The following is a 57,119-nucleotide window of genomic DNA, read 5'->3' on the forward strand; positions in this document are numbered from 1 at the left end:
AGGGCGCGTATCAGACGCGGACGTTCAACTTCATCGGCAACGACCTGCAGAACCCGTGCGACCCGGTCGCCAATCCGACCACCTGCATCGCCTGGAACCCGGCGTACCTGACCGCCGAAGGGCGCCAGAGCCTGCTCGGCACCGCGGTGGGCGGCGGGCGCGAGCTGATCTTCATGAACAACGATCTGAAACTGCCCTACGCCGACCAGTTCAGCCTCGGCCTGCGCGGACGGTTTGCCGCGTTGGAGCTTGAGGTCGGTTATACCCATATCAAAAGCCGCGACGGTTTCGCCTTCCTGCTCGGCAATCGTCGCCCCGACGGGTCGTTCTTCTACAACAATCCGGCCGATCCGGGTGACGTGCCCGCCAATCCGTGGAGCTTTACGCCCAACGGCTACGGCAACATCATTCTGGGCACCAACGGGCTCAAGACCAACTCGGACGCGGCCTATTTCAAGCTGACCAAGCCCTATACCGCGTCCTCGCCGTGGAGCATCGACGCGACCTACACCTACACGCAGGCGGAGGAGAACCGGCAGTTCGGCGAAACCTATTCGCTCGATTTCCCGTCGCTCGACGATTACCCGATGCTGCGCTCCTCAGGCGTGCCGCGTCACCGTTTCGTCACCGCGGGCAGCGTCGACCTGCCGATCGGCGTCACGCTGTCGGGCAAGTTCCAGATCGAATCGCCCGCCTACCAGAAGGCGTTCCTCGACCAGTCGCAGCCGTTCCAGCGCTTGATCGTCGGCAGCACGACCGATGGCAATGGCGACCGCTGGGGCCGACGCCAGCTCGACCTCGCGCTGACCAAGTATGTGCCGGTCGGCTTCGTCAACGACCAGGCGCGTGTGCGGCTGCGCGTCGACGTCATCAACGTGATGAACGACCGCAACTTCGTCGATTTCGACAACAACCCGCTCAGCAGCACCTATCGCGAGCAGGTCGGTTATTCGATCGGCGGCAATCCGCCGCGCACGGTGAAGCTGTCGGCGGGCTTCTCCTTCTGACGCGAACGCGGGGCAGCGGCGTGCTGCTGCCCCGCGCCTTTTATTGAATGGGACGAAATATGATCGATCGCAGGCAGATGCTGGGCGGGGGAGCGCTCGGCTTCGCTGCGATGGGCACGGGTATGCTGGGGGGATGCGCGACAACGGGTGCGCGCGGTGCCACGTCTCCCGCCTCCGACGTGCTGGTGCGCGATCTGCAACAGCGCACGTTCTGCTATTTTTGGGACACGACCGACCCCACGACCGGGCTCGCGCCCGATCGCTGGCCAACGCCCTCCTTCGCCTCGATCGCGGCGGTCGGCTTCGCGCTGACCGCCTATCCGATCGGGGTCGCGAACGGCTGGATCACGCGCGAGCAGGCGCGCGACCGCACGCTCGCCACGCTGCGCTTCTTCGCGAACGCGCCGCAGGGCCCCGCACCCACCGGCACCGCCGGGCACCACGGGCTGTTCTACCACTTCCTCGACATGGCACGCGGACACCGCTTCGGCCGCACCGAATTGTCGACGATCGACACCGCATTGCTGATGGGCGGAATGTTGTTCGCGCAATCGTGGTTCGACCGCGCGGACGCGCCCGAGGCGGAGATCCGCCGGCTCGCCGACCAACTCTACCGCGCGGTCGAGTGGACCTGGATCACGCCGCGCGCACCGTTCCTGTCGATGGGCTGGCATCCCGAGAGCGGGTTCATCGCCAGCGACTGGAACATCTACAACGAGGGGCTGCTGCTCTACGTGCTGGCACTCGGCTCGCCGACGCACGCGCTGCCGCCCGCCACCTGGACCGCGTGGAGCGACCGCTTCGACGCGCAATGGGGCAACCGGTTCGGCGGTGAGCCGCACCTGCAATTCCCGCCGCTGTTCATCCACCAGTACAGCCACTGTTTCATCGATTTCCGCGGCATCCGCGACGCCTATATGGCGCGGCGCGGGATCGATTATTTCGAGAACAGCCGGCGCGCGGTGCGGGCACAGCGCGGTTACACGATCGCCAATCCGGGCAAGTGGACGGGTTACGGCGCCGATGTCTGGGGGCTGACCGCTTGCGACGGGCCGGGCGACTTCACCCGCACGATCAACGGGCGGCAGCGCGAGTTCTTCAGCTATTCCGCGCGCGGTCCAGGCGACCGCGACGACGGCACGATTGCGCCGACCGCGGCCGCGGCATCGATCGCGTTCGAGCCCGAACTCGCGACTCGCGCGGTTGAGGCGATGCACGCGCGCTACGGCCGCGGCATCTACACGCGCTACGGCTTCCTAGATTCGTTCAACCCGACGCTGACCGACGCGTCGGCGCCGCTCAAGCACGGTCGTGTCGTGCCCGGCGTCGGCTGGGTCGACGGCGATTATCTCGGCATCGATCAGGGACCGATCCTGACCATGATCGAGAATATGCGCACCGGGCTCGTCTGGCAGACGCTCAGGCGCAACCCGCACATCCGCCGCGGGCTGGCGCGCGCGGGCTTCACCGGGGGATGGCTGGCGTGATCGCGGCCGCGCTGCTCGCGACCGCCGCGGTCGTTGCCGCGCCCTCGCCGGCGCAGGTGCTCGACCGCTTCGACAGCGTGGCGGCGTGGCAGTCCTCGGCGTCGGACGGCGTCACCGCGCGCGTGTCGGCAGACGCGGGCGCGCTCCGGCTCGACTATGATTTCGCGCGCGTCTCGGGCTACGCGGTCGCGCGGCGCCCGCTCGTGATCGATTGGCCGGCGAATTTCGTGCTCACCTTGCGTGTGCGCGGGACGGCCAGCGTCAACGACCTGCAGATCAAGTTCAGCGACGCCAGCGGCGACAATGTCTGGTGGGTGCCCTACCCCAATTATCGCCCCACGTCGGACTGGCAGACGCTGCGCATTCGCCCGCGCGACGTCGAGTTCGCCTGGGGGCCGACCAGCGACAAGGCGCTGCGCCGCACCGCCGCGGTCGAGGTGGTTGTGGTGCGCGGCCGCGACGGCAGTGCCGGCCACGTCGAGGTCGACAACCTTCAACTCCAGCCGCTGCCGCCCCCTGCCCCGCCGCGCGCGCCGGTCGCCAGCGATCCGCGCGCGCTCGACGGCCGGCGCGACACCGCTGCCAGTCTCGCGCGTCCGCTGGTGATCGACCTCGGCGCAGTGCGCGAGATCGGCGGGCTGACGCTCCACTGGGGCGAGCGCTACGCCCTGCGCTACCGTGTCGACACGTCGGATGATCGACGCGTGTGGCGCACGATCCGCCGTGTCGAGCACGGGGAGGGCGGCGACGATCCGCTGCCGCTGCCCGGCACCGAGACGCGCTACCTGCGCCTGACCGCGGACGATGGCGCAAGCTCCAAGGTCGATTTGGCAGAGGTCGAGGTGATGCCTCGCGCATGGTCCGCAACCCCCAACGCCACGATCGCCGCGCTCGCCAAAACCGCCCCGCGCGGCGCTTACCCGCGCGGGTTCACCGAACAGAGCTACTGGACGCTCGTCGCCAGCGATGGCGGCGCGGTGTCGGGGCTGATCGGCGAGGACGGCGCGATCGAGGTGGCGAAGGGCGCCTTCTCGATCGAACCCTTCGTGGTCGACGGCGCGCGTATGATCGGCTGGGCCGACGTGCGCGCGACGCAGCGGCTCGAGGACGGCTATCTGCCGCTGCCGCATGTCGCTTGGGCGGCCGATGGCTGGACGCTCGACACCGCGCTCGTCGCCGATCAGACGACCCCGCGGCTGCTCGCGCGCTATCGCCTGACCAACACCGGCACGAGCCAACGCACGCTGACGCTCGCGCTCGCGGTGCGACCGTTTCAGGTCAATCCGCCCGCGCAGTTCCTCAGCCAGCAGGGCGGCGTCAGCCCGATCGAGCAGATCGCGTGGGACGGGTCCGCGCTCGCGGTGACGAGTGCGCCCGCGATTGCTGGCGACGTTGCGGTCACGCGCCGGATTATGTCCCTCTCCCGCCCCGACGCGGTCGTCGCGCGCCCGTTCGATCAGGACGCGCTTGCCACCCCCGCCGCGGCGACGGGTGCCGCTTCGGTCAGCGACCCCGCGATGCTCGCCAGCGGCACGATGCGTTGGATGGTGACGCTGGCGCCCGGTGGCAGCGCCGACGTGCCGCTCGCGATCGGCGACGTGGCTCCCGCCGACGCGGCCGCGTTCGACCGGGCGGTCGCGCAGACCGCGGCTTATTGGCGCAAGACACTGGGCAATGTCACAATCACTGTGCCACCCGCGAAACAGGCGGTCGCCGACACGATCCGCACCGCGCTCGCGCATGTGCTGATGAGCCGTGACGGCGCGGCGTTCAAACCCGGCACGCGCTCCTATGACCGCAGCTGGATCCGCGACGGTGCGATGATGGGCGACACTTTGCTGCGGCTCGGCCACGTTGCCCCCGTGCGCGCCTTCGCCGACTGGTACGGGGGCAAGCTGTTCGACAACGGCAAGGTGCCGTGCTGCGTCGACGCGCGCGGCCCCGATCCGGTGCCCGAGAACGACAGCCAGGGCGAGTATATCCACCTCGTTACCCAGCTCTACCGCTACACCGCCGACCGCGCGGCACTGGCGCGCGACTGGCCAAGGTTAGATGCCGCGCGCCGCTACATGGAAGCGCAGCGCCGGTCGGAGCGGACGCCCGCCAACCGCACGCCTGAACGTCGGATGCTCTACGGCCTGCTCCCGCCCTCGATCAGCCACGAGGGTTATTCGGCCAAGCCGCAGTACAGCCTGTGGGACGATTTCTGGGGGCTCACGGGCTACAAGGACGCGGCCTATGCGGCACGCGTGCTCGGGCGGTCCGAGGCGGGCACGATCGCGGCACAGCGCGACCAGTTCGCGGGCGACATCCACGCGGCGATTGACGCTGCCGCCCGCTACTGGCGCATCGACCATATCCCCGGCGCGACCAGCATGGGCGATTTCGACGCCACCTCGACGACGATGGCGCTCGATCCCGCGGGCGAGCAGGACCGGCTGAACCCGCAGCTGCTGCGCCGCACCTTCGAGCGGCAGTACGAACGCGTGATGGCGCGCGGCGCGCCCGGTGCCACCTGGAGCGACTACACACCTTACGAACTACGCAACGTCTCCGCGCTGGTCAGGCTTGGGGAGCGTGCGAAGGCGAACGACCTGCTCGACGCCTACATGGCCGACCGCCGCCCGGCCGCGTGGAACGGCTGGGCCGAGGTGGTCGGGCGACGCCCACGCGAAATCCGCTTCATCGGCGACATGCCGCACGCCTGGGTCGCGTCCGACTTCATCCGCTCCGCGCTCGACCTCTTCGTCTACGAGGACACGGGCAACGACCGGCTGGTGCTAGCGGCCGGGCTGACGCCCGAATGGCTGGCGGGCACGGGTGTCGACGTACGCGGCCTGCGCACCCGCTATGGCACGGTGAACCTCAGCGCCCGCGCCGAAGCGGACGGATTGCTCGCCACCGTTTCGGGTAACGCCGCGCCACCCGGCGGGCTCGTGCTGACATGGCCGCTCGTGGGCAAGCCGGGCATCGCGACGGTCAACGGACGACGTGTTGCGACACCGAATGGCGTGCTGCGCCTGCCCGCCGGCACGGCGACGATCATGTGGCACAGCCAAACTCATTGATCGGGCATAGCCGTGACACGGCACCTCTCTGCGGCGGTGCATTTCTCGTCCGACCATGGCCATGGCATGACACGCGGATGAAATATTCCGTGTCGCTACGAAGCACATAGGCGAGCAGGCCCGCTCCGCGCTACACGCGTCACCCGATAATCGCGTTCGGGGGAACGATCGGTAATGGGGATGGAAAAGGGCGAGCCTTTGGTGCCGCTGGTGTTCGACACCGCGCTGGTTCCACCGGCTGCGCGGTTTGGGGCGTGGCGGTCGGCGCTGAGCAGCCTGGATGTGACGCAGCGCGGAGCCGATCCGTTCAACGGCCATGCGCGATTGTGGATGCTCGAATCGCTGGTGCTGACGCACGCGAGCGTCGATGCGCTGCGCTACGACCGCGACGAGGCGCGGGTGCGGGCCGATCTGAAGGACCATCTGGCAATTGTCGTGCTGCTGGAAGGCTCGTTTGTCGGGGATTACGGTCGCGGAGAGCGGGTGTCGGAGGCCGGATCGGTCACGCTGCTCGACATGCGGCACGCGTGCTGGACCGATGCGACGCGGCTGGAAGCGTTCATTATCTCGATGCCGCGCGCGTTCCTGCTGCCGATGCTGGAGGGGTGCGATCCGCACGGCATGATCGCGACGGGCGGGCCGGCCACATTGCTGTCAGGGTTCCTGCGCACCGCGGTCAAGACGCTGCCGACGCTGACGCGCGACCATGCGCCCGCGGTCGCGCGCACGATCCGCGACCTGCTGGCCGACGCGATCCTCGATGCATGCCGCAGCGGCGGTGCGCAGGTGGCGCGCGAGGACGCGCTGATCAGCCGCGTGCGCAGCTACATCGACGATCACTTGGCCGAGCCGATCGACGTCGCCGCGATCTGCGCCGCGCTCGGCGTATCGCGCTCGGCCCTGTACCGCGCGTTCGGTGACGGCGCGGGCGAAGGAGGCGGCGTGTTGCAGCAGGTGCAGCGCCGACGCCTCCACGCGCTGCGCGCGATGCTGGCCGATCCGAACGAGACGCGACCGATCGCCGAGCTGGCGGGCGCGGTCGGCTTTTCCGACAAGTCGCACCTGACGCGCGTGTTCAAGCGCGAGTACGGCTGCACGCCGGGCGCCTACCGCGCGCACGGTCCCGATCCGCAGCGCGCGGTGCCGGTCGAGGACGTGCCTTTGGTGTTCGAGCGCTGGACCACGCTGTTGGATTGACCAGTCGCCCCTGGTCCCGATCCGGGACGTGGGACGCGCAGGCAACGAGAACGGGACGCCCGTCTGATCGACGCGATTTTACGACAGGCTTATAGCCGCATCGGTCCCGGGGGCGGGGCGCACAGGGGGAGGTCACATGACCCGCAAGACCGTGAAGGGCATCGTGGGCGGCACCGCTGCGATGCTTGCAGGCGCAGGTGTTGGCGCGACGCCGGCCAGTGCATCGTCGCTGATCTACACGCCGACCAATCCGTCGTTCGGAGGGAGCCCCTTCAACAGCGCGCACCTGCTGGCGACCGCGGAGGCGAACAACCGCTACAAGGACCCCGAGAGCAAGAAAGCGAACGACCCGGCGCAGCAGTTCGTCGACCAGTTGCAGAGCCGGCTGCTCTCCACAGTCGCGACGCAGATCGCGGACAAGATCTTCGGCGCAAACCCGGCGGACTCGGGCCATTTCGTGTTCGGCGACCAGGTGATCGATTTCGTGCGCGGGGTGGAGAGCGTCACGCTGACGATCTTCAACTCGGTCACCAACACGACCACCAAGATCACGCTGCCGCTGCTGGGTAATTGACGACGATGCTGCGTTCGTTGACGTTTGTGGCGCTGGCAGGCGCGATGCTGACCGGGTGCGCCGGCGACATGGGCCGGCCCTCGACCTGGGCGCCGGCGCGGATCGCGCAGGCGACGCCCGCGCAGCGCACGCTGGAGGAGCTGCCGCCCGCGGAACGCCGCGTCGCGGTCGCGGTCTACGGCTTCACCGACCAGACCGGGCAGTTCAAGGACAGCGACACCGTGCAGACCTTGTCGCGCGCGGTGACGCAGGGTGCGACCTCGATCCTGATCAAGGCGTTGCAGGACGCCGGACACCGCGACTTCTTTCAGGTGATCGAGCGCGAGCGGCTCGACAATCTGCTGCGCGAACGATCGGTGATCCGCGAGATGCGCTCGGCCTATCTGGGCGAGACCGAGCTTAATACGAAGGCTTTGCCGCCTTTGCTGTTCGCCGGCATCCTGCTCGAAGGCGGGATCGTCGGCTACGATTCCAACACCAAGACGGGCGGGATCGGCGCGCGTTTCCTCGGCATCGGCGGGTCGACCAAATACCGCGAGGACACGGTCACCGTGTACCTGCGCGCGATCAGCACCAAGACGGGCGAGGTGCTGTTGTCGGTCAATTCGCGCAAGCAGATCGTCTCGGTCGGCTTGGGCGCGGACGCGTTCCGCTACGTCGGGTTCAAGCAGCTACTCGAGATCGACAGCGGTATTACCTACAACGAGCCGGTGCAGCTGGCGCTGCAACAGGCGATCGAGAAATCGGTCTACGCGATGATCATGGAAGGCGCCGAGCAGCGGCTGTGGTGCTTCCGCGCGACGCCGGGGGCGGCCGAGGCATTGGTGCGCGAGCATATCGCCGAGCGCGACCATGTGAAGCTAGCCGACGTGCGGCTGCCCGCCGATGCGCGTGGGCGGACCTATTCGACCGCCTGCCCGTCGGCCGGAGGCGCGTTGCCGGGGGTCGCCCTTCCCGCCTCCGCAACACCCGCTTCCCCGACACCCGCGTCCACGCAGCCGAGCGCAGCACCCGCACCGATGGTGCAGCCGCTGCCGAGGGGCTGATCGACGAGCCTACACCTTCAACGAAGGAGGAAGAGAAACACCGCCGGCGGCCAAGGAAATGAGAGCCCGAAAGCCACCGGCGATGCCACGAGCAGTCCACAGGGGACCAGTCGTTACCGGAGGATGTGGGAAGCGGCCGCGCCGATGCCAAGCGACGCTGCCGGCCAACGCATCACCCCCCTGTTGCCTGTTCACCCCGATCCGAGGGGGTTTGCGGGATGGGACGAACAAGATCGTTGCCGTGAGACGTACGATCATCCGCCGAATTCCTTACCAAAGGGTAAACGGCACCGTTCTCCACTCCCCTGCCCCACCGGGTCGATCACTGGTCGGCACCCGCCGGCTGCAACGACGTGACCCAGCAGGAGGCTTTATGCGCAAATCGATACTCGCGGCCGTTTCCATGATCGCGCTCAGCGCGACGCCCGCGCTCGCCAATAATTCCACCAGCGCGATCGACCAGAAGGACCAGCGCAACACCGCGCTCGTCACGCAGGTCGACTCGCTCCTCGGCAGCGATTCCACCGTAACGCAGTCGGGCACCGATAACACCGCGACGATCACGCAGAAGGACGACGGCGTGAAGCCGCTCGTGGCCGGTACGCGCGCCAACACGTCCGAGGTGACGCAGAGCGGCGCCAAGAACCAGGCGATCGTCGACCAGTTCAGCGAAACCGCGGTCGCGCGCGCCAATGCGTCCAAGATCACACAGACCGGCACGCTCGGCACCGCACGCGTGACGCAGCGCGACGACGGGCAGAAGTCGACAATCGAGCAGAGCGGCCTCAGCCAGGTCGCGACCGTGGTGCAGGGTCGCGAGAAGTCGGGCGACACGAGCTACTACAACACCTCCAGCGTCAAGCAGCAGGGTGCGGTCAACACCGCTACCGTGACGCAGCTCGGTCACGATGGCTCCAGCATGGTCGACCAGAACGGCACCGCTTTGGTCGCCACCGTGCAGCAGAGCGACACCAGCAGCTACAACCAGGCGAACATCACGCAGACCGGCGCCAGCAACAACGCGCTCGCCAACCAGACCGGCAACTCGAACCTGGGCACGATCGTCCAGGGCGGTACGTTGCAGAAAGCAGTGCTGAACCAGTCGGGCAACGGCAACAACGGCTATGCCGAGCAGGCCGGCGCGATGAACGTCGCGCAGATCGACCAGATCGGCAACAACAACAGCTCGGCCAGCTACCAGTCGGGAACGGAGCAGTTCGCGCAGGTGACACAGACCGGCAACGGCAACCGTTCGCTGCTGTCGCAGGGCGGGTCGAAGCAGAAGGCCTATGTCACGCAGAGCGGCAACAACAACACCTCGACCGTCAACCAGAACGGCAGCGTCCAATATGCCGAGTTGATGCAGTCGGGGAACAACAACACCTCGTTCATCGCGCAGACCGGCACCCAGACCAACTGGGCGTATGTGACGCAGTCGACCAACGGCAACAACTCGTCGGTGACGCAGAACGGTGCGGGGTTGCTCGCGGTCGTTCGCCAGTAAAATACCTCCCAGCCGGGCGGCCTTCGCGTCGCCCGGTACTTTCAAGGGTTTCCCATGACCGTTCGCGCGCTCCTCGCCGTCACCGGCCTCCTCATCGCCGCACCTGCCGCGGCGCAGGACGGCATCCACAGCGACGCCTTCGTCGACCAGATCGGCGCGATCCAGTCGGTCGCGGTGGTGCAATCGGGCGCGGCGAGCGCGGAGATACGGCAGGACGGCAAGTTCCAGCGCGCACGGGTGAAGCAGACCGCGGGGCCGGCGGGTCAGATCAAGCTGACGCTCGACATGCGCGGGATCGGCAACGACGCGGTGGTGACGCAATCGGGCGTCGCGGTCGCGGGCGTGCAGATGGCGGGGGTCGGCAACCAGGCGTTCCTCACCCAGCGCGGCGGGATCGGTGCCGACGCCAACGTCATCGCCCTGTTGCAGAGCGGGACCCGCAATTACGCCAGCCTGACGCAGAACGGGTCGGGCAACGCGATCGACCTCGCGCAGCACAACAGCGACAACAGCGCGACGATCACGCAGAACGGCAACAATCTGGGTATCAAGATGGTGCAGGATGGCGGCGCCAAGGCGGTCGTCGTGCAGACGGGCAAGTGACGCGCGCGCGTCCAGCTGTCGACATGTCGCGTGTTCTACGCGTCGGTCTGGTGGCATGCGCCTTGTTGATTGCTGCGAACGGCGTGATCGCACAAGGCTCGCGTCAGGCCCCTACCCCGCCCCCGCGCGCCTTGCCGCAGGTCGAGCAGATCGCGCCCGCGCTTCCCGCCCCTGCCCTCACTGAGACCGAGCAGCCGCAGGACGGCGACGATGCCGCGGTCGCGCAACTGCCGCCCGAGCCGCGCGCGGTGCGCCAGCCGCGCCCCTCGCCCAGGTCCCCCGCCCCGACCGGCTCGGTCGATATCGAGCGCGCCTATGTCACCGTGTTCGGCGCAGGCGACGCGCGGCCCGCGCCGAATACGCCGCCCGTGCTCGATGCCGCGACGCAGGGCTATCTTGCCGCACGGATCGCGGCTGCGGCGGGTGCAGCAGTGACCGACGCTGACGCGCACCCCACCGCACCGGTCACGACGCCGCTGCCAAAGGCTCCCAAGCCATGATCCTGCCGCCTGATCCCCCCGCCGCACAGGCCCCCGCTGCGCAACCTGTCCGCGCGGTCGTCACGCGCGCGGGCGATGGCGTCCACGTCGTGCTGGTCGGCGAGAGCGCGCGCGCCGTCCGCGTCGACTATACGCTGACCGCGGGGTCGAGCAGCAATCGCGCCACGCAAGGTGGCGCAGCGCGACTGGAGCCGGGGCAACGAGCGACCCTGCTCGACCTGACGCAGCACGGCAGCGGCGACTGGTCGGGGGTGCTTGAGGTCCGCGTCGACGGGCGCGCGGCTTATCGGCTGGTGCTACGCGCGCCAGACTGAACGCCCGCACGGATAGAGACGGCGTTCCGCTCGTTCTGCCTCGCAACTGACCAGTGCGAGGACGTTCGACCATGACGATCAAAGCCATCGGCTATGCCGCATCCGGCAAACACGCCAAGCTGAAGCCGATGCAGCTCGAACGGCAGGATCCGCTGCCCAACGAGGTGCAGATCGCAGTACTCTATTGCGGCGTCTGCCACTCCGACATCCACCAGTGCGAGAACGACTGGGGCAACACCGTCTATCCGTGCATGCCCGGGCACGAGGTGGTCGGGCGCGTCGTGGACAAGGGCTCGCTGGTGACGCGCCACGCGATCGGCGATCTGGTGGGCGTCGGATGCATGATCGACAGCTGCCATGAATGCGCGCCCTGCCTCGCCGGTGACGAGCAATATTGTGAGGGGCCGAACAGCTGGCTCGCGACCTACAACGGCCCGATGAAGCCCGCCAAACAGGCCAAGACGGGCGAGAACATGTACGGTCGCGACAACACCTTCGGCGGCTATTCCGACCAACTGGTGGTGCGCGAGGATTTCGTGCTCAAGATCCCCGCCGCGCTGCCAATCGAGGCCGCGGCGCCGATCCTTTGTGCGGGCGTCACCACCTATTCGCCGATGAAGCACTGGGGTGTGAAGGCGGGTAGCAAGGTCGGCGTCGTCGGTTTCGGCGGACTGGGCGACATGGCCGTCAAGATCGCGCGCGCGATGGGCGCACAGGTGACCGTGTTCACTCGCGACAAGGACAAGGTGGCAGAGGCGCACCGGCTTGGCGCGAAGAGCGTCGTCGAGGGCGACACGAAGGCGTACGAGGCGCTCGAGGGTCACTTCGACTTCATCATATCGACCGTGCCAGAGAAACACGAGGTCGACCCGTTCATTCCGCTGCTGCGCCACGACGGTGCGTTCGTCGCAGTGGGGGCGCTCGCCCCGATGCCGGGGTGGAACCATATGAACGTGGTGATGGGGCGCAAGACGATCGCGGGCTCGCTGATCGGCTCGATCGCGGAAACGCAGGAGGTGCTCGACTTCTGCGCCCAGCACCGCATCGCGCCCGACATCCAGCTGATCCCGATCCAGGAGATCAACGAGGCGTACAAATACGTGAAATCGGGCGACGTCCGCTTCCGCTACGTCATTGATGCAGCGAGTTTGGCGCAGGACAAGGCAGCCTGAGCACGCCCGTGCGCCAGATTGTCCTGCCCGACGGCACCCACGTCCCCGCGCTCGGCCAGGGAACGTGGAACATGGCCGAGCGCGCCGACGCAAGGCCGGAGGAGATCGCCGCGCTGCGCGACGGTGTCGAGCGTGGGCTGACGCTGATCGACACCGCCGAAATGTACGCCGACGGGCGCAGCGAGGAGCTGGTCGGCGAGGCGATTGCGGGATCACGCGACCGCGTGTTCCTCGTCACCAAGGCGTATCCGCATCACGCCGGGCGCGACACGCTGCCCCGCGCGTGCGAGGCGAGCCTGCGCCGGCTCGGCACGGACGTGATCGACCTCTACCTGCTCCACTGGCGCGGGAGCGTGCCCTTGGCCGAGACGGTCGCGGCGATGGAGGCGCTGGTCGCGCGCGGGCTGATCGCGCGCTGGGGGGTGAGCAACCTCGACACTGACGACATGGAAGAGCTCGTCGCAGCAGGTGGTGCGAACTGCACAACCAACCAAATCCTCTACAATATCTCGCGCCGCGCCCCCGAGCACGACCTGCTCCCCTGGCTGGCCGCGCGGCACATGCCCGTCATGGCGCACAGCCCGGTCGAGCAGGGGCGGCTGCTCGGCCATGCCGCGTTGCGCGATGTGGCCGAGGCGCGCGGCGCAACGTCGGCGCAGATCGCGCTCGCCTGGCTGCTGAACCGCGATGGCGTAATCGCGATCCCCAAGGCGGGCACACGCGCGCACGTCGCAGAGAATGCAGCCGCGGCAGAACTCGTGCTGAGCGCCGACGACCTTGTCGCGCTCGACCGCGCCCTCCCGCGCGCCGCGCCTCGCCCACTCGACATGCTCTAACGAAGGACCAAGACGATGCAGAAACGCAAACTCGGCAGCCAAGGCCTCGAAGTCTCCGCACTCGGGCTCGGGTGCATGGGGATGTCCGACTTCTACGCCGGGCGCGACGAGGCGGAGTCCGTCGCCACGATCAACCACGCGCTCGATCACGGGGTCACCTTTCTCGACACCGCCGACATGTACGGCGTCGGCACGAACGAGGAGTTGGTCGGGCGCGTCGTGCGCGATCGCCGCGAGTGGGTGGTGGTCGCGACCAAGTTCGGCAACGTGCGCGGGGCCGACGGCAGCTTCCAGGGGATCAACGGCCGCCCCGACTATGTCCGCCAGGCGTGCGACGCGAGTCTGAAGCGCACCGGGCTCGACTTCATCGACCTCTACTACCAGCACCGCGTCGATCCCGAGGTGCCGATCGAGGAAACGGTCGGCGCGATGGCCGAGCTCGTGCAGGCGGGCAAGGTCAAGTATCTCGGCCTGTCGGAGGCTGCGCCCGCCACGATCCGCCGCGCGCACGTCGTCCACCCGATCACCGCGCTGCAGACCGAATATTCGCTGTGGACGCGCGATCCGGAAAGCGAAATCCTGCCGGTGTGCCGCGAGCTCGGCATCGGCTTCGTCCCCTACAGCCCGCTCGGCCGCGGCTTCCTGACGGGGCAGTTCAAGTCGCCCGACGACCTGCCAGAGGATGATTACCGCCGCAACTCGCCGCGGTTCCAGGGAGAGGCGTTCGGGCGCAACCTCGATCTGGTGCGCGAGATCGAGGCGATGGCGGAGGCAAAGGGCTGCACACCCGCGCAGCTCGCGCTCGCCTGGGTGCTGGCACAGGGCGAAGACATCGTGCCAATCCCGGGGACCAAGCGGCGTAAGTACCTCGACGACAATCTCGGCGCGCTCGACGTGACGTTGAGCGATGCCGATCTCAAACGGATCGACGAGGTGCTGCCCCCCGGCGCGGCGAGCGGCGAGCGTTATCCCTCAATGGCGACGATCGACCGGTGAGCGCCCCCTCCTTCGCGGCGATCGCGCCCAGCCGGCTCGCGGTGGTAACGGGCGCGGCGAGCGGGATCGGGCTCGCCGCGGCGCGCGCACTCGCCGAGCGGGGCATGCGCGTTGCGCTGGTCGACCGCGCGGGCGAGCTGCTTGAGGCAGCCGCGGGCGGGATCGAAGGCGCGACCGCGCACGCGCTCGACGTCGCCGACCCCGATGCCTTGGTCTCGCTGGCCGAGGAACTGGGCGAGGCCCCTGCCCTCCTTATGAACAACGCCGCGATCGGTGCGGGTGGCGACGTGCTCGCCGGTGTGGCGGCGTGGCGCCGTCTGATCGACGTCAATCTGATGGGCGTGCTCCACGGCGTCGCCGCCTTCGCCCCCGCGATGATCGCTGGCGGCGAGTCCGCGATGATCGTCAACACTAGTTCGAAACAGGGCATCACCCAGCCGCCCGGCAACACCGCCTACAACGTCAGCAAGGCAGGCGTGAAGGCGCTGACCGAAGGGCTGGCGCACACGCTTCGCGAGGCAACCGGCGAGCGCGTGACCGCGCACCTGCTGATCCCCGGCTACACCCACACCGGGATGACCGCACGCGGCGCGGAGAAGCCCGACGCGGCGTGGAGCGCGGAGCAGGTCGTCGACTACATGCTTGCCGGACTGGAGGCGGGCGACTTCTACCTGTTGTGCCCCGACAATGAGACGACGCGCGAGCAGGATGCGAAGCGGATCGCCTGGGCCGCGGGCGATGTGACGGAGAACCGCCCCGCACTGTCGCGCTGGCACCCGGAATGGAAGGACGCGTTCGCGCGCTACATGGCGGAGTGAAAAGGTGTGTGCGTGTCGTGCTGTCGACATGCACACATCGCTGCGTGGACTCAGCTTACGTGGTCGTCACGCGTGCGCGTCGATATCGTGCTCACGCCTCACTGCGCCGCGAGCACCGAGCGCCACGCCGCCAGCTGTTCCGGCGAGGCATCGCGCCGAGCCCCGGCAGGCTTGCCGCGCCGCAGCCGCGCGCGGTCACGCTCGGGCGGGTCGACCAGCTGCACATGTACTGCCGCACGCCCCGCCTGCTCGACCCCGAGCAACCGCGCCGCCCCATGCGACAGGTCTATGACGCGCGTGGACGAGAACGGCCCGCGATCGTTGACGCGCACCAGGATCGTCCGCCCGGTCGTGAGCGCCGTCACCTCGACGTAGCTCGGCAGCGGCAATGTCGTATGCGCCCCGCTCACCCAGCGCGGCCGGTAGCGCTCGCCGTTGGCAGTGCGGTTACCTGACTCGCTGCCGTACCAGCTGGCATAACCGACCGCCTCATACCCCGGCGCAGCCGCGGGCACATAGGTCACCCCGCGCACATTGTACGGCCGCCCGATCTTCACCGGCCAATCGCTCACCCTAGCGCCTGCGCAGCCGGCGAGCACGAGTGGTAGGGCGAGCAGGACGAAGCGCGGGAGCATTGGCTCGTTTTAGCACATCGGCTCTCCCCTCTGTCAGCATAGCCTTGAACAAGACTTTGCGCAGTCAACGCGCTATGATCACGTCGATGATCGTCGCGCCATCCAACGAGGCTATTTCCTACTCGAAAGCACGAACTCGCGTGGCGTGCGCGGGTGCAGCGCCTCGGTACATACGGGCTTTCGAGCCAAAGTTCGTGCTTTCGAGTAGGAAATAGCCGGCATGACCCAGGTGCCCGCCAAGCCGGCCTCCCCTGCCCGGATTACCCCCTCCGCACGCAAGCGCGACGGCAAGTCGCTGTCGCAGCGCGACCTGTTCCAGCTCGACAGCCCCCTGTACGGCGAGATCCGCGGTGAGCGATCGCTGATGGCGTTTCCGTTCTTTGCGCTGAGCAAAAACGCGTGGATGAAGCCGCTCAGCTACGAGCACGCGACCGTCTCGATCGAGGTGCGCCCGTCGGCGAACGGCGTCGCGACGATCTATGACAAGGAGATCGTGCTCTACATCGCCAGCCTGATGGCGGCGAAGCTGGAGGCGGGCGAGGACGTCGCGCAGGATTTCATCTTCACCGCACACGACCTGTTCTCGGTCACCGGCTCAAACCACTCGGCGCGCTCGTACCAGCGTCTGTCGGAGGCACTCGAGCGGCTGCAGGGCACGCAGATCAAGACCAACATCGAGGCAGGCGGCGAGGGCGAGGAGGGCTTCTTCTCGTGGCTGTCCGAGGCGCGGCTGCATTATTCCAAGACCAAGACGGGCGAGCGACGGTTGAAGGCGGTCAAGGTGCGACTGTGCGACTGGCTGTTCCGCGCGATCCTGCGCGACCGGCAGGTGCTCAACTACGCCGCGACCTATTTTCAGCTCGGACCGATCGAGCGGCGCATCTACGAGGTGGCGCGCTCGACCTGCGAGGACGGGCGGATGGAGATCGACCTCGCGACCTTCCGGTTGCAGATCGGCTATCAGAACCCGCTGTCGAACTTTCGCGCCGCGATCCGACAGATCGCGGGATCGGATGCGATCCCCGACTATGCAATCGAACTGGTCGAGGATGAAACTTCTGCGCCGCCCGGCGACGGTGACGCCGAGCCCGCGCGTCGGGGGCGTCGGGCGACACCTGCGCGGGTCATCATCCACTACCGCCCCGATCCGGTCGCCGAACTCGGCGAATCAGCCGGCATGGAGCCGACCGAATCGGGCGAGTGAAGCGCAGCAGTAACGTGGGTCAATTCTACTCGAAAGCACGAATAGCGTGGCTATTTCATACTCGATAGCACGAACTTTAGCCGCGTTATTCTACTCGAAAGCACGAATAGGCACACCTTATCGGAAGAAACTCACGCGAGTTTCTGCATTTCCTACTCGAAAGCACGAACCGTAGCCGCTTCCTTTGTTGGATTTTTCTTGCGACATCGTGAGGGAGATCGGCCGCGTGGCCGGATGTTGCGTGAAGGAAGCGGTCGTGACCACATAAAGGAAAGCCCGGCACGAAGGCCGGGCATCCCAAGGTTTGATGGAACGACGTCGCCAAACGTCGAACCGGGGTACACGAGAACAATCCGTACCCCTTCCAGATACCGCTGAAACCAGTCCGTTTCAAGGATGCGCGTTTCGCGCCACGCTCCTTTTTTGCCCTGGTCCCGGCCCTGATGAGGGGATGGAAGATGACGGCCTATACGCTCAGCGAGGCGGGCGCGCTGGCGCTTGCACGGATCGGTCGCCGTGCAGGCGCGCTGCCCTTGCATGGCGATACGACGCCGCGACCGGTGCTGCGGGGGAGCCGCGAGGCGGGGACGTTCGAGAATGCGTTCTTCGTTCCGCCTGCGAAAGGCGAAACCGACCATCTGCTGCGCGTCGCGCGGCGTGCGCTCGATGCTGGGCGGATGCTGCGGCGGGTGGCGCGGCGCGGCGAGCGGGTGCTCAGCGCATCCGAGCGACTGATCGCGCAATTGAGCGCGGGCGCAGTGCGCGTACTGGAGGAATTGCTGACGCTGTCGCGACTCAATCGGGGGCGCGTTTATCCGAGCTACGACCATCTCGCGCGCGTCACCGGGCTCGGCCGCGCAACAGTCGCGCGCGGGTTGCGATTGCTCGAGGAGATCGGCTTCCTCGTGCGCCAGCGTCGATTCGCGCGATTAAGCACCGAGGGCGCCGGGCCTCGGATCGCGCAGACCTCCAATGCCTATCGCCTGACCTTGCCGCGCGGGATTGTCGCGCATCTGCCACGCTGGATGCGACCCGTCCCCCTGCCCGACGACGAGGCGTATCGGCTAGCGACGCGTGATGTCGAGCAGAAAGCGATGCGACAGTCGCTCAACTGCCGCGAACTAGCGCTTGCGACGCTCGATGGGCCTCTCGGGCGCATGCTCGCAAAACTTGGTGCCGGGATCGACGCGCGCGACACCGCTACACGGTCGCCGAGCGCGAGTCTCACGCTGATCCGTAATCCCTCACTCAATCATCTATCTTCTGTAGAAATCAGTGATCCGATGCCAACAATCTACCGGCAATCGACCGCGTTGTTGTAAGGAGTGTCGTTATTTAAAGTCGCAAACGCTACCTCATGACACAAATGTAGATAGGTGTATTCGTAGAGAACGGCTTCACAAGCGGTGCGATCATTCGCTAATGTTGCACACTACTGCGATGAAACCGCCCAAGCCGGCGACGAGGGGCCTCGACGTTTCGCTGCGCTGCAGCTAAAGTAGCAGGCTCGTACACACGGGAGTTCAATCATGTTCGCCAAGTATTTCGCGGCTGCGGCCGCTTCCGCGCTCGTCGTCGCTCCAGTTGGGGCTGCGCCCGCCAACCCCGCTTCGTCGCTGTCGGTCACCAAGTCGGTTCGCGCTTCGACCGCGTCGTTGAAGAAGAACGAGCTCGCTGGCGGCGGTGTGATCATCGCGATCGTCGCCGCTGCGGCCGTCATTGCCGGCATCGTCATCATCGCTGACGACGGCAACAACTCGGACAGCAACTGAGCTGATCCCCTGCCCCGCCGTTCGTGGTGGGGCAGGATCTCCGTGCCAACTCAACCTGGCGCGCGTAGCACTACTTCGCTCGACGCCGCGGCCGACGTGGTCGCCAGACCATATGCGTCGCGACCCCGAAGTTGAACACCGAACTCATCAGCGCTCCCACGATCCCAGCGAGCGGCCAGCTACCCACTTCCCGCAGTGTCAGATTGGCAACCGAGATATTGGCAAGCGCGCCTAGGCTGCACACCGCGCTGAACACCAGATAGCCAACGACGAACTTAACCCCGCGCAACCGCGCCGAGCGATAGGTTATCGCGTTGTTGAGCACGTAGTTGAACGCCATCGCGCACAGCGTCGCGATCCCCTGAGCTCGCAGGAACGGCATCCCCTCCCCTACAGCTAGATCGAGTACGGCGAGATGGCATGCCAACCCCAGCCCCCCGATAGCGCAAAACAGCACGAAGCGCGGCGGGATCAACCCGCGGGTCAGCTTGTCGATCAGGAGGAAGGCATATTCGAGCAGCACGACGACATTGAGCTTGCTGGTGCCCGCACGACGCTCGCGAAAGACATAGCCAACCTCGGTGACCTTCAAGGGTGTCGGCGACGCGGTCAGGATGTCGAGCAGGATCTTATAGCCCTGCTGCGACAGGTCGTAGATCGTCGCCTCGACCACCGAGCGGCGCAGCGCGAAGAACCCGCTCATCGGGTCGCTGACGCGGACGCCGGCGAGGCGATGGGCGATCCAGGTGGCAAGACGGCTCATCCGCTGACGACGCCGGTCCCACTCCCCTACCCCGCCACCCTCGACGTGCCGGCTGCCGATGACCAGATCGACGTCGGTGGTCTGGAGCAGCTCGAGCATGACCGGCAATCGTGTCTCGTCGTGCTGCAGGTCGGCGTCGATCACCGCAATCAACTTGCTCTCAGATGCGAGCACGCCCTCGACCACCGCCGAGGCGAGTCCGCGTCGTCCCACACGGCGGATGCAGCGGATCGGTGCGCCTTCCCCTGCCAGCGTGGCGACCTCGCCCGCGGTGCCGTCGGGACTGTCGTCGTCGACGATGATCAGCTCCCACGCGACCTCCCCCATCGCGCGCGCAATCGCGTCAGTCAGCGGGCGAATGTTGTCGCGTTCATTGTACGCGGGCGCGACGATCGACAGCGCGGGAATGTCGCGTCGATGTGTGAAGGAACGTGCCGGTACCAAGCTCCGGCTGCTGAGTTCCTCAGCGTTCATTACACCGACCGCTAGAGGCCCGACCCGACATGGCAACATGTCGACAACTATACACGCGGACGTTGCGGTCGGTTGTGGGTTGCTGTGTCATGTGCCAGCCGGGTTCGCTGCGCTCGACGTCGATCAGGTCCCGGTGACGTGACTAACGGTCACTGCCCGCCGGCGTCGGTATTGATCGGTTGCGGCGGTGCGATCACCGGTGCGGTACGGCTCTTGTCGTCGGTGGTCGCAGCTTGGAATGCCGCGGTCGGATTGGCAGAAGCCTCCAGGCGATAGCGCTCGATGCGAAGGCTCAACCGATTGTCGAGCCGGCTGGATATACGATTGTTGATCCGCGTCGGGTTGGTGTTCGCGGGCAGTCCCTTGGCGTTGAGGCGCGCACCATAAGCGGTTGCAGTAGCGCGCACCGATACGGGGCCGAGCAGCGCTGCACCGGACAAGGCCAGCGCGACGAAGTGGAACGGGCTTAGATCGGAACGCATGCCTGCGTGATAGTCGCTTTCGGGGTGGGCGTCACCACGACGAGCTCGGCACCTTGATGCAAACATTTCCACACCGCAACAGGTCTATGTGTCGACAGGTCAACTCGCACCGACAAGAAACCACCCTGCCCGCCACTTTGAACGCAGTGCCGGCGGGCTGGTGTCGGGAAGCAGGCCGTTGGGAAAGTCGCTCGTATCGCGACCGACCACCGCGACGATGCAGCGTTGCGCCGCGATCACCGCGCGCTCTGCCGGCATCGCACCAGCGGTAAGACCCAGCCGCACCTCACCTAGATCAAGCAATTTAGCCAGCCCGGCATGGCGAAAGGCAGCTTCGATGTCGGACCGCGCGGCTGTCGGGGCGGGGCTGGTGAACACGACCGGGATCTCCAGTCTGGAATGCGTCGAGCCACTGCTGTGCCTCGCGGTCGAACCTCCAACGCCCGCCGTCCTGCGTCATCGCGGTTTCGAGCCGGACGAGCATCGCACGAGGACCGGTGCACGGGACCCATGCAGGTGCTGGTGCTACCGCGCGCCAGCAGCGCGCTGTCACCGGGCGAGCCGGGCAGGCTGGCGACATAGCGGCCGATATCGGTCCAGCGCGCACGCTGCGTCGGTGCGGGATCAGCCGTAGACGCGGTCGGCATGGCGAAAGGCGAGGGGAGTGCACCCGTATAAGCAACACCGGGACGCATCGCGCTCAGGTCAGCTGGAAGCGTCGCAGCGGGAGGTTGGATTTGGGTAATCGGGGCCCGAGCCGTAGGAGAGGGGGTGCTGTCAGGCGGGGGCAGGGCGGTCGCGGTATTGATCCGCGCCGCGCCTGAGCGGGGAGAAGCGGCCGTCGAAGTCGGGAGCACGCGCACCTGCTGCTCGCCACTCACCCGCTTCCGCGCGCGCGTCGTCGCGGCATAGTCGCCGGCCTTCTTCACCGCGACGCCGCCCGCTATTGCGGGGATAGCGGCAACGGCAACGCAGCCCGAAAGGCCCATCGTTACCAGTCCCAGCAGCGCAACTCGTCCGGTCCATCCGGTCAGCGTCATCACTTACTCTCCTCGCGAGCGCTTGTGCGCTGTGCATCAGCGCATCGCAATGCGCAGGACACAAACATGTTGCCATGTCGACACAACGACAGGTAGGAACGCACCCATGCCGACAATCGCGATCATCAGCCAGAAGGGCGGGGCGGGCAAGACGACGCTGGCGCTCCACCTCGCCGCCGTGGCGCAGGAGGCGGGCGCGGTGTCGCTCGTTATCGATACCGACCCGCAGGCGACCGCCAGCCAGTGGGCTGCCTGGCGCGGCGACCGCGCGCCCGAGGTGATCGACAGCCCGCCGCCCAGGCTCGCCGCCAAGGTCGAGGCCGCACGCGGGCAGGGGGCCGAGGTGATCGTGATCGACACGCCCCCGCATGCCGACAGCGCCGCGCGCGCCGCGGTCGAGCTCGCCGACCTCGTGCTGATCCCGTGCCGTCCTTCCGCCTTCGACCTGTCGGCGATCCAGACCACCGCCAAGCTGGTGCAGCTGCTGCGCAAGCCCGCGTTCGTGGTCTTCACCGCGGGCAGCCCCAATGCGCCGCGCGTGTATGAGGAGGCGAGCGAATTGGTAGAGGGCTACGGCACGCCGCCCTGTCCAGTGATTTTGCCCGACCGCGCCGCCTATCGCCACGCCTCGGCACAAGGCGCGACCGTCACCGAGATCGAGCCCGCCGGCAAGGCCGCAAGCGAGGTTCGCGAATTGTACAAGTGGACATGTCGACAGTTAGGCTTGTCGGCACCGCGCTTTAGAAAGGTCCGCGCATGAGCCGCAAGCCGAGCTTCGCTAACTTGAAGACCGTCGCACAGACGGCACCGGCCGCAACGCCTGCACCACGTGCCGTTGAGCCGTCTGCCGCGGTAGGGGAGGGAGCCGAGCGTACCTCCACCCGCCCGATCAGCCGCGAAGGCCGCAAGCAGATTGCGGGCTTCTTCACGCCTGACATGTCGTTCGCGATGCACATGCTCGCGCGCCGTCAGGGTAGGAGCCTCCAAGCGTTGATGGCAGAGGCGTTCAACGATGTGCTCCGGAAACACGGCGAGAGCCCTATCGGGGAGTAAACCCTATTAGGCGTTCTCCACTGCCTTTAAGATGGCTCGGCCGTAAGCGGTTTTCTTGAACTTCTCGCCCGCTGCGCGCGCCTGCTCGGCCGAGATGAAACCCATCTCGAACGCGATCTCCTCGAGGCAGGCGATCTGAACGCCTTGGCGGTGCTGGAGCGTGCGGACGAACTCGCTGGCTTCGAGCAGGCTGTCGTGCGTGCCGGTGTCGAGCCATGCGTAGCCGCGACCCATCTGCTCGACAAATAGGTCGCCTGCCTCGAGATAGATGCGGTTGAGGTCGGTGATCTCGAGTTCGCCGCGCGCGCTCGGCTTCAGGTTGCGCGCGAACTCGACGACGCGGTTGTCGTAGAAATAGAGGCCGGTGACCGCGTGGTTGGATTTGGGCGCTTCCGGCTTCTCCTCCAGGCTGACCGCGCGGCCTCCCTCACCAAATTCGATCACACCATAGCGTTCGGGATCATCGACCTGGTAGGAGAACACCGTGGCGCATCCTTTGCGTGTGACCGCATTTTCCAGCAGGTCGGTCAGATGCGCGCCGAAGAAGATGTTGTCGCCGAGCACCAGCGCGACGTCGTCGCCGCCGATGAAGTCCGCGCCAATCGTCAAGGCTTGCGCGAGGCCCTCGGGACTCGGCTGCTCGGCGTAGGCGATCGAGATGCCGAAGGCGGAGCCGTCCTCGAACAGCCGGCGATAGTTGTCGAGATACTCGGGGCTCGAGATGATCAGCACGTCGCGGATCCCCGCGAGCATCAGCACCGACAGCGGGTAATAGATCATCGGCTTGTCGTAGACGGGCAGCAGCTGCTTATTGACGGCCAGCGTCGCCGGATGGAGCCGCGTGCCCGAGCCGCCGGCGAGGATGATGCCCTTCACTTCACGTCTCCGATCAATTCGTCGAGGATGTCGCCGAGCGCGTCCTGCCAGGGACGCGGCTGGATACCGTAGGCTTGCTGGATCGCCGCATGGCTGAGCAGCGAGTTGGCCGGGCGCTTCGCCGGTGTCGGATATTCGGCGGTGGTGATGCCGGTAACCTTGGCGGTGGATCCACCGCGCGCCGAGGACTGGCGGAAGATCTCGAACGCGAAGCCTGCCCAGGTGATCTTGCCCGCGTTCGAGAAGTGGAACGTGCCGGTCGGCGCGTCGGCGTCGGCGATCAGCCGCAGCGTGATCGTCTGAAGCGCCTGTGCCAGGTCGGCTGCGCTGGTCGGCGAACCGCACTGGTCGTCGACAACGCGCAACGTCTGGTTAGTCGCGGCGACGCGCAGCATCGTTTTCACGAAATTGTTGCTGTGCGCGGAGACGACCCAGGCGGTGCGCACGATCGCATGACGCGCGCTCGAGGTGCGCACCGCGAGCTCGCCGCCGAGCTTCGACGCGCCGTAGACGCCCAAGGGTGCGACCGCGTCGTCGACATCCCACGCACCCATCTTGTCGCCGGCGAAGACGTAGTCGGTCGATACCTGGACGAGCGGGATGTTCGCGTCCGCGCACGCCTTGGCGAACGCCGCGGGTGCCATCGCGTTGACGGCCCAGGCGGTGACGAGGTCGCTCTCGGCCTTGTCGACTGCGGTATAGGCCGCGCCGTTGATCACGGCCGCGAACGGCTGCCCGTCGTGCCCAGCCGCCACGTATCGCTCGATCGCCGCGGCGTCGGTCAGATCGAGGTCGACGACGTCAATTGCGACGACCCGGACGCCTGCGGGCCAGGTGAGCCGCTGGAGCTCGGTGCCGAGCTGCCCGTTCGCGCCGGTGACGAGGATGGCGCCTGTTACTGTATACCCGTGTCGTTCCGTCGACGTGTCGACACGCGCACTTGCCGACGTGTCGGCGGGGCTCATGCCGCGACCCCGCGGCGGTCGGACGCCTTCGCCGCGACCAGCGGGCGCCACCAATCCTCGTTGGCGAGGTACCATTCGACCGTTTTGCGAATGCCGCTCTCGAACGTCTCCTGCGGGTACCAGCCGAGCTCGTCACCGATGCGGCTAGCGTCGATCGCGTAGCGCTTGTCGTGGCCTGGGCGGTCGGCGACCTCGCTCATCTGCTCCGCATAAGGCTTGCCATCGGCGCGCGGGCGCAGCTCGTCGAGAATCGCACACAAAGTGCGCACGACCTCAATGTTCTGCCGCTCGTTGTGTCCACCGACATTGTAGGTGCGCCCGACCTGCCCACGCTCGAACACCGCCTGGAGGGCACGGACGTGATCCTCGACGAACAGCCAGTCGCGTACTTGGTCGCCCTTGCCGTAGATCGGCAGCGGCTCGCCATCGAATGCCTTCGCGATCATCAGCGGGATCAGCTTTTCGGGAAAATGATACGGCCCGTAATTGTTCGAGCAATTGGTGATCAGCACCGGCAGCCCGAAGGTGTGGCCCCAGGCGCTGACGAGATGGTCGGACCCGGCCTTGGACGCCGAATAGGGCGAGCGCGGGTCGTAGGGCGTCTCCTCGGTGAAGAGGCCTTCCTCACCCAGCGAGCCAAACACTTCATCGGTCGAGATGTGGTGGAAGCGGAACCGCTCCTTCGCCTCGCCCTCAAGGCCCTGCCAATAGTCGCGCGCTTCGGCGAGCATCGTGTAGGTGCCGACGACATTGGTCTGGATAAAGGCGCCGGGGCTGTCGATCGAGCGGTCGACGTGGCTTTCCGCCGCCAGGTGCGTGATCACGTCCGGCTTGAACTCAGCGATCACGGCGCGAACGGCCTGGGCGTCACAGATGTCGCCCTGGACGAAGCGATAGCGGTTGCTGTTCGCCACGCGTTCGACGGTCGACAGCGTGCCGGCATAGGTCAGCATGTCGAAGTTGAGCACCTCATAGTCGGTGTTCTCGATGAGATGCCGGACAAGGGCCGAGCCGATGAAGCCGGCCCCCCGGTGACGAAGATGCGCATGGGTGTAGTCCTTCAGGCGAGCGGGGCGAGCGGGCGCCCGTCATAGGCGAACGGGCTGTCGAAGTCGGCGAGGGTGGGCTGTCGCTGGTCCTTGTCGGAAAGCTCCGGCACCGCACCGGCCGGCAGCGGCCAGTCGATCCCGACGCTGTCCCATGCAATCCCGCCGTCATGATCGGGCGCGTAGGTGTCTGAGCATTTGTAGACGACCTCGCAATCTGGCTCAAGCGTCAGGAACCCGTGCGCGAAGCCGACGGGGATGAACAGTTGATCGCCATTTTCCGCGCTGAGTTCCGCACCGACCCATTTGCCGTACGTGGGCGATTTCCATCGTACGTCCACAACGACGTCGTAAATCCGTCCACGAATGCAGCGGACAATCTTGTTCTGCGCACGCGGAGGGGTCTGGAAATGCAATCCGCGCAGGGTGAAAGCGGTAGCGGAGAGCGAGTGATTGTCCTGTACGAACGTGGCGTCTATCCCGTAACCGGCGAACGTATCGCGATTATAGGTTTCAACGAACCAGCCGCGCGCATCGCCATGACGGCGAGGATGAATGAGCTTGACGGATGCCATAGCCGCAGGCCTTAGCGGCGCAGATCGTGCGACGCCATCACTCTCAAAACGATCGCTTTGGCTTGGCAAAGCAAGGATGTCACCCGTGTTCGCCCTTCTCGGATGGGGATCGTTCAAGGACTGGCTGTCGGAAACGACGGGGCTGAGGCATCACGGCTGGCACGTGCTGCTCGGTCTAGCGCTGACGCTGGGATTCACATGGGCGCTGCGCCGGTCGCTGGGATCCTGGTTGCCGCTGGTGCTGCTCGCACTCGAGCTCGTCAACGAGGTATCCGATTTCACGCGCTACTATGTTTCCGGCTGGCCATGGAAGCCGGGGCCGACAATGATCGACATTGTGCTCACCATGGCGGCGCCGCTCGCGATCACCATCGTCGTGCGGATGACCTCGCCGCACGTTCCGGGAGCACCACCCGGCACTCGCTAATCGAGGCAACGCTGATTAAGAGCCGAATCCAGTTTTAAGACAAGGCAAGAACAACGTGGTACATACCGGCGAACGTCGCCCGGCGACCGATGAGATCGCCGGTATCCAAACGTTGATCCCGTTCATCGTGGTTGCGCTCGTGGCTTATCTGGTGCCGCTCGCCGCGCCATTAGTGCTGTCAGGGCGGCTGACGCGCGAGATGGCCAGCACCGGCAACACGCAGGTTACCTCGCTCCTCGCCGCGCTGATCGCGCTGTTCGTATTCCGGCGCATGACGATCTACCCCGGTGCGCGTGCGTTCGAGTTCATCGTACCCGCCTTCTCCACCACGTTCGGCATCGCCGCGGCCATTCTCCTAGTGACGCGGATCAGCTACAGCGGCGCCATGCTGCTGACGGGTTATGTCGCCTCGGTCGCGGTCACGTTCCTTCTTGGCTATTTCGGACAGCGCGGCGCCGTGCGCCGGTTCTACTACGTTCCTACCGGAAACACCGGCATCGTTAACGACGCGCCGATGGTCGATTGGGTGCGCCTCGACAAGCCGCACCTTCCCGCCGATTCTGTTGCCTCGATCGTCGCGGACCTGCGCTCCACCCATTCTGCCGAGTGGGAGCGGATGCTGGCGCAGGCGGCGATCTCGGGTGTGCCGGTCTATCATACCAAGCAGTTACGCGAATCGCTGACCGGTCGCGTTCAGATCGAGCATCTGTCGGAGAACAGCTTCGGCTCGCTGCTGCCGGCGCTCGGCTACAAGGGCGTGAAGCGCACGATCGACGTCGTGGCCAGCATCGTGCTGCTCCCCGTACTCGCGATCCCGCTCGTGATCATCGCGCTGGTGGTGCGCGGGAGCTCGCCCGGCCCGATCCTGTTTCGCCAGCGCCGCATGGGCTATCGCGGCGTGCCGTTCGATATGCTGAAGTTCCGCACGATGACGGTGCGGTCCGCAACCGATTGCGATGCGACCGAGCGCGAGGCTGCGATTACTCAGGATGCCGACGTGCGCGTGACCCGGCCAGGGCGTTTCCTGCGCCGCTCGCGGCTCGACGAGTTGCCGCAAATCGTCAACATCCTGCGGGGTGAGATGAGCTGGATTGGTCCACGCCCGGAGGCAGTGCCGTTGTCGGTTTGGTACGAAGAGGAACTGCCCTTTTACAGTTACCGCCACATTGTGCGCCCGGGCATCACCGGCTGGGCGCAGGTGAACCAGGGGCATGTTGCCGGGCTCGACGATGTTCACGTCAAGCTTCACTACGACTTCTACTATATCAAATTCTTCTCGTTCTGGCTCGATCTCCTAATCGGGCTGCGCACGCTGGGGATCATGCTGACTGGCTTTGGTGCGAAGTAGGAATGGTCAAAACAGCATCAGCGCCGCGCGCGTAGCGACGCCGATGCCGATCGTGGCGATCAGCACCGTGCGCCAGCGGCGTAGTTGACACGCGCGGGGTATGGAGTGGCGATGCCCTCGATCGTAGCGGCCGAGCCGTCGCTGGACGCGCCGCTGTCGCTCGAAATGCGAGCGTTCCCTATCCGCGAGCCGGCGATCGTGCGCTGCGCGTATGGCGGGATCGGCCAGACAGCGATATGCTGCCTGCACGTCGGCGAGCCGCGCGGGCAGACTGCCCTCAATGTCGGGGTGATGCAGTTTCAGCAGCCGAACGTAGCGCGCACGAATCTCAGTTTGCGATGCGGTGCGCGCGACGCCCAGGATTTGGTAGGGATCGCGGTCCACGCGCGAGTTGCCGTCAAACGCCGTGATAGTCGCGATACCAGTCGACAAAGCGCGGCACACCCTCTGCGATCGTGGTGGTGGGCGCGAAGCCCAGATCGCGCTCGATCGCGCTGATGTCGGCGAAGGTATCGCGCACATCGCCCGGCTGCATCGGCAGCAGCTCCTTGTCCGCCTCGCGCTCGCACGCCTGCTCGATCAGTGCGATCATCTCGGACAGGTTTTCGGAACGGCTGTTGCCAATATTGTAGAGGCGGTGGGGCGACACGCTGCCCCCCGCCTTCTGCTCGCCATCGTCGGGTGGCGGGTTGTCGAGGCAGGCGACGATGCCGCTTACGATGTCGTCGATATAGGTAAAGTCGCGGCGCATGTCGCCTTCGCCGAACACCTGGATCGGGCGGCCCTCCAGGATCGCCTTGGTGAACAGCCACATCGCCATGTCCGGCCGCCCCCACGGGCCATAGACGGTGAAGAAGCGCAGGCCCGTCTGCGGCAAGCGGTAGAGATGCGCGTAGGTCTCACTCATTAGCTCGTCCGCCTTCTTGGTGGCGGCATAGAGCGAGAGCGGCTGGTCGACGCGGTCCTCGACGCGGAAGGGCAGGGTGTCGTTGCCGCCATAGACCGAGGAGGATGAGGCATAAACCATGTGCTCGGCGCCGCGGTGACGCGCGACCTCCAGCATGTTGAGGTGCCCGGCGAGGTTCGCATGCAGATAGGCGCGCGGGTTCTCGATCGAATAGCGTACCCCCGCCTGCGCCCCCAGGTGGACGATGCGATCGAACGCCTTGTCGGCGAGCGCGGCGTCAAGTGCCTCATGATGGGCAAAATCGACTTGCTCGAAGGCGAAGCGATCGCCGCCTGCCTCGGCGATACGCGCGAGCCGATCGCGTTTCAGCTGCGGATCGTAATAATCGTTGATGCTGTCGATGCCGACCACATGATCGCCGCGCATCAGCAGGCGCAACGCGACGGTAGAACCGATAAACCCGGCGACGCCGGTGACGAGGATTTTCACGATGTAGCCTTCCATGCAGTGGCGGCGGGCGGGGCCTGTTCGGCCAGCCACGCCTGGAACATCAGCACCGCCCATAGGGCTGGGGTGCTGTCACGACGTCCCGACAGATGGTCGCGCCAGCGAGACTGTACCATTGCCGGGTCGAAATACCCGTCGCTCGCCAGCCGCGACGGAGCGAGCAATTCCTCTGCCCAGGGCCTAAGGGGCCCGCGCAGCCATTGGCCAATGGGGATCGCGAAACCGGTCTTGGGCCGCTCGAACAAGGCACGCGGTGCCTGAGTGTAGAGCAGCTCACGCAGTACGTGCTTGCCGCGCCCATCTCTGATCTTCATCGACAGCGGAATGTGCGCGGCGACTGCGGCGACGCGATGGTCGAGGAACGGTACTCGCGTCTCTAGGCTGACCGCCATCGCCGCGCGGTCCACCTTCACCAGGATGTCGTCGGGCAGATAGGAGGTAGCGTCGGCGTACATCATCCGCACCGCAGCCGGCGCGTCGGCGAAAGGCGACAGGTCCGGCCCCGCCACCGCGCCCGCGCCGATCACCGGCGAGCGCTGCAGACTCCATTCGTCGAGGAAGCTGGCATAAACGTCGTCGAAGCGGCGCGCGTGCCCGGCGACGCGCAGCGCCTTCTGCACCTTGGCACCGAACTGTGGCGGGTGGTCGCCGGGCAGCGCATTCCACCATCGCGACGGCAGCCCGCCGAGCGGCCGGCCGATCGCCGCGCGCACCGGACGGGGCAACAAGCTCAGCCGCTCCCATAGCCTCGGTGCGTCGACATGGCGGTTGTAGCCAGCGAACAATTCGTCTCCGCCGTCCCCCGACAGCGCCACCGTCACCTGCTCGCGCGCAAAGCGGCTGACGAGATGCGTCGGAATTTGCGAGGAATCGGCGAAGGGCTCGTCGTACATCGCCGGCAGCAGGGGTATCACCTCCTGCGTCTCGGCCGCGGTGACGTAGCGTTCGTGGTGCACGGTGCCGAAGTGACGCGCGACCTCCTTCGCATATTCGGCCTCGTTAAAGCCGGCCTCTACGAACCCGATCGAAAAGGTGCGCACCGGCGTCGACGAATGACGCTGGTACAGGGCCACCACTGTAGAAGAATCAATGCCTCCCGACAGGAACGCGCCGACCGGTACGTCGGCCATCGCCTGCCCGGCGATTGCTTGGCCCAGTGCCTCGTCCAGCGCGGCGATTGCGTCGCTTTCCGATCCAATTGGATCAGCTGCCCCTGCCGCCAGCACGTCGCGATACGACCAGTACCGGGTCAGCGTCAGGCCATCTCGGCGACCTTCGGCCGGGGGCGCACTCGGCGCGGTGCGCACGGCTTCCGACGTGACCGACAGGATGCAGCCGGGTTCCAGCTTGTAGATGTCGCGATAGATCGATTGCGGCGCGGGCACATAGGTGCGCGCAGCAAAAGCGGCGAGCGCGTCGCGGTCGACCGGATTGGCAAAGCCGGGATGTGCGCGTAGCGACTTCAGCTCGGAGCCGAACAGGAAATCGTCGCCCACCCAACCGTAATAAAGCGGCTTTTCTCCGAACCTGTCGCGGGCAAGATGCAGGACTCGCTCGCGCCTGTCCCACAGCGCGATTGCGAACATGCCGACGGAGCGCTTCAGTGTTTCCTCAAGCCCCCAGGCCGCGATCGCCGCGACCAGTGTCTCCGTGTCTGAATGCCCGCGCCATGACGTTGCCAGCCCGGCCGTGTCGAGTTGGGCGCGGATGGCCAGATGGTTGTAAATTTCTCCGTTGAAGACGAGCATCCAGCGTCCGTTTTCCGACGACATCGGCTGATGCCCCAGCGGCGACAGGTCCACGATCGCGAGACGTCGGTGGCCGAGAGCAATGCCGGCATCTGCATCATTCCACTGGCCTGAGTCATCAGGTCCTCGATGGCAAAGACACCGCGTCATCAACGCAACTGGAAAGGGGCGCTCCCCTCTGCCGAAGAGCGCTCCTGCAAGGCCACACACGGATTATATCCTCTTGCGCTCGGAAGAACGTCTATTTGGCATGACATCGACAGGTTCGCAACGCCTAGGGTGTGGAACTGGCCGTCGGCGCGCGTTGCACATATTAGTGCAAGCCAAGATCCGATTTGAGCGTGGTGCCGCAACAGGCTGATGCGTTGCGGTCCTTGCTGGCGATCTGTGCGCTACGACTAAGGCGATTGTTTCCACCATCGCCCCGCCGATCCATGATGAGTCCGACCCAAGGCGTCATTTTGCTCTCAGCTAGAGAGGCTCTACGATGGCGGTGGGCGACGTCACCTTGGTGGTCAAGGCAAGTAAAGGCAGGGTAGCGGGCAGAGCGAATTGACGGACCAGGACTGATTCTGCCACAGCGCTTGCACCGAGAAGTATGCTTGCTCAGCTGCACGCGCCCAGCTAGCTGTTATCCTCATACTGGAATGGCCGTCTGGTGCGCACTTTTGAAAAGTTTGCGTATGTCAATCGCGTTGGAGGTTCAAATCCCAATCCAATTTCTCGGCGCAATAGGATAGCCCCGGCCGATGCATTACTATCCGGAGCAAATAAAGAGTACTTGCTATCCTGTGCGCGCCCCTTCTTGTCAGTCCCCTTGCCCCTACGCTGCCCGTCGGGTCCGACGCCATGAGCTTTTTTGGAGAGCACTCCAATCTCTCCCAGCTGCCGGTGCGCGGCCACGCGCGCGAACGTCTGGTGGATGTGGAGGCGGGCACGCGGCTGGCTCCCTCTCCCATCCAGCACATTCCCTATATCGTTGGAACCAAGGACAGCGTAGAGCGCGGCTTCCACGGACATCGAAGCAACTCGCAGTATGCAAGGTCGGAACCTGTACCCCGCATCTTGGAAACAGCACTCGTCCAGTGAGCTTCCGGCTAAACAGTCTTGCCAAGTACCTACTGACCGGGTCAATGATCTGGCGCAAGATGCTGGACTTTACCGATATCTGTGTTCTGTTGGTGCGAGCGGTGATGAGGCGGATTATACCCGCGGTAAGGCATAGTTTGTGAAGCTTCCCCTCAAGGCTGGGCGGGGCGGGTAGATTTCCTGTGACAGATACTGGCAGGTCCGACACCGACTCCTACCGCACTATTCTGCGTTCCTCCTCCATCATTGGGGGCGCATCCGCATTGGGCATTGTCATCGGATTGGTTAAATTTAAAGCGGCGGCTCTGTTGTTGGGACCCGATGGCATTGGGCTGATCGGTCTGCTTGCCAATATTGTGGCCTTATTGTCGGTGGTCGCCGGGCTAGGCATCGCGACGGTGGGCACGCAGCAAGTGGCTGGAGCGGCCGTGCTTGACGACGACCGCGCGGTAGGCGAGGCACGCCAAGCGCTGTTTTTAGCGGCCGCTGCCTTGGCACTGCTGGGCGGTGTTGCACTGTGGCTATTGCGTACGCCCATCTTCCGGATGGCTGGGGTGTCGGGGATAGCCGATGGCGACACGGCGCTGCTGGCGCTGTCGATCGGGGGTACCGTGTTTGCGGGCGCACAGACTGCTTATCTGAACGGTATTCGGCGGATTGGTGACCTAGCGATAATCAACGTTGTGGGCGGGCTGGTCGCAACCGTCGTCGCTATTACCGCGATCGCACGGCTGGGTGAGGGCGGACTGGCTGCTTTTGTGCTCACGGGGCCAGCTGCGACTCTGATCGTGGGCGGCGCGTTGGTCGCGCTGGCGGATCGTTCGGCGGCCCCGCCGCTGCGGCTGCCTCAATTGGCTCGGCAGTGGCGGGCACTGGCCAGCCTAGGCGCCCCTTTCATGCTAGCCTCTCTGGTGGGGGTCGGCGGCCAGCTGTTCGTGCGCGGCTTGCTGCAACGGGAGAACGGGGCCGCCGATCTAGGTTTTTTCCAGGCAGCCTGGACCATTTCGATGAATTATATGGGCGTGGTGCTGACCGCGATGGGTGCGGACTACTACCCGCGCTTGACTGGCATCATACGGGATAGAACAGCGGCTCGTCGGCTGGTCAACCAGCAGACGGAAGTCGCGCTTTTGTTTGCCGGTCCCATCTTGGTCCTGATGGCCGCCCTAGCGCCCCTGGTTGTCCATATCCTCTACGCCGCCTCTTTCGCTCCAGCGGCCACGATTCTACGGTGGCAGACGATGGGTGATGTGCTCAAGATTGCGAGCTGGCCGCTGGGCTTTGTGTTGCTGGCGAGCGGGCGGGGTGTACGTTACCTGTTGATCGAGGCGGCGGCGATGGTCTGCTTTTGCGCGGTGACGTTCGCGCTGCTGCCGCGCATTGGCGTGAACGCGACCGGGGTTGCCTTCGTGGCGCTATACGTCGTCTACCTGCCGCTAGCTTGGTGGCAGGCGCGGTCGTGCATCGACTTTCGCTGGACGGGGACGAACGCGGCAACGGTCTTGGTGCTGGTGGCGCTCGTCGGGCTTGTAGCAACGGCTGGGTCTCTGATGCCAGTCGCTGGAGGGCTGATTGGGATCGTGGTTGCCTTGGCGCTCGGCGTGCGGGCGGCTCGCGTGCTGGCGAGCGCCACGGGGATGGAGGCCCCGCATCCGGCTCTCGCCCACCTGTCGCGCCTGGTGCTGCGCCGGTGAACGGGCAGGCACGGGTCGAAGCGAAAGACGACAGTGGTGAGGAGCCGCTGGTGTCCTTCATCATTCTGACCTTCAATCAGGTCGCTTACATCGAGGAGGCGGTGGAAGGCGCGTTAGCGCAACAGTACGGCAATCTGGAAATTATCGTCAGCGATGACGGCTCCACCGACGGGACTTGGGAGTTGCTCCAGAGGTTGGCAGAGCGACATAGGCAATTACGTATTAATCAATCATCCGAAAACCTCGGTACACTGGGCAATTTATACGCAGCGACCCGCTTGGCAAACGGTGTTTTCTACGTAATGGCTGCTGGCGACGATGTTTCGTACCCGCATCGGGTCTCGACCTGCGTAGCCAAGTGGCTAGATGAACAAGCTTTCGTTATTCAGTCCAGCTACGATATCATCAATGAACAATCTATAGTCATCCAGAGCGCGTATATTTTTGACACTTCAAAGCATGAATTCCAAAGTTACTTTGAATTTAGACCATTTATAATTCATGGTGCTTCATCATGCTATGATGCAAGGGTATTTAAATTAATTAAAGAACCAAACAGAAAAATTTATTACGAAGATAGTTTCTTCACTCTATTTTTGAATTTTCTTTTTTTAAAACACTGTTTTATAGATCAGCCGCTAGTTTGTTACCGAAGAAACTATAATTCAATTACTAACAACAATATGCTTATTAGCGTTCAAGAAATCAAAGAACGAGAAGAAAAAACGCAATTAGTTGTTGGTTCGATTGCCATTCTACTTTCCGTTTTTCGGGATGCGGTAGTCTTGAAGTTGGGTTATAGTAATTTTATTGGTAAAACTGCAGCTGTCAATATCAGCGCATTAGATAGAGACATCGCGTTCTACCAATATCGCGGTTCATGGACGACGCGGACAAAACTCGAAAAAATTCGAATGATTTTGACGGTTCGACGTAAGCGTCATGCCGCTTGGCTTCTTGCTCGACTGTTCGGTGCGCAATCCGTGTCCTGGTTGCGCCGTTTGCGGCTTCGAACTGGTCGATCCATATGACCCGCACCCTCTTCATCACATGGGATGGCCCTGAGTCGGCGTATTTAGAGAGCTTGACGCTGCCGATCTTCACGGCGCTTCACCCGTACGGCTTCCACTTCGACGTGCTTCAGTTCCACTGGGATGAGCCGAACAAAGTGCGTGAGACACGCGACCTTTGTGCGCGGAGCGGCATCGGCTATCGCGGAGTGCGCGTCTGGCGCAGCGTGCCCGGAATCGGATCTTTGCTAAGCGCGCTGGCGGGTGGGTGGCGAATCGATTCCGCGGTTTCACACTTCGGCTCCGACGTCCTCCTACCGCGCAGCACCATTCCAGCCCTAACCACGTTGCGCTCACGCGCGGGTCGGCACTTGCCGATTGTCTTCGACGCCGACGGCTTGGCGGCGGATGAGAAGATCGAGTTCGTCGACGGCGCTTCACCGTTCGAATATCGCGTCATGCGCGATGTTGAGACGCGCATTCTGCGCCGTTCCGCCCGTGTCCTGGTGCGCAGCCCCGCCGCCATCCCAACGTTGAAGGCCCGGGCTGGTCCGCTGACCACCGAACCCGACTATATCTTGTTCACGAATGGGCGCGACCCAGAAATCTTCGCTCCGGGGATCGACACCGAACGCCTGCAAATTCGTAATCAGCTTCAGATCGGCGCAGACACGCCGATTATTCTGTATGTCGGGACGCTGGGTGGAGGTCGCAAATACGATATCGACGGCCTGATCGCCGTGGTCCGTGCCGTTCGAGCTGAACGGCCGGACAGCCAGTTCCTGCTCCTTACCGGACAGATTGAGGAGGCGACGAGAGAGCTGGAGCGCCACGGTCCCGACCTGCTGCCCCACGCGCTGATCCGACGTGTCCCGCCGGGCGAGATGCCGCGCTGGATCGCCGCCGCCGATGTCGGAGTCGCGATGATCAGCGAGGGGTTTTCCACAACAGCGGTTCAGCCAATCAAGACGGCGGAGTACCTGCTGTGCGGCGTTCCCGTGATCGGCACACTAGGCATCGGGCAGACCGCCGCGGCCGAAAATGTCGGCGTCTTTAAATCTGGCCAAGAGCCGGTGGCGGCTGCCCGGTGGTTTGCCCGAGAGGTATTGCCAAATCGTGAGAGGTTCCGGACTTACGCCCGTACTGCTGGAGAAGAGATGTTTTCCTTGAGCAAAGCGGCCGATGCCCTGCGTGAGGCGTTGGTGAACTTGGTTTAGGCGGGCGTGGTCACCCTACGTACTGCAGCGACCAACACTCGACCGCCGCGTCAAGCAGGACACGAGCGGTTCGGCGAGGATGGGCAGGATTATACCGCGTCCTAGTAACGTGTTGCCGAACGCCTATCGATCGGCGCCACCACAGATTGGTTGAGCCGCTCAGCGTCCGGTGAAGACGGGAGGACGCTTGCCCAGGAACGCGGCGGTTCCTTCCAACCGGTCTTCCGACTCCTCCAACCGACTTTGAGCCTCATCGCTGGCGCTCTGCGCAGGCGGATCGACCACGCCGGCTGCCTTCCTGGCAAGCGCCAAGCTCTCCGCCACCGCCAACGGCGCGTTTCGTGCGATCGCGCGTGCGACGCCAAGTGCCTCGTTCAGCAACGCCTCGGGTGCCACTACATCGGTCACTAGGCCGCAGGCGAGCGCCGCGTTGGCGTCGATGATCTCACCCGTAGCAATCATCCGCATGGCCGTGCCTGTCGGGATGGCGCGTGGCAGTCGATAGAGCGCGCCCGCTGACGCGATGATGCCGCGCGTCACTTCCGGTACGCCGAAGCGGGCGTTGGTGGACGCAATGGCAAAGTCGCAAGCGAGCACGATCTCCAACCCGCCCGCCAGCGCGAAGCCGTCGACCGCCGCAATCCAGGGCGTGCGGCGCAGCGCGGTCGTGAAGCCGGCGAAACCGCCACCGTCCGTAAACAAATCTCCAAGGCGGCCAGCATTCACTATCCGAAGGTCGGCACCGGCGCAAAAGGCCGGACCAGCAGCGCCGCGCAAGACGACGGCGCAGATGTTCGGGTCGCCCTCTATCTCTTCTACGATGGCGCCGAGAGCGTGCGTGATGTGGTCGTCGACGGCGTTGCGGGCGGCCGCGCGGTTCAATGTGACAATAGCGACTTGACCCGCCAATCGCTCCAGCTGCACAGCTTTCGGATTGTTCATCCACCGTTCCCCATACCAATCACGAAAGGATTGATCATGACCGACGTGCCGCATCCCACGTCAATTGTCCATGATGAGGCGCGCGTCGGATCGGGCGTGACCATCCATGCTTACGCCATCATTGGACGCGCGGAGATCGGTGACGGTTGTGTCATCCACCCGCATGTCGTGATCGCCGACGGTGTTCAGCTGGCCACCAATGTCGAGGTGTTTCCCGGAGCCTTTATCGGCAAGGAGCCGAAGGGTGCCGGCGCAGTCGCGCGTGAAATCCAGTTTGAACGCACCGTCTCCATCGGTGCCGGATCGTCCATCGGGCCGCATGCAACCGTGTATTACGACGTAGTAATTGGAGAGCGCACGCTGTTAGGCGATTGCGCATCCGTGCGCGAACAGTGCCGCATCGGTTCACGCTGCATCATAAGCCGAATGGTTTCTATCAACTACAACACGGTATTAGGTGACCGGGTAAAGGTAATGGATGGCACCCATCTGACCGGGGATATGGTGGTCGAGGACGATGCCTTCATTTCCGCGCTCGTGGTCACACTTAATGATAATGTGGTGACAGCGGGGTTCGGCGATCACATTGCTGGACCTCGCGTGCGGGCCGGTGCAGTCGTGGGTGGAGGTGCTACCCTGATGCCGGGCGTGGTGGTGGGCGCATCGTCTATTGTGGCGGCGGGTGCGGTGGTAACCCGGGACGTGAGAGACGGTACACGTGTCGCCGGCGTGCCGGCCAAGCCATTCTGACCGCTCAGGTTGGTCGCTGACACCTCGTTCAGGTGGTGAATTCTATGACACAACTCAACTAGCGGTTAAAGATGGAGTAGCTTTCCTGCTGAAAGCCCATTGGTTGCTTGGCGGCTGCGGCTACGACGCCGACTGGCTCAGGGACGCCTTGCAGGCCAAGGGTATTCAGCCCTGCATCCCAGGCCGCAAATTGCGCAATGAGCCCGTTAGATACGATAAGCGCCTCTTCCGGCGTCGCAGCCGCGTCGAGATCATGTTCGGCCGTTTGAAAGACTGCGGCGCATAGCCACCTGCTACGATCGCTGCACAACCGTCTTCTTCTCCGCCACTGTCCTCGCTGCCACCGCCATCTTCTGACTGTGATTAACAAGGAATGATCCTGGCTGGCAAGTGCGTTAAGGTTGCAGAGGCGATCATTGCCACAACATAGTTAGAGATGCTGTCGAGGACGATACGCATTTTATAGAAAAAGGCAGGAGATTTAATAGCACTGAACTCTGTTGCACTATTACTAGCTCTGTAAGTACAGCTAGGTGGCGGGCATTTATGTCATGTCGGCCACGTTCGTGGACCATGTTAATAACTAAAACTAGTAATACAAATAGGATATATGGTTTACCGGTGAAGGCTTCGCTGTTGCTAAATTCGACACCAATCGCGGATCGCTGCTATTACTTCCTGCGCATGATCGAGCGGCATCTGCGGACCGATTGGTAGACTCAGTACTTCCGAAGCCAGCTGCTCCGCAATCGGGAGCCCCGAATCGGCAGCGGGATTGTCGGTATATGCTTGCTGACGATGTGGTGGGATTGGATAATGGATCAATGTCTGGACGCCGCGTGACGTCAGGTACGCCTGCAAGTTTTCGCGATCCTTTGTGCGGATGACGAAGAGATGCCAGACCGGATCGGCCCAGTCAGGCACATGGGGTAGTATCACCGCTGCATCGCTTAATCCCCCCATGTACAGGGCCGCAATCGAGCGACGATGGTCGTTCCACGCGTCCAGCAGCGGCAGCTTGACTGCTATTGCGGCCGCATGGATCGGATCGAGCCGCGAATTCACGCCGCGTTCGATGTTCACATAGCGGCGTTCCGACCCATAATTGCCGAGTGCCCGTATGCGCGATGCCAGCTGGGCGTCGTTGCACGTCACCGCGCCTCCATCACCCAGCGCGCCCAGGTTTTTGCTGGGGTAAAAACTCCAGGCGACGCCATCGCCATGGCCGCCTATCACCCGCCCCTTGTAGCGAGCGCCATGTGCCTGTGCCGCGTCCTCAAAAAGCTTCAGCCCATGACGTTGGCAAAGGTCGAGCAGCGGATCGAGATCCGCCGGCTGGCCGTACAGATGGGTCACCAGAACAGCACGGGTACGTAACGTGATCGCCTGTTCGACCAAGTTAGGATCGAGATTGTGTGTCGCGGGATCAGGCTCCACCGGCACGGGGGTGGCGCCAACCATGTCTACGGCCAACCACGTCGCGATAAAGGTGTTGCTTGCGACGATGACTTCGTCACCGGGCCCGATCCCGGCGGCGCGAAGCAGGAGGTGGAGTGCGTCCAGGCCGTTCCCGACACCGATGCAGTGCCCCGCTTCACAATAGGCGGCAAACATCTGCTCAAATCGCTCGACCTCCGGTCCGCCGATCAGCCATCCCGAGTCCAGCACTCGTCCAATCGCAGCGTTGATCTCACTCCTAACACTCTCGTTGGCAGCCTTGAGATCGAGAAAAGGAACAGTCATGATTGTTCTCCGCTTCGCTGTATGACGACGCGGCGAAATTCATCATAGTCGCGAATATAATCTGCGTTTTCATACGGCGCGCTCGCAAGGACGAGGAGCACGCAATCCACACTGAAATCCGTCATTTCTCGCCAGACCGGTGAGCCTATGTGTAGACCGCGATTGGGACGATCAAGGGGAACGGGTACGCGCGTCATCCCGTCATCGATGATCATAGTGCACGATCCCGCGACGCAGATGGCGAGTTGCTGTAGCTGATGATGCGCATGGAAACCCCGTGCGGTATCCCGGGCGGTGCCGTAGATGTAATATACGCGCTCGATTGCAAAGGGCATCCCATTGCCCCGTTCCAACGCGATCAGGCTTCCGCGATTGTCTCCATGAACCGTCAGGTCGATCAGGCTGCAGGTCTTGGGTAGCGCTGTCATGCGACCTTGCCCTGCGTGGCGAAGGCGGCGGGCAGGTGGCTGCGGACATATCCATGGACAATGCCGATATGTCGGTTTTCCACGAACAGGGGGTAGGCTTGTCCGCTGAGATTGCGCATTTCTATCGCTTGCATGGAATTGAAAGGTGGGCGTTAGGGAAGGCGGGCGGCAAAGGCAATTGCCCCCTCAGCCACGTTTGCCGTTCCTTGCTGACGCCGCCTCGAACGCCTGAAGCAGGTGTGATTCCTGCGATGCCAGCGAGTAACGGTCGACGACCCGGTCGCGCCCCGCGTGACCCAGTCGCCGACGCAGATTATTATCGCCCAGCAGGCGCTGCAGCGCGCGCTTCCATTGGTCGGGGGTACTGGCCAGATATCCCGTCTCGCCCTGCTGGACGATGGTGCTGTTGATGCCGACCGGGGAGGCGATGGTGGGAAGGCCGCACGCCATGTACTGGATCAGCTTGTAGCCGCACTTGCCGCGTGCCCAGTCCTCTTCCGGCAATGGCATCACGCCGATGTCCATGCGCTGGACCTCGGCGATTTCGGACGCTTCCGTCCAGGGAATGCTTTCGATTTCGGTCCAGCGTTGAGCTTGGGGCCCCGCGCCTACCGCGCGGAACAAGGCGCCCGCCTGTCCGATAGTGGGCAGGATATCTGGCAGAATCTCTTCCATATATCGCCAAGTGGAGGGTGATCCAATCCATCCGACCACCGGCGGTTTCCCCTCCACTCGCTGCCTTGGCACATAGCGCTGGGTATCGACCACCGTGGGTATCACGGTGACGGCAGGGTTAAACCGTTCGACATAGTGGCGAAGATAGTCGTTGCCGACCGTAACTTGCGAAGCCAGACGCAATAGGGGGTGGAGCTTGTTCGACAGCAGGCGTCTTATCAGTCGGGAGCGGTGGCGATCGTACATGTGGAAGATGGCATCGTCAAAATCGACGATCACCGGGCGGCCGATAATCGACAACAGGCGCTCCAATACAGCCGGCGCATAAGGGAATGCCTCAAAATGTATCCAGACGAGGTCGTAGCGGCGCGCTGTTGCAACAGTGCCGAGCCGCTTCAGATAGCTGGCGATGATGCCGGCGCGCGACGATCGGCGTCCCTCCGCCAGCGCGCGGACATACTCATCGTCGAGCAGAGGACGGGTGACGATCTCGACGCCGTGCCGGTGCAGGAAAGGCGCGAACTGAAGCAGCCGCTGTCGAGTGCTTGCCGCCTCGGCACCGTATTTGGTCAGGGCGAGCACACGCATGGCAATTCCTTGAGGTGAAGTGATCGCGGGTACATGAACGGCTGCGCCCGATACAATGGAGAGCATGCTGCATAGCGGAGGAGCGCGTGCTTCGGTAGTTGTCCGCCACTGTTGGGGATGAGCGGTGGTGATCGGTCGAGAGAGGCGCAGATGAAAATATCGGAATTGGTAACACGGCGGTCGCTCATCATCGCCGCGGGGTCGGCGACTGCTGGTGCCATGCTGGCATCATGCGCAGACGCCAAGACGCCCGCGTCCGCCGCTTTCACGCCGGAGGCGTTCGGTGCCAAGGGAGATGGAACGACCGACGACACTACGGCTTTTCAGCGATTGGCCGCGGCGGTGAACGCCAATGGCGGGGGCGAGATCGTGTTGCGCCCCGTGACATATCTCGTCGGGCGGCAGGAGGGCGTGCGGGGCGGCTATGCCTTTGCCCCGGCAGCGCTGCTGGCTCTGAAGGACTGCCGTTTGCCGGTCGTGATCTGGGGCAACGGTGGCCGACTGCGCTGCGCGCCGCATCTGCGCTTTGGCACATTCGATCGCCGCGGCGATCGCCACGACCATGCAATGCCGTTCACGTTCCCCGGCTTCTCCGCCACGCCTTACGAGCACATGATCCTGGTGCAGGGGTGCCGTGGACCGGTTCAGATCACCGACCTGGAACTTGATGGCAATATCCAGCAGTTGCGTATCGGCGGGCCGTGGGGCGACACGGGCTGGCAGATCCCTGCCATCGGCCTGTTCCTGTCGGGCAACACGGGTCCCGTGCTGGTGCGTAACGTGTTCACCCATCATCACGCCCAGGACGGCCTGATGATCAGCGCTCCCAGCGGCTCTGCGCCATCGCGGATCGAGAATCTTCGCTCCGCCTTCAATGCGCGTCAGGGATGCAGCTTCATCGGAGGCAGCGACTTCACCTTTGTCGGCTGCCGTTTCACCGACACCGGACGGGCCAAGATCGGGAGTGCCCCGGGGGCGGGTGTTGACCTCGAAGCGGAAAGTAGCCCAATCCGCAGGCTCCGCTTTATCGATTGCGAATTTGCCCGCAACGAAGGAGTGGGAATGGTGGCAGACAGCGGTGACACCGCGGACGTCACGTTTGATCAATGTCGCTTCATGGGGGATCGGAACTGGGCGGTATGGCCCAACAAGCCGCGCTTCCGCTTCACCCATTGTCAATTCGTCGGGTCAATCGTGCAATGCTTCGATGCGGCCGACCCCGCGGAAGGAACGATGTTCACAGACTGCCGCTTCACCGACCTCCTACGCCGCGGGGCCGATGGCAAGCCGCTGGCGCCAGGTCCCATTGCGGACCTGTCCAGTGCCAGGAGCACGCTTTTCCGGCGATGCACATTCACCGTGTCGCACGGCTTTGCGTTACCTTGGAGCCTGCACGCTATCTACAACAGTTGTTCCATGCATCAGAGCGGTGGGCCTATGGGATACCCACGCGGCATCTATCGCGGTACGTCGACCATTGTCGGTAAAGTGGATCTATACGGTTCCAAGATCATGGGCGTGGTGACGATCAACGGCCAGAAACGAACCGCTTGAACGCTGGAGTCCTAGGTGGTTAGTTCTTCGGCAGCCTGCTAGACGACAGTCACTGCCGGATCGCGCGGCGCACGGCCTCCACGTAGAGGTCGACCACGATGCGCTCGTCGAACTCGCGCTCCGCGATGCGTCGACCTGCTGCCCCCATCTCCGCGCGCTGCTCGGGCGCCAGCGTCCCCATCCGCCGCATCGCATCGGCCAGCGAGCCCGCATCCTTGACCCGGCACAGTAGGCCGTTTTCTCCTTCGCGGGCGATCAGCGCGCATCCCGGTACGTCGGAGGCGATCAGCGGCTTGGCCATCGCCGCTCCCTCCAGCAGCGATCGTGGCATACCTTCGCGATAGGACGGGAGGACCACGCAATCCGCCTCGACGATAGCGGGGCGTACATCGTCCTGGTGCGGCAGATGTTCGATCACACCTTCCGCCAGCCAGTCGGCCAGTTCCGATGCTGCCACCCCCGAGCGGTTGTTGTGATCCAGCGCCCCCAAGATCACAAACCGCGCGTGGAGGTTCTCCGCACGCAGCTGGCGCGCCGCCTCGACGAACTCGCGCACGCCCTTGTCGCCAAGCAGGCGGGCGATCATCAGGAACGTAACCGGAGCAGCGGCCACGCGCGGTGCAGGCTGCGCCGGAGCGAAAGCGTTGAGGTCGATCCCCGATCCGGGCAGCAGCGCCGTCTGCGCCAGACGTACGATCTTCATGTCCACAAACAATTGTCTATCCACTGCATTCTGAAAGAAGACGGTGGCCGATGGACGCAGCGCCAACCGGTACAGTCGCCTGACGATCCACTGCAGCGGGCCTGGCTTCATAAATGCGGTGCCAAGGCCCGAAATGTTGTTGATCGTAGGAATTCTCAGCCACGCTGCGGCTATGCTGCCCCAGATATTGGGTTTGATTGTCCACCCCAGATAAGCCGCAGGCGCCATTTCTCTCAACACCTGTCGATAGCGGCGCAGCAGCTGAAGATCGCGGGACGGCGACAGGCCCTTGCGGTCGATCTCGATGGCGACGAAGCGCACGCCCATGTCGCAAAGGCGATCGACATGCGCATCAGCGGGCGCGAGCGCGACGACGTCAAATCCCTCTTCGATCAGTCGGCGGATTAGGCCGGCGCGGAAGTTAACGAAATTCCAGGCCGTGTTGATCGACAGAACGATGGACTGCTGCATTACCACGCCATAATCATATTATTGTCGGTGGCGCATCTATCGCTTAAGATCCCCGCTGACGAGCCATTGCGGACAAGCCCGCGGGCAACCGCATCGGATGATCGACGCTTTGTGATTCCCTATTGGCTTCTTTTCGGTTTGTGGCTGATCGGCACGATCCATTTCGCCCGTTCGTCCCAAAACGCGAACAGCAACAGGCTGTTCGCTGTCGCGTGCGTCGTCACTTCGCTCATGATCGGCCTGCGCTACCGAGTCGGGGGCGACTGGGAGCCGTACCTGGGAATCTACGACAGCATCTATTTTCAGCCACTAATTCCCGCCCTTGGCCTCAGCGACCCCGGTTATGCCTTTCTCAACTGGCTTGCAGCTCGCCTAGATACCGGCATTTGGCTACCCAACTTGGTCTGTGCGATCCTGTTTATGGCAGGGGTAGGACGACTTGCATCACGCCAGCCACAGCCTTGGCTCGCTATGCTAGTTGCCGTGCCGTATTTCGTTATCGTTGTTGCTATGGGATATACGCGGCAAGCTGCTGCGATCGGCATCGTATGCTTCGCGATCGCTGATGCGGGAGAGAAGAACATCGGGCGAACGGTTATTTTGATCGGGATTGCCGCCTTGTTTCACAAAACCGCAATCCTGATGCTTCCCCTAGCAGTTGGTCCTATTGCTATACGCAAGGCACTGACGGCGGTTCTAAGCGGCATCGTCTTCCTTGCCTTGTTCCTACTGCTGTTGCGCGATCAGTCGGATCAGATGATAACCAGTTATGCACAAAGCGATTATAATTCTCAAGGCGCTGGCATCCGTATTGCGATGAACGTACTTGCGGGTGGTATATTCTTGTTAATGAGAAAAAGGCTTTTACTAAGTAAGTACCAAATCGTTTACTGGACTTTTAATGCACTATTATCGTTTTCATCCATTATTGCATTGGTATCACTGTCGGCTTCGTCAGGTGTCGACCGTCTGTCATTGTTCTTGATACCTTTGCAGATGATTACTTTTTCCCGGTTTCCTCAAGCGTTGTCCGGATCGGGTAAGCTGATTGTGCCAGCCCTGTTTGCGGTTATTGCCTATTGTTTCACAGTAGAATTTGTTTGGCTGAACTTCGGCGACAATGCCAGATTATGGATCCCGTACTCAACAACATTGTTCCACGGCCTGTAGTCGCAGCGACGCACCGCCAAATACTTTACACGGCCGAACATGTCTCAATGCGCCGTAGCGCGGTAGCGTCGCTGTCAGATCTGATCGGGTTGTTGCGAGATTGCTGTCCATAGATCGACGAATACGGCGCCTATTACCTTTACCGCTCATCGATGCGGTTTGTCCTTGCGGGAACCGAAGCAAATTGGATTTATCGTACCAACGAGACCTGACCTTAGATACTCAGGTGCCGCGCGCTCTGCTCGACCTTACGCGCGCGGACATAGGGTCGCACGCCGGACATCAACCCCAGGCAGATCGCGAACACCGACGATATTGCCGCGGTGCGTAGCGGATAGTCAACCAGGCTGTGCAGTAGGATTAGCGCGGTCGCGATCACCGAAGCCTGCGCGAAGTGGTCGGATTCGTCCGCGCGCCAGATCGCGCGAATCCGTGACGCCCACCAAATGAAAAATAGCGCCGCCACGACTATCCCGGCGAGCCCCGTCTCTAGCAACAGTTCGAGCCAGTCGTTATGGACGTGATTGCGGTAGGTAGAATTAACAACGGAAAGCGGCTCCATTGTGCGATAAATTGGCTGGAATGTCGCTGTGCCCGAACCAACTGGGAAAAAGGTGCTGGCCGCGCGGAATGACTTGGCAAAGACGACCTGACGCGATCCTTCGACATTCGCCTTCTGCACGCCAATCAGGTTGTTGCCGAATGGCCCGATCACGATGATTAGCAGCGCCGTAATTGAGGCGACCACCGTGCCTGCAAGCATGAGGCGCCGCAGCACTGGTCGTTGGCGTCCGAAGACCAGCAACGTGCCCAGGCTCGCCGGTACCGCAAGGCCAATCCCTGCAAGCGATCCGTTAATCAGAATGCCGACCAGGATGACGCCATAGCCCGCAGCCACAAGAAGGCGGACTGCCGAGGCGTTGCGCGTCGAGGCGCGGCGGAGCAGCGTGACGTACAGCGCGCCCAGGAAAGGGATGCAGGTCAGGATCAGCGTTGCCAGATGGTTGGGGTTGGAGAAGAACCCAGTGCCCACACCGTAATTCGTCTTTTCATAGAGATAGGCACTCGGTCCGCTTAGCACCTGTACTGCGCCCAGCGCGATCGAGGCGAGCGTAACCGCGATGATTACGCTAGCGATCCAGCGGCCGCGAAACGCACCTAGAACGATGACGAGAAGAAAGGCGGCGAACGCCGGCAGCAGCCACAGTAGCGCAGCAACCGCTCCTGTGGGCGCCAGCGTCAGCGGCAGCCACGGTAGCGGAAGGCCGAGTAGGCGATACCCCTCGGCAACACTCCCCCGGCCCGGCAGCACGGCCCAGATCGTGGGTGGCATCGGCACGAGTTGCAGCAATGCGGTAACAAGGAACGCCGCGAGCAGCGCCAGCGGCGCACGGATTTGCGGCGTGATCCCGGCCTGTGCGAGCTGCCACAGCGACCATCCAATCAGCGGGATGGCGATCAGTTGCAGGAGCAGATTAGCCGATAGACCCGCCGCGCTTGACCCCCCAAGGAGCAGACATGCCAGGAGAAAGAAGGGCGCGATTGTGTGGCGGATCATGGCCTGGCCTCCGGCATGCCCGCAGCGCGGATCGCGAGCCCCTTGATCGTGAGCGAGACCGGCGAAGGGAACTCGCCGGCTTCGCCGCGCAGTGTAAGTGTCTGCGCCGGGCAGGTAGCGGGCACCATGAAGGGGCTGCCCGCACGGTGCGACCCGGGAGTGGTTGGAACAGCAATATTTGCGAAAATGCTCTTGTCGCCGGAGGCGCACGCGACTGTCCAGAACAGCTGCGAAGCAGCATTCGGCTTGCCCCCCTCAGTCGCAAAAACGAGCTGATAGCGCCCCGGCGAAAGAACGAGCATCTGGTCGGCGAGATTGCCGCTGTCACGTCCGTAGTAATCCACCGCCAGTTCGCCATTGTCGGGATCCGCCGCACCCAGCCCGTTCGCGGCCAGCGTCCAGTCGAATGGGGGCGAGGCCGGCATCGCGCGGAACTGCGGGTTGAATATCGGGGCCGTCACTGCCGCCGCAGGCAGGCGGTAGATACGCTGCCAGACCCGATGCGCGTCGGTAAAGTGGTTCGCCTCGACCAGCCGGGATACGAGCACCGGGCCCCAGCTCTGGGAATTTCCGGCATCGGCAAGCGCGCGTGGGCTCGCCAATGCGAAGATTTGATCGGGCGGCGTGGTGCTCTTGGCCAGCGTGGTAAGGACCGAACGCTCCAGACCCGGATCGGTTTGCAGCGTGCGCTTTGCCGCCGGTGCCGTGTCGGGCATCAGTATCATTTGCGCCAGGGCGGTCGTCACAAAGGGCTGCGTCCTGCTGATCAGCCGCGATAGGACCGACATCTGCGCCGCTGCGGGCCCGAAGCGGCTTGTCTTCAGATACTGGACCAGCAGGGCCAGATGGATCAGCCGGTTCCGCGGCTCGAGCCGCTGACCCGCTTCCAGGATGCGGATACCACGACCGGTCTGCCCGGCGGCGAGCTGCTCTTGTCCGAGGATCAGGTAGGGACGCTCGTCGAGCGGCAGCTGGGTGGCGGCATGCCGGACCGCGGCAATAGTGGGCAAGTCGAGTGGCTTACGTCCGAACCCCAGACTCATCGGATCGCGGGGATCAACACTAGCGACCAGCGCGAGCGAGGCTCTAGAAAGCACATTATCTGCGTCACGAGGTGCGATATTCAGAAGTACGGGCGATTGTGCAGGCAGAACCGCAGTGATCGTGGTGCGAAAGGAGAGCCAAGCGAGAGCCAAACTGGCGATCGCCAGCATCAGTGCCGAGACGATCCCACGTGGGCTCGACAAGGCGCCGATCCGTCCCATGTGCTGGTTTTTACGCAGCATCGCCGTGATTGTCCTTGTCGTGCACGGCTAGAAGAATGCGGCGTTTTTTCTCGTTATTGTCGGCGACGTAGCGATACTGCTGATCCTTGTTCTGGCCGTAGCCGTACCCATAAGCGGCCTGCGCCTGATACCGGGTCAGAATAGCGCCAACCATCCTCGCGCCTGCGGTGCGCAGGCGAGCCTGCGCCTCGATTGCTGCACGGGTGCGGGTGCGGCCTGCCTCGATAACCATCAGCGTTGCCTGCGCCACCGTTGACAATAGCGGTGAATCTGCAAGCCCAAGTATTGGCGGCCCATCAATCACGACGACGTCGAACGTCGCCGACGCGTCCTCAATCAGAGCGGCAAAGCGCGCCGAGGCGATCAGTTCCGGTGGGCTTGGCGGGATGGTTCCCGACGGCATAACCCACAGATTTTCTACGTCAGTTTTGAGCACATGCTCGCTGAGGGAGCCTGTGTTGGTAAGGATATGCGACAGGCCGATGTTCTCACGTCCCGTCACGAACGCTGGACGGCGCATGTCAGCATCGATCAGCAGCGCGGTCTTACCTAGGCGCGCAAAGCTGTAGGCGAGCGCCCATGCCGAGGTGGACTTGCCCTCCGCTGGACGGGTGCTTGTGACGAGCAGCGTCTTAGGTGCACCGCCCTCGGTTACGAACTGCATAGCGGTGCTGGTGGACAGATATGCTTCTGCCAGAGGCGACAGTGTGTCCTTCAGCTCCTGCGCCGGCACTGCGGTGCGCCCCTGCGGAATACCGCCGAGGAACGGTAGGTTTAGCTTCGTGCGCACATCATCCGGCGACTTGATCGTATCGTTGATGAACTCGAGCGCAATCGCTGTCAGCATGCCGAGGGTCAGTCCGAGAACGACGCCGATCATGAGGTTAAGATAGAGATTGGGCGAAAACGCGCTGGATGGCACTTGGCCTGCGTCGACGACTGACGCTATGGCAGTCCCAACGCCGCCCGCCACACCGATTTCCTTATAGCGCTGGAGCAGCGCATCGTAGAGCGTGCGGTTAGTGTCCACGTCGCGCTGGAGAATGTTGTAGCGAATGCGGCGCCCGCGCTGATCGAGCACCGAACTGCTCAAGCGCGTCACCTGTGCACGAAGGTCCTGCTCTTCGGCACGCGCGGCCTCGAAGGTTTGACGTAGCGACCCAACCCGGTCGGAGGTGGCGGTGCGCGTCTCGACCCTGGCCGAATCACGTAACGCGGTGATGCGCGCGCGCAAGGCCACCATTTCGGGATAATCGGGGCGGAAGGTCTGCAGCTTTTGCTGATATTCCGCTTCAAGCGCGGCTATCTGGCTGCGCAGCACCGCGGTATTGGTGCTCGTCTCCGTTGTGGCGCCACCCTGCATCGCTTCGCGATATTGCTGCTCGGCCGCGATACGCCGTGCTTGCGTCTGCGCTAGTGCATTGTTGAGTGCGACAAGCGAGTTGCCGGACAGCGAATTAGTGTCACCGCCGTTGTCGTTAGGGCCACTCCCCGTCGTGATTAGCCGTTGCTGCTGCGCGTATGCGGTTAGTTCTCGCTCCGACTTTTCCAAGTCACGACGCGTACTGGCGATCTGTCGCTGAAGAAAGTTGCGGGCATAGGACGAGGACTGATAGCGTCGTTCTAAATCAGTGGCAATGAAGGCATCAGTGATGCCATTGGCGATCTTTGCAGCCAGCTGCGCATTACGTGACACAAAGGCGACATTTACAATCATACTCTGTGGCTGAAGCTTCACCTTGGTGTTCGCTTGGACGTAATTGGCGGCGATCTCAGTATTAGCTGCGCGATTGCCATCCTCGCCCGTAATCTCGTCGACATTCGCGAGGTTCAAATCCTGCGAGACGCGTTCGGCCAGCGCGCGGCTTTGTAACAAACCAAGCTGCGTCCCCACAAAGTTCATGTCGTTGCTCGAGGACTCTCTGCCCTTGCTGTCCTCGTTGTTCAGGATCGCGACATTGGGAGGGTTGAGTTCGAGCGACGCGACGGAACGATACTTCAGCGGGGTCAGAAGTGTGATAAGCACCGCCGCGGCAATGCCGACCCCAATCGCGGAGAGGACGAGCCAGCGCCATTCATAGGCGACGCGCCACAGAAGCGAGAGCGACAGCTCGCGTCCTTGTGAGGGTGACGCACCATAGGTGCCGTAGCTGCCTTGGGGCATAATCGGCGCCAGGTCGCGGCGATCGTCAATGTTGACGGTTAGGTTCGTGGGGTCGTTGGCCCCCGGGCTTGCCATGCGGTAGTCGTCCTGAGAGTCAGAGCGCGAGGAAAATGGATGCGAGCGGAAGGCTCTGAAGAAAGGTTCGTTGTGCCGCCTTCACCCCTGAACCATCGACTACAATCGTGTCACCGGCGTAGACGGTCGGATCGGCCGCTTCCCCACGTCGAATGCTAGTGAGGTCGAACGCCGCGGCGGAACGCCGCCCGCTAATCATGCGGAAGATCGCGACGCGGTGCGGGTTGGCGAGTTCATCGGTACCCTTCGCAACTGCGATGGCCTGTACAAGTGACATGGAGGAGTTAAGTTCGTAGACACCTGGTTGGCGCACCGATCCATCAACCGTAAAGACCCGACTAACCGATGATTTCAAAGCTACGGTAACGTTTGGATCGCGCAGATATTTGGCGTCCAGCCCCTTGGCGATGTTAACGCCTAGTTCGGCGGTGGTTAGACCCACAGCGTTGACATAACCCAGCAACGGCATCGTCAGGCGTCCGGCCTGATCAACGACATAATCATGGCTGAGATCGGGAACTTGGAAAACTGTAACCGAAACGGTATCGAGCGGCGCAAGCTTATATGCGTCATCAGCTGCAACGACTTTAGGTGCGTCGGGCGCGGAGAAGCTCCTAGTATCATAGGAAATGCTGCCACCTCGACCGCTCGCGCATGCCGCCAAAAGCAGTGCAAGCCCGATCATAAGTACGCGGCTCATACGGTTCCTCATATCGTTTTCGCCGCCTTGAATTTCTGCCTGAATATACGTGATGTGGGCAGGTCGTTTACCGTTACCCCTCGACATTGACAAGCCGATCGGCAAGCCAGTCACCCGGTTTTGGCACCCTATGATCGGTGTGCGTCGAACGTGGTATCAATGAAAGCGAGTTCGTCATCTTCCACAATCGCGGCAGTTAGAATGCCGGTGCGATAAGCGCCGGTGTCGATACCAACCCGGTTCGCACGGCGGTCCACGCCTTCGGTAACGGTGTGGCCGTGAATAACGAAGCAGCCGTGGTCATGTGTATCAGACAGAAATGGCTGACGGATCCAACGCAGATCATGCGATTGCTGGTCCTCGATCGCAATGCCGGGACGGATGCCGGCATGGACGAGAAGATAGTCGCCGAAAGAGATAGTATCCCCGCCCGACCTTAGGAAGGCAACGTGTGCGGGCGGGATCGCGGCACGCAGCGTTTCGGCGATACGGGCCTCGCTCATCGCCTTCATTGCCGTAGCCGACAGGCCGTAGCTCTCAGCGCAGGCATCCCCGCCGAACCCCAGCCAGTCGTAGGCGAGCCCCGGTTCGGCATCTAGGACGCGCAGCAGAATTTCCTCGTGATTGCCTAGCAGCAGCAGCGCGCGGGCGGGCACGTCGTCCAGCGTGCTGATCCGCTCAATTACCCCGGCAGAATCGGGACCACGATCAATTAGGTCGCCCAGAAATACGATTGTCGCGGTCCCCATTGCAACCGGGCGCGCACGCAAGTCGTCAGCGATTTGGCGCAAGAGATTGTTGAGGAGATCGAGCCGCCCGTGGATGTCGCCCACGGCATAGAGGCGCTTGCCGGGCGGGCCAATATAGCTGCGCCTGGCGGTGAAGTTCGCAGCCTTGCGAAACAGACTGCGTATCACGCTGATCTCACGACCATTTGCAATGTAGGAGGCGCGATCACATCGTCCAGCGGTCGACGCCGCCCGGCAGCGTAGTGTCGGCAAGCGCGTTTTTGAGGTCGGCAATACCCCGCCCGGGTTCAACCAGCGCAGCGAAGCGCGCGAAATCGTTAACAATCGCGCGATGCGGTACGGCGAGCACGACAAGGTCGTAACGCGTATCGCCCGCCGGCGCGGGGGCGAGATTAATGCCATATTCGTGCCGCGCCTCCACCGGCGAAACAAGCGGATCGTGGACGTCGACCTCATGCCCCAGGTCGCGCAGCGCGGCGATCAGATCGGCGACTTTGGAATTACGCAGGTCGGGTACATCGGGCTTGAACGCGAGGCCGAGGACCAGGGTACGCGTTCCCTTCTTCGCGCCCTTCCACTCGTGGATCGCGCCCGCGCACCACGCCGCCATGTCGTCGTTGGTGCCGCGCCCTGCCAGGATTACGCGCGGGTCGCGTCCTAGCTCGCTCGCGCGGTGCGCGAGGTAATAGGGATCTACCCCAATACAGTGCCCGCCGACGAGGCCGGGTTCGAACTTGAGAAAATTCCACTTCGTCCCCGCCGCGGCCAGCACGTCCCAGACTGACAGGTTCATCTCCTGGAAGATCGTCGTGATCTCGTTGACGAAGGCGATGTTGATGTCGCGCTGCGCGTTCTCGATCACCTTGGCCGCTTCCGCCGCCTTGATCGAGGCGGCGCGGAAGACGCCCCCACTCGTCACCCGGCCATAGAGGCCGGCGACCGCATCCAGCACCTCTGGCGTCTGGCCCGAGACGACCTTGGTGATCCGCTCGACGGTATGTTCCCGGTCGCCCGGATTGATCCGTTCGGGGCTGTAGGCGAGAAAGAAGTCTTCGCCGCATTTAAGCTCGCTGACGCGTTCCAGCTCGGGGCCGCACAAGTCCTCGGTGACGCCGGGATAGACCGTGCTCTCGTAGACCACGATCGCACGGCGCTCCTTCTTCAGCATCCCAGCAACGGTGCGCGTCGCGGCCATGACGATCGACAGGTCGGGCTTGTTGTCCGCGTCCACCGGGGTTGGCACGGTGACAATGTAGACGTCTGCCTCCGGGCAGGCGGCAGGATCGGCGGTCAGGCGCAGTAACGACGCCCCGAGCCGGTCGGCCTCGATCTCACCCGTCCGATCGTGACCTCGCTCCAATTCGGCGATGCGCCCGGCATCAACGTCCAGTCCCCAAGTTTCGAAGGATTTCGCGAGCGCAACCGCGAGCGGCAGGCCAACATAGCCTAGCCCGACGACAACGATGCGCTTGTCTTGGGTGCTGCCGGTCAACACGTGGTTCCTTTATTGGGGAGATGAGCGGTCTTTAGCGGCCATATTACTTTGGACAACCTCGCTTATCGTATTCACGGTACTAGCCTACGTGAACAAGGGCAGCATCTTGACTGGAAGCTGAGTTGAGGTTGCCTTCCTGGAGAAGAGCTCAAACGAGTGGATCGGGTTGTCGGATGAGAAGAGACGCTTATCGGATTGCTGCTGCCGGCTATCGGCTGCCTGGCGTAGAGATCGCGCGTGCGAGGTGATCGACAGTCCTCCGCCGCGGTTCGCCGCAGAAGTTGGCGCTTTTGGGTGCGGGTGGACAGACTTTGACGTCGTCGTTTTGAAGAAACATGACAAGTGCTCAATCCAAAAGTGACATGTTGACGCGTATCTGTGTAGACAAAACTACATGCATACGATCATACTATTGTACATCTAAACTTGTCCGGTTTTGACATGCCTTTTGAGACGAGAATGTGTCGACAAACGTGATGAACGAGCACCAATATACATCGCTACCAGAACAAGCGCGTGACCGGGTATCGTCCAAGTCAGATGGTCGGGGAGACAGGATTCGAACCTGCGACCCCCTGGTCCCAAACCAGGTGCGCTACCAGCCTGCGCCACTCCCCGACGCTTCTCGTCCTGTAGCGGAACCGTGCGCGGGGTCAAATCCGTCGATCAACGACGTTCAGTCGCAACCCGCAGCGCCGGGGCATTTCTCCAGCGAGAGGATGCGATCGACGACGATCTCGTGTCCCGCCATGCCGAGATGACCATAATGGCCCGGATAGCGGGTCTTGCGGCCAATGAAGTCGATCACCGCGCGTTGCTCGGCACGATGCCATCCGACCGGAACCTTGTCGCGGTCCACATCGAGCCAGATCGTGGCGGCGCGGGCACGCTCATATTGCGCGCGCCACTCGGCCGGGGGCAGCTTGCCGTTTGGCCATGGGGGCGGTGTGCTACCGGCAGGGATGAATGCCTGCCCCTCGAAATAGTCGGCCCATATGCCGCGGAAGCGTTGCGGGCGCGTCATCTTGACGCATTTGGCGGTCGCTAGTCCGTGGATGACGCCATCGCGGTAGGTCGAGCAGGGGGACTCGCGTACGAGGCGCTCGCCCAACCGATAGCAACCGCGTCCGATATCGGCTTCGGTGCATGGCACCGCGCGCAGTCGGGCACGCGCGCGGTCTTCCGCACGGGCGTACACCTTCGGGTCGGGCAGCTCGTCCTGTGCCACCGCGGCGGAGCCCAAGGCGGCAACGGCGAACGCGGTAAGCAGGCGGTACCTGGGCATCGTGCAATACTCCCGGTGTCGACCGAACTCTGCGGCGTTCGACGATCACACGAGGATGCTGGACCGTCACCACCGAGCGGTCCAGCCCTGCCGCATCAATACCGCACGCTGATCGTCCCCATCACCGTCCTGGGCGCGCCGTAATAGCCGCCGTCGAAATTGGTCGCGGTCAGGTATTTCGTGTTGGTCACGTTGCGCAGATTGACCGCGGCGGAGATGTTGGAGGTGAGGCTGTACGCCGCCAGCAGGTCGAGCAGCGCGTAATCGCCCTGGCGACCGAGCCCGGTCGGCGAGACGATGCGGCTCTGATATTGCGCGGCAGCACCCAGTTTCAGCGTCGGCAGCATCGGCAGCGTGTAGCTGACGTTGAGCCGCCCAGTGTTGCGCGCGACGTAGCGGCGCACGGGACGACCCTCGGGGTCCTCGATCCGCATCAGCGTATAGCCGCCGGTCACCTGCAGGCCGGGGGCGAGCTGCCCGCCCACGTCTAGCTCAAGGCCCTGCGAGCGCGCATCGATGCCTTGGTAATAGGTCCGCGTGACGCCGCCCACGGTCTTGATCCCCGCGGCCTCGGCGGTGTTGTCCTGCCGCGTCTGAAATGCCGCCAGTGTCGCGTTCAGCCGGCCATCGAACCACTCGCCCTTCAGTCCGACCTCAAGATTCTCGCCCTCGATCGGATCGATGATGCGGTCGTTGATGTCGAGCAGCTGATTCTGCGGATTGAAGATCGTCGCCCAGCTTCCGTAGATGCTCAAGTTGCGCGACAGGTCGATCGTCGTTCCGGCGAAGGGCAGGAAGCGCGTCGCGTCGAAGTCGGTGTTCGCGCCATAGGAAAAGCCGGTGCTCTTGGCGTGGGTCACGTTACCCCCGAACATCACCTTGACGCCGTCACCGGGGTTTAGCCGGACGAGGCCGTAGACCGTCTCGCGCCGCGTGTGCGTGTTCTGGCTCGACAACGGAGCAGTCGAGAAGGTCGTCGGGAAGTTGGGCAGCGGGAAGTTGCCCGCGAACAGGTCGGGGTAGGGGAGGAGGTTCCCGATCGTGCTGTTATCGTAGCTGGAGAGCTGGACATATTCCTGCGCGCTGCGGTTCACGCCGATGTTGATCTCATGCTCGCGCCCGCCAAGCGTTACCGGGCCGGTGATGTAGGCTTCCATCGTCAGGTTGCGCGTGGTCGCGCGGAACTTGCCCGGATAGCTCTGGATGCCTGCTTGCTGCCCGGTTGCGGGGTCGATCCCGATACCGCCCGGCGCACCGCGCAGCGGATTGCCAAACACGTAGAACAGGGTGTTGTTCTCGTCGGTCGCGCGGCGGATCGCGGAGGCGCGCGCGATCCAGCCGTTGCCGAAGCGGTGCGTGATGTCGCCGAAAATCTGCCGGTCAATAACGTTCCAGCTCGACCACTCGGGCGCGACGTTCGACGAGCGGTCGAAGTTGAGCGGCGTGCCGTCGGTGTAGGTCAGCGGGATCGCGCCCCACATGGCGCCGCGGCTCTTGTGATCCTGGTGGCCGTACCCGCCGCTCACCGTCGTGTTGGCGCCGAGATCAGCCTCGACGATGCCGTAGCCGACCCAGCGGCGCAGACCATAGCGGTCGAGGTAGCTGTCGCCGTCCTGATAGGCCCCGACCGCGCGCGCGCGGATGCTGCCGTCCTTGGTGATCGGCACGCTCAAGTCCGCCTCGCCACGATACTGGTCGAACGAGCCATATTGTGCGGAGGCGCTAACCTGCAGGTCCTTGGTCGGGCGCTTGCGGATGAAGTTGACCACCGCCGACGGATTGCCGGTGGAGGACAGGAGCCCCGGCGCGCCGCGCACCACCTCGATATGATCGTAGAAGGCGGTGTCGATCGATCCGGTCTGGATCCCGAACGCGAACGGCACGCCGATGCCGTCGATCTGGAACGTCTGGATGTCGAACCCGCGTGCGGAGAAATAAACGCGGTCGGTCTCGCCCGCCTGCACGTTGATGCCGGGCACGGTGCCGAGCAAGGTGTTGACGTCGTTGAGCTGGAAATCCTCGATCTGCGCGCGCGTCACCACGCTGACCGACTGCGGCGTGTTGCGCAGCGACAGGTTCATCCGCGTCGCGGTGGTCTGCCCGGGGATGGTGTAATCCTGGCTGCCCTCGGTGCGCGCGCCGGTGACGACGATGTCCTCGGCGGTCTGGGTAGCGGTGGTGTCGGCGGGTGCTGCATCGGACGCCGGGACGGGCTGGGCCGCGACGGCAATCGCGGTGGGATCGGCAGCCGCCATCAGGGCAGCGAGCAGGGCAGACATGGTGTTCCTCCAAGAACCTTATAGCGGCCTCTTGGCGGTGATCGTCAGCTAATGCAAGTGACTATCAATAACACGTGAGCGTTTGCTCGGGCAACGATAAGGCGTCAATCGCAACCTACCAGCCACGACTGTAGGGGAGAACCAACGGAGTCTTAACAATCGACGTTTTACCTGCGGCCATGTGGCTTACGCCTGTGAGGGAGAGCTGACATGCAGGTGCATCAAGCTGGATTGGTAGGGTACAAATCCGTTCTCGATCGGAATACCGGCACTCCGCATTGTAAATTAGCGCCGCTTCGATACGTCGCCCTCATGCCCGACTCTAAACCTGTACCGGAAACGTCGACGCACTGGTCGGACGAAAGGCTCTTGGCTGAATGGATCAAGAGTGACGCTGGGCCAACTGATCCGCTAACCGACACGATTGCTTCGGAAATGCAAAAGCGTGGTTGGCACTCGGATGCGCCGCGATCGGGCGGATTTCGGACGAAATTGACGTCACTGATGCAAGCGGTTCGGCATCGTCTTAGTCGCTGACAATGCCCATCAA

The 57,119-nt window shown here is 63.6% G+C and carries 52 protein-coding genes, 1 tRNA gene and 2 pseudogenes; 29 read left to right on the forward strand and 26 right to left on the reverse strand.

Translation table 11 applies throughout. The features are described from left to right. The 14 genes and pseudogenes from SMN802W_RS18535 to SMN802W_RS0115600 form a co-directional block, all read left to right on the forward strand. Positions 1 to 1,007: pseudogene (locus tag SMN802W_RS18535) on the forward strand (TonB-dependent receptor); the annotation flags it as partial. 59 nt (positions 1,008 to 1,066) lie between these two features. Next, the gene (locus SMN802W_RS0115540; protein ID WP_019517839.1) at positions 1,067 to 2,494 is read left to right on the forward strand and encodes a glucoamylase family protein; all 1,428 of its coding nucleotides are present in this window, start codon (positions 1,067 to 1,069) and stop codon (positions 2,492 to 2,494) included. Next, positions 2,482 to 5,562 (forward strand): discoidin domain-containing protein, encoded by a 3,081-nt coding sequence (locus SMN802W_RS0115545; RefSeq protein ID WP_019517840.1) that lies wholly within the window; start codon positions 2,482 to 2,484, stop codon positions 5,560 to 5,562. The genes SMN802W_RS0115540 and SMN802W_RS0115545 overlap by 13 nt, the downstream gene beginning before the upstream one ends. 174 nt (positions 5,563 to 5,736) lie before the next feature. Next, positions 5,737 to 6,759, forward strand: coding sequence for a helix-turn-helix transcriptional regulator (locus SMN802W_RS0115550; protein ID WP_083925835.1), 1,023 nt, complete (start codon positions 5,737 to 5,739; stop codon positions 6,757 to 6,759). Between the two features lie 136 nt (positions 6,760 to 6,895). After that, complete coding sequence (locus SMN802W_RS0115555) at positions 6,896 to 7,333, forward strand: curli assembly protein CsgF (RefSeq protein WP_019517842.1); 438 nt, start codon at positions 6,896 to 6,898, stop codon at positions 7,331 to 7,333. 5 nt (positions 7,334 to 7,338) lie between these two features. Beyond that, positions 7,339 to 8,379 (forward strand): CsgG/HfaB family protein, encoded by a 1,041-nt coding sequence (locus SMN802W_RS0115560; RefSeq protein ID WP_037524359.1) that lies wholly within the window; start codon positions 7,339 to 7,341, stop codon positions 8,377 to 8,379. 373 nt (positions 8,380 to 8,752) lie between these two features. Beyond that, positions 8,753 to 9,883: a hypothetical protein gene (locus SMN802W_RS0115565; RefSeq protein WP_162140024.1), complete on the forward strand. Its 1,131-nt coding sequence runs from the start codon at positions 8,753 to 8,755 to the stop codon at positions 9,881 to 9,883. Between the two features lie 54 nt (positions 9,884 to 9,937). Beyond that, entirely contained in the window at positions 9,938 to 10,486 is a 549-nt protein-coding gene (locus SMN802W_RS0115570) for a hypothetical protein (RefSeq protein ID WP_019517845.1), read from the forward strand. A gap of 23 nt (positions 10,487 to 10,509) precedes the next feature. Next, entirely contained in the window at positions 10,510 to 10,986 is a 477-nt protein-coding gene (locus SMN802W_RS0115575) for a hypothetical protein (protein ID WP_156818935.1), read from the forward strand. Continuing rightward, the gene (gene csgH, locus SMN802W_RS0115580; protein ID WP_019517847.1) at positions 10,983 to 11,300 is read left to right on the forward strand and encodes a curli-like amyloid fiber formation chaperone CsgH; all 318 of its coding nucleotides are present in this window, start codon (positions 10,983 to 10,985) and stop codon (positions 11,298 to 11,300) included. Before SMN802W_RS0115575 ends, csgH begins: the two co-directional genes overlap by 4 nt. Before the next feature lie 71 nt (positions 11,301 to 11,371). Next, positions 11,372 to 12,472, forward strand: coding sequence for an NAD(P)-dependent alcohol dehydrogenase (locus SMN802W_RS0115585; RefSeq protein ID WP_019517848.1), 1,101 nt, complete (start codon positions 11,372 to 11,374; stop codon positions 12,470 to 12,472). 8 nt (positions 12,473 to 12,480) lie between these two features. Further along, positions 12,481 to 13,308: an aldo/keto reductase gene (locus SMN802W_RS0115590; RefSeq protein WP_019517849.1), complete on the forward strand. Its 828-nt coding sequence runs from the start codon at positions 12,481 to 12,483 to the stop codon at positions 13,306 to 13,308. Between the two features lie 15 nt (positions 13,309 to 13,323). Continuing rightward, positions 13,324 to 14,304 (forward strand): aldo/keto reductase, encoded by a 981-nt coding sequence (locus SMN802W_RS0115595; RefSeq protein WP_026326202.1) that lies wholly within the window; start codon positions 13,324 to 13,326, stop codon positions 14,302 to 14,304. Then, entirely contained in the window at positions 14,301 to 15,122 is an 822-nt protein-coding gene (locus SMN802W_RS0115600) for an SDR family NAD(P)-dependent oxidoreductase (protein ID WP_019517851.1), read from the forward strand. The genes SMN802W_RS0115595 and SMN802W_RS0115600 overlap by 4 nt, the downstream gene beginning before the upstream one ends. 98 nt (positions 15,123 to 15,220) lie before the next feature. On the opposite strand, the gene SMN802W_RS0115605 is transcribed toward SMN802W_RS0115600, so the two are convergent. Next, positions 15,221 to 15,757 (reverse strand): septal ring lytic transglycosylase RlpA family protein, encoded by a 537-nt coding sequence (locus tag SMN802W_RS0115605; protein WP_019517852.1) that lies wholly within the window; start codon positions 15,755 to 15,757, stop codon positions 15,221 to 15,223. Positions 15,758 to 15,977: 220 nt separating this feature from the next. Between SMN802W_RS0115605 and SMN802W_RS0115610 the strand changes: the two genes are divergently transcribed. The 3 genes from SMN802W_RS0115610 (at position 15,978) to SMN802W_RS0115620 (ending at position 18,733) form a co-directional block, all read left to right on the forward strand. Beyond that, complete coding sequence (locus SMN802W_RS0115610) at positions 15,978 to 16,961, forward strand: replication initiator protein A (protein WP_019517853.1); 984 nt, start codon at positions 15,978 to 15,980, stop codon at positions 16,959 to 16,961. Positions 16,962 to 17,419: 458 nt separating this feature from the next. After that, positions 17,420 to 18,283, forward strand: a complete 864-nt coding sequence (locus tag SMN802W_RS17715; RefSeq protein ID WP_019517854.1) for a helix-turn-helix domain-containing protein — start codon at positions 17,420 to 17,422, stop codon at positions 18,281 to 18,283. 207 nt (positions 18,284 to 18,490) lie between these two features. Further along, positions 18,491 to 18,733: a hypothetical protein gene (locus tag SMN802W_RS0115620; protein WP_019517855.1), complete on the forward strand. Its 243-nt coding sequence runs from the start codon at positions 18,491 to 18,493 to the stop codon at positions 18,731 to 18,733. Between the two features lie 70 nt (positions 18,734 to 18,803). Here the strand turns inward: SMN802W_RS0115620 and SMN802W_RS0115625 are convergent, their stop codons facing one another. From SMN802W_RS0115625 to SMN802W_RS18430, 3 genes are all read right to left on the reverse strand, one after another. Next, on the reverse strand, positions 18,804 to 19,940 hold the full coding sequence (locus SMN802W_RS0115625) for a glycosyltransferase family 2 protein (RefSeq protein ID WP_238560231.1): 1,137 nt from the start codon (positions 19,938 to 19,940) through the stop codon (positions 18,804 to 18,806). A gap of 179 nt (positions 19,941 to 20,119) precedes the next feature. Then, the gene (locus SMN802W_RS0115630; RefSeq protein WP_019517857.1) at positions 20,120 to 20,452 is read right to left on the reverse strand and encodes a hypothetical protein; all 333 of its coding nucleotides are present in this window, start codon (positions 20,450 to 20,452) and stop codon (positions 20,120 to 20,122) included. A gap of 99 nt (positions 20,453 to 20,551) precedes the next feature. Next, positions 20,552 to 20,830, reverse strand: a complete 279-nt coding sequence (locus SMN802W_RS18430; RefSeq protein ID WP_156818937.1) for a hypothetical protein — start codon at positions 20,828 to 20,830, stop codon at positions 20,552 to 20,554. 768 nt (positions 20,831 to 21,598) lie between these two features. Here SMN802W_RS18430 and parA point away from each other — a divergent pair. Both parA and SMN802W_RS0115645 read left to right on the forward strand, forming a co-directional pair. Continuing rightward, positions 21,599 to 22,252, forward strand: a complete 654-nt coding sequence (gene parA, locus SMN802W_RS0115640; protein ID WP_019517859.1) for a ParA family partition ATPase — start codon at positions 21,599 to 21,601, stop codon at positions 22,250 to 22,252. Beyond that, positions 22,249 to 22,545 carry a ribbon-helix-helix domain-containing protein gene (locus SMN802W_RS0115645; RefSeq protein ID WP_019517860.1) on the forward strand — a complete coding sequence of 99 codons (297 nt, stop codon included), beginning with the start codon at positions 22,249 to 22,251 and terminating at the stop codon, positions 22,543 to 22,545. The genes parA and SMN802W_RS0115645 overlap by 4 nt, the downstream gene beginning before the upstream one ends. Before the next feature lie 6 nt (positions 22,546 to 22,551). Here SMN802W_RS0115645 and rfbA read toward each other — a convergent pair whose 3' ends face one another. The 4 genes from rfbA to rfbC all read right to left on the reverse strand — a co-directional run bounded on the left by rfbA (position 22,552) and on the right by rfbC (position 26,007). Next, a complete protein-coding gene (rfbA, locus tag SMN802W_RS0115650) occupies positions 22,552 to 23,421 on the reverse strand; it encodes a glucose-1-phosphate thymidylyltransferase RfbA (RefSeq protein WP_019517861.1) in 870 nt (289 codons plus the stop codon). Next, positions 23,418 to 24,386 (reverse strand): dTDP-4-dehydrorhamnose reductase, encoded by a 969-nt coding sequence (rfbD, locus tag SMN802W_RS0115655; RefSeq protein ID WP_083925855.1) that lies wholly within the window; start codon positions 24,384 to 24,386, stop codon positions 23,418 to 23,420. The genes rfbA and rfbD overlap by 4 nt, the downstream gene beginning before the upstream one ends. Then, positions 24,383 to 25,354 (reverse strand): dTDP-glucose 4,6-dehydratase, encoded by a 972-nt coding sequence (gene rfbB / locus SMN802W_RS17365; RefSeq protein WP_019517863.1) that lies wholly within the window; start codon positions 25,352 to 25,354, stop codon positions 24,383 to 24,385. The genes rfbD and rfbB overlap by 4 nt, the downstream gene beginning before the upstream one ends. A 92-nt stretch (positions 25,355 to 25,446) precedes the next feature. After that, on the reverse strand, positions 25,447 to 26,007 hold the full coding sequence (gene rfbC / locus SMN802W_RS0115665; RefSeq protein ID WP_019517864.1) for a dTDP-4-dehydrorhamnose 3,5-epimerase: 561 nt from the start codon (positions 26,005 to 26,007) through the stop codon (positions 25,447 to 25,449). Between the two features lie 85 nt (positions 26,008 to 26,092). On the opposite strand from rfbC, the gene SMN802W_RS0115670 reads away from it, so the two are divergent. Both SMN802W_RS0115670 and SMN802W_RS0115675 read left to right on the forward strand, forming a co-directional pair. Next, entirely contained in the window at positions 26,093 to 26,434 is a 342-nt protein-coding gene (locus SMN802W_RS0115670) for a hypothetical protein (RefSeq protein ID WP_156818939.1), read from the forward strand. A 55-nt stretch (positions 26,435 to 26,489) separates the two neighbouring features. Then, positions 26,490 to 27,782 (forward strand): sugar transferase, encoded by a 1,293-nt coding sequence (locus SMN802W_RS0115675; protein WP_019517866.1) that lies wholly within the window; start codon positions 26,490 to 26,492, stop codon positions 27,780 to 27,782. A 6-nt stretch (positions 27,783 to 27,788) separates the two neighbouring features. On the opposite strand, the gene SMN802W_RS17720 is transcribed toward SMN802W_RS0115675, so the two are convergent. Genes SMN802W_RS17720 through asnB form a run of 3 tightly spaced genes read right to left on the reverse strand, consistent with a single transcriptional unit; the run spans position 27,789 to position 31,094 of the window. Then, positions 27,789 to 28,166, reverse strand: coding sequence for a J domain-containing protein (locus SMN802W_RS17720; RefSeq protein ID WP_019517867.1), 378 nt, complete (start codon positions 28,164 to 28,166; stop codon positions 27,789 to 27,791). A 13-nt stretch (positions 28,167 to 28,179) separates the two neighbouring features. Next, entirely contained in the window at positions 28,180 to 29,178 is a 999-nt protein-coding gene (locus SMN802W_RS0115685; protein ID WP_026326204.1) for a GDP-mannose 4,6-dehydratase, read from the reverse strand. Then, entirely contained in the window at positions 29,175 to 31,094 is a 1,920-nt protein-coding gene (gene asnB / locus SMN802W_RS17375) for an asparagine synthase (glutamine-hydrolyzing) (protein WP_083925840.1), read from the reverse strand. Before asnB ends, SMN802W_RS0115685 begins: the two co-directional genes overlap by 4 nt. A gap of 599 nt (positions 31,095 to 31,693) precedes the next feature. Here asnB and SMN802W_RS19030 point away from each other — a divergent pair. The 4 genes from SMN802W_RS19030 to SMN802W_RS17385 are packed head-to-tail and all read left to right on the forward strand — an operon-like array spanning position 31,694 to position 35,954. Then, on the forward strand, positions 31,694 to 32,176 hold the full coding sequence (locus SMN802W_RS19030; protein WP_083925842.1) for a WxcM-like domain-containing protein: 483 nt from the start codon (positions 31,694 to 31,696) through the stop codon (positions 32,174 to 32,176). 39 nt (positions 32,177 to 32,215) lie between these two features. Continuing rightward, positions 32,216 to 33,727 carry an O-antigen translocase gene (locus SMN802W_RS17380; protein ID WP_162140025.1) on the forward strand — a complete coding sequence of 504 codons (1,512 nt, stop codon included), beginning with the start codon at positions 32,216 to 32,218 and terminating at the stop codon, positions 33,725 to 33,727. Then, positions 33,724 to 34,758, forward strand: a complete 1,035-nt coding sequence (locus SMN802W_RS18040; RefSeq protein WP_162140026.1) for a glycosyltransferase family 2 protein — start codon at positions 33,724 to 33,726, stop codon at positions 34,756 to 34,758. Before SMN802W_RS17380 ends, SMN802W_RS18040 begins: the two co-directional genes overlap by 4 nt. Then, positions 34,755 to 35,954 (forward strand): glycosyltransferase family 4 protein, encoded by a 1,200-nt coding sequence (locus tag SMN802W_RS17385; protein WP_019517871.1) that lies wholly within the window; start codon positions 34,755 to 34,757, stop codon positions 35,952 to 35,954. The genes SMN802W_RS18040 and SMN802W_RS17385 overlap by 4 nt, the downstream gene beginning before the upstream one ends. 159 nt (positions 35,955 to 36,113) lie before the next feature. On the opposite strand, the gene SMN802W_RS0115705 is transcribed toward SMN802W_RS17385, so the two are convergent. After that, positions 36,114 to 36,950: an enoyl-CoA hydratase/isomerase family protein gene (locus tag SMN802W_RS0115705; RefSeq protein ID WP_238560232.1), complete on the reverse strand. Its 837-nt coding sequence runs from the start codon at positions 36,948 to 36,950 to the stop codon at positions 36,114 to 36,116. Here SMN802W_RS0115705 and SMN802W_RS17390 point away from each other — a divergent pair. Then, positions 36,933 to 37,646 (forward strand): transferase, encoded by a 714-nt coding sequence (locus SMN802W_RS17390; protein ID WP_051083642.1) that lies wholly within the window; start codon positions 36,933 to 36,935, stop codon positions 37,644 to 37,646. The genes SMN802W_RS0115705 and SMN802W_RS17390 overlap by 18 nt on opposite strands. Before the next feature lie 88 nt (positions 37,647 to 37,734). After that, positions 37,735 to 38,003: pseudogene (locus SMN802W_RS18435) on the forward strand (transposase); the annotation flags it as partial. A 282-nt stretch (positions 38,004 to 38,285) separates the two neighbouring features. On the opposite strand, the gene SMN802W_RS0115720 reads toward SMN802W_RS18435, so the two are convergent. The 4 genes from SMN802W_RS0115720 to SMN802W_RS0115735 all read right to left on the reverse strand — a co-directional run bounded on the left by SMN802W_RS0115720 (position 38,286) and on the right by SMN802W_RS0115735 (position 41,080). Next, on the reverse strand, positions 38,286 to 39,389 hold the full coding sequence (locus tag SMN802W_RS0115720; RefSeq protein WP_037524345.1) for a DegT/DnrJ/EryC1/StrS family aminotransferase: 1,104 nt from the start codon (positions 39,387 to 39,389) through the stop codon (positions 38,286 to 38,288). Then, the gene (locus SMN802W_RS0115725; RefSeq protein WP_019517875.1) at positions 39,386 to 39,817 is read right to left on the reverse strand and encodes a sugar 3,4-ketoisomerase; all 432 of its coding nucleotides are present in this window, start codon (positions 39,815 to 39,817) and stop codon (positions 39,386 to 39,388) included. Before SMN802W_RS0115725 ends, SMN802W_RS0115720 begins: the two co-directional genes overlap by 4 nt. After that, positions 39,814 to 39,936 carry a hypothetical protein gene (locus tag SMN802W_RS18860; protein ID WP_019517876.1) on the reverse strand — a complete coding sequence of 41 codons (123 nt, stop codon included), beginning with the start codon at positions 39,934 to 39,936 and terminating at the stop codon, positions 39,814 to 39,816. The genes SMN802W_RS0115725 and SMN802W_RS18860 overlap by 4 nt, the downstream gene beginning before the upstream one ends. Before the next feature lie 67 nt (positions 39,937 to 40,003). Continuing rightward, a complete protein-coding gene (locus SMN802W_RS0115735; protein ID WP_019517877.1) occupies positions 40,004 to 41,080 on the reverse strand; it encodes a glycosyltransferase family 4 protein in 1,077 nt (358 codons plus the stop codon). Positions 41,081 to 41,230: 150 nt separating this feature from the next. Between SMN802W_RS0115735 and SMN802W_RS0115740 the strand changes: the two genes are divergently transcribed. Next, on the forward strand, positions 41,231 to 42,634 hold the full coding sequence (locus SMN802W_RS0115740) for a right-handed parallel beta-helix repeat-containing protein (RefSeq protein ID WP_156818940.1): 1,404 nt from the start codon (positions 41,231 to 41,233) through the stop codon (positions 42,632 to 42,634). 49 nt (positions 42,635 to 42,683) lie between these two features. On the opposite strand, the gene SMN802W_RS0115745 is transcribed toward SMN802W_RS0115740, so the two are convergent. Continuing rightward, positions 42,684 to 43,808 (reverse strand): glycosyltransferase family 4 protein, encoded by a 1,125-nt coding sequence (locus tag SMN802W_RS0115745; protein WP_019517879.1) that lies wholly within the window; start codon positions 43,806 to 43,808, stop codon positions 42,684 to 42,686. 27 nt (positions 43,809 to 43,835) lie between these two features. On the opposite strand from SMN802W_RS0115745, the gene SMN802W_RS0115750 reads away from it, so the two are divergent. Beyond that, positions 43,836 to 44,978: an EpsG family protein gene (locus SMN802W_RS0115750; protein ID WP_162140027.1), complete on the forward strand. Its 1,143-nt coding sequence runs from the start codon at positions 43,836 to 43,838 to the stop codon at positions 44,976 to 44,978. Positions 44,979 to 45,192: 214 nt separating this feature from the next. Here SMN802W_RS0115750 and SMN802W_RS0115755 read toward each other — a convergent pair whose 3' ends face one another. From SMN802W_RS0115755 to SMN802W_RS0115795, 9 genes are all read right to left on the reverse strand, one after another. Continuing rightward, the gene (locus SMN802W_RS0115755; RefSeq protein WP_019517881.1) at positions 45,193 to 46,536 is read right to left on the reverse strand and encodes an O-antigen ligase family protein; all 1,344 of its coding nucleotides are present in this window, start codon (positions 46,534 to 46,536) and stop codon (positions 45,193 to 45,195) included. Beyond that, positions 46,533 to 47,822 (reverse strand): hypothetical protein, encoded by a 1,290-nt coding sequence (locus tag SMN802W_RS0115760; RefSeq protein ID WP_156818942.1) that lies wholly within the window; start codon positions 47,820 to 47,822, stop codon positions 46,533 to 46,535. The genes SMN802W_RS0115755 and SMN802W_RS0115760 overlap by 4 nt, the downstream gene beginning before the upstream one ends. After that, positions 47,812 to 50,061 carry a GumC family protein gene (locus SMN802W_RS0115765; protein ID WP_019517883.1) on the reverse strand — a complete coding sequence of 750 codons (2,250 nt, stop codon included), beginning with the start codon at positions 50,059 to 50,061 and terminating at the stop codon, positions 47,812 to 47,814. The genes SMN802W_RS0115760 and SMN802W_RS0115765 overlap by 11 nt, the downstream gene beginning before the upstream one ends. A 19-nt stretch (positions 50,062 to 50,080) precedes the next feature. Continuing rightward, entirely contained in the window at positions 50,081 to 50,761 is a 681-nt protein-coding gene (locus SMN802W_RS0115770; protein WP_162140028.1) for a polysaccharide biosynthesis/export family protein, read from the reverse strand. Positions 50,762 to 50,889: 128 nt separating this feature from the next. Beyond that, entirely contained in the window at positions 50,890 to 51,678 is a 789-nt protein-coding gene (locus tag SMN802W_RS0115775) for a metallophosphoesterase (protein ID WP_019517885.1), read from the reverse strand. 37 nt (positions 51,679 to 51,715) lie between these two features. Next, positions 51,716 to 53,002: a nucleotide sugar dehydrogenase gene (locus SMN802W_RS0115780; protein ID WP_037524369.1), complete on the reverse strand. Its 1,287-nt coding sequence runs from the start codon at positions 53,000 to 53,002 to the stop codon at positions 51,716 to 51,718. A 544-nt stretch (positions 53,003 to 53,546) separates the two neighbouring features. Next, positions 53,547 to 53,623: transfer RNA gene (locus SMN802W_RS0115785), tRNA-Pro, on the reverse strand. 58 nt (positions 53,624 to 53,681) lie between these two features. Beyond that, the gene (locus SMN802W_RS0115790; protein ID WP_019517887.1) at positions 53,682 to 54,290 is read right to left on the reverse strand and encodes a hypothetical protein; all 609 of its coding nucleotides are present in this window, start codon (positions 54,288 to 54,290) and stop codon (positions 53,682 to 53,684) included. A 95-nt stretch (positions 54,291 to 54,385) separates the two neighbouring features. Next, the gene (locus tag SMN802W_RS0115795; protein WP_083925849.1) at positions 54,386 to 56,569 is read right to left on the reverse strand and encodes a TonB-dependent siderophore receptor; all 2,184 of its coding nucleotides are present in this window, start codon (positions 56,567 to 56,569) and stop codon (positions 54,386 to 54,388) included. Between the last annotated feature and the right edge of the window lie 550 nt (positions 56,570 to 57,119).

It is taken from the genome of Sphingomonas sp. Mn802worker, from assembly GCF_000382485.1.
Classification (GTDB): domain Bacteria; phylum Pseudomonadota; class Alphaproteobacteria; order Sphingomonadales; family Sphingomonadaceae; genus Sphingomonas.

Bases quoted from the DNA above. Each gene is read 5' to 3' on its own strand.
- SMN802W_RS0115795 (WP_083925849.1), bottom strand. From the start codon at position 56,569: ATGTCTGCCCTGCTCGCTGCCCTGATGGCGGCTGCCGATCCCACCGCG.
- SMN802W_RS0115755 (WP_019517881.1), bottom strand. From the start codon at position 46,536: ATGATCCGCCACACAATCGCGCCCTTCTTTCTCCTGGCATGTCTGCTC.
- SMN802W_RS0115735 (WP_019517877.1), bottom strand. From the start codon at position 41,080: ATGCGTGTGCTCGCCCTGACCAAATACGGTGCCGAGGCGGCAAGCACT.
- SMN802W_RS19030 (WP_083925842.1), top strand. From the start codon at position 31,694: ATGCATTACTATCCGGAGCAAATAAAGAGTACTTGCTATCCTGTGCGC.
- SMN802W_RS0115765 (WP_019517883.1), bottom strand. From the start codon at position 50,061: ATGGCAAGCCCGGGGGCCAACGACCCCACGAACCTAACCGTCAACATT.
- SMN802W_RS0115760 (WP_156818942.1), bottom strand. From the start codon at position 47,822: ATGCTGCGTAAAAACCAGCACATGGGACGGATCGGCGCCTTGTCGAGC.
- SMN802W_RS0115745 (WP_019517879.1), bottom strand. From the start codon at position 43,808: ATGCAGCAGTCCATCGTTCTGTCGATCAACACGGCCTGGAATTTCGTT.
- SMN802W_RS0115565 (WP_162140024.1), top strand. From the start codon at position 8,753: ATGCGCAAATCGATACTCGCGGCCGTTTCCATGATCGCGCTCAGCGCG.
- parA (WP_019517859.1), top strand. From the start codon at position 21,599: ATGCCGACAATCGCGATCATCAGCCAGAAGGGCGGGGCGGGCAAGACG.
- SMN802W_RS0115790 (WP_019517887.1), bottom strand. From the start codon at position 54,290: ATGCCCAGGTACCGCCTGCTTACCGCGTTCGCCGTTGCCGCCTTGGGC.
- rfbC (WP_019517864.1), bottom strand. From the start codon at position 26,007: ATGGCATCCGTCAAGCTCATTCATCCTCGCCGTCATGGCGATGCGCGC.
- SMN802W_RS18860 (WP_019517876.1), bottom strand. From the start codon at position 39,936: ATGCGCAATCTCAGCGGACAAGCCTACCCCCTGTTCGTGGAAAACCGA.
- SMN802W_RS0115560 (WP_037524359.1), top strand. From the start codon at position 7,339: ATGCTGCGTTCGTTGACGTTTGTGGCGCTGGCAGGCGCGATGCTGACC.
- SMN802W_RS0115605 (WP_019517852.1), bottom strand. From the start codon at position 15,757: ATGCTCCCGCGCTTCGTCCTGCTCGCCCTACCACTCGTGCTCGCCGGC.
- SMN802W_RS17715 (WP_019517854.1), top strand. From the start codon at position 17,420: ATGACGGCCTATACGCTCAGCGAGGCGGGCGCGCTGGCGCTTGCACGG.
- SMN802W_RS0115725 (WP_019517875.1), bottom strand. From the start codon at position 39,817: ATGACAGCGCTACCCAAGACCTGCAGCCTGATCGACCTGACGGTTCAT.
- csgH (WP_019517847.1), top strand. From the start codon at position 10,983: ATGATCCTGCCGCCTGATCCCCCCGCCGCACAGGCCCCCGCTGCGCAA.
- SMN802W_RS0115740 (WP_156818940.1), top strand. From the start codon at position 41,231: ATGAAAATATCGGAATTGGTAACACGGCGGTCGCTCATCATCGCCGCG.
- SMN802W_RS0115575 (WP_156818935.1), top strand. From the start codon at position 10,510: ATGTCGCGTGTTCTACGCGTCGGTCTGGTGGCATGCGCCTTGTTGATT.
- SMN802W_RS0115585 (WP_019517848.1), top strand. From the start codon at position 11,372: ATGACGATCAAAGCCATCGGCTATGCCGCATCCGGCAAACACGCCAAG.
- SMN802W_RS0115645 (WP_019517860.1), top strand. From the start codon at position 22,249: ATGAGCCGCAAGCCGAGCTTCGCTAACTTGAAGACCGTCGCACAGACG.
- asnB (WP_083925840.1), bottom strand. From the start codon at position 31,094: ATGACGCGGTGTCTTTGCCATCGAGGACCTGATGACTCAGGCCAGTGG.
- rfbD (WP_083925855.1), bottom strand. From the start codon at position 24,386: ATGAGCCCCGCCGACACGTCGGCAAGTGCGCGTGTCGACACGTCGACG.
- SMN802W_RS0115705 (WP_238560232.1), bottom strand. From the start codon at position 36,950: ATGCGGCACGTCGGTCATGATCAATCCTTTCGTGATTGGTATGGGGAA.
- SMN802W_RS0115595 (WP_026326202.1), top strand. From the start codon at position 13,324: ATGCAGAAACGCAAACTCGGCAGCCAAGGCCTCGAAGTCTCCGCACTC.
- SMN802W_RS0115720 (WP_037524345.1), bottom strand. From the start codon at position 39,389: ATGACTGTTCCTTTTCTCGATCTCAAGGCTGCCAACGAGAGTGTTAGG.
- SMN802W_RS0115550 (WP_083925835.1), top strand. From the start codon at position 5,737: ATGGGGATGGAAAAGGGCGAGCCTTTGGTGCCGCTGGTGTTCGACACC.
- SMN802W_RS0115555 (WP_019517842.1), top strand. From the start codon at position 6,896: ATGACCCGCAAGACCGTGAAGGGCATCGTGGGCGGCACCGCTGCGATG.
- SMN802W_RS17385 (WP_019517871.1), top strand. From the start codon at position 34,755: ATGACCCGCACCCTCTTCATCACATGGGATGGCCCTGAGTCGGCGTAT.
- SMN802W_RS0115620 (WP_019517855.1), top strand. From the start codon at position 18,491: ATGTTCGCCAAGTATTTCGCGGCTGCGGCCGCTTCCGCGCTCGTCGTC.
- SMN802W_RS0115630 (WP_019517857.1), bottom strand. From the start codon at position 20,452: ATGCGTTCCGATCTAAGCCCGTTCCACTTCGTCGCGCTGGCCTTGTCC.
- SMN802W_RS0115570 (WP_019517845.1), top strand. From the start codon at position 9,938: ATGACCGTTCGCGCGCTCCTCGCCGTCACCGGCCTCCTCATCGCCGCA.
- SMN802W_RS0115545 (WP_019517840.1), top strand. From the start codon at position 2,482: ATGGCTGGCGTGATCGCGGCCGCGCTGCTCGCGACCGCCGCGGTCGTT.
- SMN802W_RS0115610 (WP_019517853.1), top strand. From the start codon at position 15,978: ATGACCCAGGTGCCCGCCAAGCCGGCCTCCCCTGCCCGGATTACCCCC.
- SMN802W_RS0115540 (WP_019517839.1), top strand. From the start codon at position 1,067: ATGATCGATCGCAGGCAGATGCTGGGCGGGGGAGCGCTCGGCTTCGCT.
- SMN802W_RS17390 (WP_051083642.1), top strand. From the start codon at position 36,933: ATGACCGACGTGCCGCATCCCACGTCAATTGTCCATGATGAGGCGCGC.
- SMN802W_RS0115770 (WP_162140028.1), bottom strand. From the start codon at position 50,761: ATGAGCCGCGTACTTATGATCGGGCTTGCACTGCTTTTGGCGGCATGC.